Origin of the sequence: Nonomuraea sp. NPDC050022, from assembly GCF_044460705.1 — a bacterium.
Classification (GTDB): domain Bacteria; phylum Actinomycetota; class Actinomycetes; order Streptosporangiales; family Streptosporangiaceae; genus Nonomuraea.
Window position 1 is genome coordinate 1 of the sequence record NZ_JBITKE010000007.1, and the last position, 55330, is coordinate 55330.

Genomic DNA, 55330 nt, shown 5'->3' on the forward strand with positions numbered 1-55330 from the left:
GTGGTCCAGCGGCTCACCGGCAACCCACGTCATCACGGTCCAGTGCTTGGGGAAGCGCTCGGACGGTTCGCCGAACCGCACCGGGGTCGGCACCGTGAGCGGCAGGCGCGGGGCCAGCACGGGTAGCCACCGCCGCTCCTTGAGCTGGAGCTCCCCGGTGGGGTCCATGCGCTGCATGCGCACGGCCAACTCGTCCCCGAGACGCCACATCTGGTTGCCCCAACCGCCCACCACCTCGCGGATGGCCAGCCCCGCAAGGTCTGGATGTTGCTCCCGCAGCAACTCGCGGACCAGGTCCGCGGTGATCTCGAACTCGGTGTCGGTCATGCGGAATCACAGTACTGAGGCGGCAGGCGGAGCGAGAGGTGAAACTTGCCCACCTCGACAACCTCATTGCCCGGCGCTCGGCGGCGGTCCACCGGGGTACGCCGTCCTGATCCCCTCCCCACCGAGGGAGCACCTCGGTCAGTTCGATGGCTGAGGCAGAAGTTGGATCACACCCACCGAGGTGTCCTCGATCGGTGAGGCGTAGACGGCGCGGACCATCCAGCTGCCGGGCCCGAGCGGGACGGGGGCCTGCTCCGGCAGGCCTTCGCCGTTCGGGAACTCGACGCCCAGCTCGGCCCCGGCTGTCACGGAGTCAATGAGCACCGCCGGGCCGTCCGTTTCCCAGACGCCGCAGTCTTTCCACACGGTGGTGGGGTCGGCAAGCACCGCCTGGGCTGCGGCAATCAGATCGGCCTCGCAGTTGGCACCCAGCCAGCGAACGAACGCTCGGTGTTCCGGCAGATAGCAGCTGCTAGCGGGCTCATCCGCCAGGACAAGTCCGCGGGCGCCCTTCTCGCCGACAGCGACCGCTCCCGCCAGACCCTCCACCCCGCAGGCGCGGTCGTAGTCGTCCAGAACGTCCCCGTCGCCGATGACCATCCCCGACTCCGTGCAACCACGCCACTGGGCCAGCGCGGAAACGGGCACGGCTATCAGCGGGCCGCCCATCGAATCGACCCAGACAGGGAAAGGCTCGCGTGAACTGGCGGTGGTGGAGGAGAACGTCTTCACGACGCCAGTGTCCTCTCGACCACTGACAACGAGCTCTCGGCCCGGTCTCAGCACCAGGCCAGCGTGGCCCGGAGCCGACAGGCTCGATCAGCCGATCGGTGGTGCGAGGTATTCCAGTGCATAACCGTCGCCGGAGGGGGCTACGCGGGCGATGCCGGGTGAGTCGAGGTGGGCGCCGGCCACGAAGTGGTGTGGTCGAGTCAGTTGTTCGAGGAGGGCCGCTCGCGCGGCGCGGGCCTGGGACTGGTTGCCGTCGAGCTCCCAGGACACGTTCGGCTGATCGAATTGGAGCGTGGGTACGTGGACGGTGTCGCCCCAGGCGAGAAGGTGGCCGGTGCCGCTCCTGACGTCGTAGACGGTGTGACCGGGTGTGTGGCCCGGTGTCGGGATCGCGGTGATCCAGTCGTTGATCGCGACCTTCTCCGACACGGGTACGACCCGGCCGCGGATCGGCTCGAGCCGCCCCGTGAACACCGAGGTGTCGCCCGCGCCGATCCACACGCGCTCGAGTTTGGTGAACGCCTCTGAACCGTCCGGCGCGATCAGGCCGCTCACGTGGTCTTCGTGCTTGTGGGTGATGGCCACATCGGTGACATGCGCGCGGTCGATTCCCGCTTCGTCGAGCGCGTCGTAGATCAATCCCATGGTGGGGTCGTGCCAGGCGTTGGACGCGCCGGTGTCGATGAGAACCGACCGCGTGCCGTCGGTGACGAAGAAGGCGTTGACCGACAGCCGCAAGTTGTCGCCGGCCAGCGGGACGGCGGCGGGCAGCTCGTCGAGCGTGCGCCCATCCTGGTCGCGGAGCCGTGTCGGCGGCATGTCGATGTATCCGTCTCGCAACGAGATCACCTGCAGATCGCCGAATTCGAACGTGGCATGGAGCTGGCCACTTGAGATCAAACGCATGGAACCTCCGTCGTGGTGGGCGCGCATCGCGCGTCTCCGATAGAAGATCCTATCTTCTTTAGGAGAAACCCTACACTGTGGGCAGCGAGGTACCCAACGATCAAGGAGCACGGTGGTCGAGCAAGACGGAAACGCGGCCGAATCACAGCACGGTGACGACCTGGCCGGCGCGTTCGGCGGTAACGTGCGGCGACGCCGCGAGGAGGCGGGTCTGACGCTGGAGCAGCTGTCCACACAGTCGTCGGTCAGCCGGGCGATGCTGTCCAAGGTCGAACGCGGTGAGAAGAGCCCGACGATCGGCGTCGCGTCCAGGATCGCCCACGCGCTCGACGCGTCGCTCTCGGACCTGATCGGTGCGCCGGCTGCTGCCGCCTCTGGTGTGGCCATTGTCATGCGCAAGAACGATCGCCCCGTTTTCCGTGACCCGGAAACCGGCTTCGAGCGGCACATCGTGTCAGCGGCCCCGGGCGCGGGAGGAGCCGAGATGGTCGTCCACTATCTCCCCGCGCAGGTCTCCACCGGGCTGCTGCCCGCGTATCCGCCGGGCACGGAGAAACAGCTCGTGGTGCTCGAAGGCACCCTCACCGTCGCGATCGGCGGGATCAACGAGACCCTGAACACAGGCGACTCCCTGTTCTTCCAAGCCGACGCGGACCACGGCTTCGCCAACCGAACGAACGCTCCCTGCGAATACATCATGGTCATCTCACGTAGAACCTGATCGGCCGCAGCTTACGAGCGTGGACAAAGCTGGCTAGGGCATCGCCGTACTCACGGCATTCTTCGGGAAAGCCGACTTGCGAGCAGCTCCGCGACGTGTCGTTACCCATGCGGCTGACCGTCGGCGGCCAGGCACCGACTGACCCGGCACTGCTCGCCAACGGGCTTCCTTCTAGCCGACGCCGACCTGTTCAGGCTCTCTACTGCGTCAAAGCCGCGGACCAGGACCGTACCTGCTGGGCGAGAGCGGCCACATGCTCGGGAGGTGTGGTCTTGACGATTCCGTGTCCGAGATTGAACACGAACGGGCCACCACTGAGCGCGTTCAGGATGCGGTCTGTTTCCGCGTGGAGTGCGGGCCCGCCCGCGACCAGGAGCTGAGGGTCGAGGTTGCCCTGTACGCACCGGCCGAGTGCCTGCTGCACCTTCTGCGCGGCCCACTCCACAGGCACTGTCGAGTCGAGCCCGACGCAGTCCACGCCGGTCGCCTCGGCGAAGCCGTTGTAGGCGAGCCCCGCGCCACGTGGAAAGGCGATGATGGGAACACTCGGATGCTTCGCCTTCAGCGCCGCGACGATGGCGGCAACCGGCGTGACGCACCAACGCTGGAACAGCGGGTAGGGGAGTATTCCGGCCCAGCTCTCGAAGAGTTGGATCGCTTCGGCACCCGCCTGAATCTGACGGTCCAAGAACTCGATGGTGGCCGCCGTGAGCAGGTCGATCAGGGGTTGGAACCCCTCCGGATCGCTCAGCGCCCACTGCTTGACGACGGAGTGCTCTGAGCTGGCGCCGCCGCGCCCTTCGACCATGTAAGTCGCGACCGTCCACGGCGCACCGGCATAGCCGATCAACGTGACCTCGTCAGGCAACGCGCGAGTGAGTCGTCTGACGGTCTCATAGATCGGGGCCAGTTCTTCGTGCAAGCGGGACGCGCTCAAGAACTCGGTGATGTCCGAAGTCGAACGGATCGGGGGCGTGAGGACGGGGCCGTCACCGACCCGGTACTCCAAGGTCTGCCCCAACGCCGCCGCGATCTGGGGAAGATCCGCGAACAGGATCGCGGCGTCGAGCGTGAAGCGCCGGAGCGGTTGCAAGGTGACCTCGACCGCATGCTCGGGCGAATTGCACAGCCCCACCATTCCGCCCGCAGCCTCGCGGACGTCGTGGTACTCCGGCAGATAGCGTCCGGCCTGTCGCATGAGCCAGATCGGTGGTCGCTCGGTGCGCTCGCCCGCGAGCGCACGCAACAGCAGCTTCTTCGGCCTCGCCTCGCCCGGCACGCGATCGACGTCCGACTCTTCCCGCATATCGACGCCCACGCGCCTCCGTCCTGCCCAGATACGCGAGCCCCAACCGGCCCGATCAGCACACGCGCCCCTACAAGCGAAGGTGTGCGCTACCACCCTATCTACGCCCACTACCTAGATCTTCAGGGCTCAGGCGTTGCTTCCAGTCGGGCCAAAGCCCCGGCCCCTGAAGGGCCTCGCCCCGCTCCGACGCCCCACCCAGGCAGGCTCCGCCTGCACAGACCTTGCCGACCTTGACCGGCCCGGCATGGACGGCAGGTGCGAACTCACGATTGTGGGGCGTCGACCTGCCGAAGACATGTAGTCCAGGTCGTACTCTCCAAGGAAGCGTGGGACAGCCAGATGCCACACAGACCCCAGGCCATGGACGTTCGGGCGAGCAGAACGCGGCGATCGACTGCTACATCCGTCGACGGGGAACCGCGCATAAACGGCGACGCCAAGGATTCGATCCCTCCTCTGGAGGGCGGTGACATCCACGTGTCTCAGGTCGGCCCCTGCGACTTCCCGCACTCGTGCTCGTCCACGACTCCGGCTCATCGACCCATGCGTGGGACGCGCTGGTTCCACTGCTGACCGAGTTCTACCGGGGATTAGCAGACCGCCAACGAGTGGTTATGACCCATCGCTCTCAATCAGCAGGTCCACGTTCCACTTCTCGGGCAGTTCACTGCCGCAGAAGACGCAGACGAAGTCGCTCTCGCGCACGATGTTGTGCTCCTGGCACCCAGGACAGCGTCGGAACACCACTTCGTGCGTGAAACTGGACGGACGCCCGAGCCCTGCACAATCGAGAGCTTGGGCGACCGATGGCCAGGAGTTAACGTCCGGGCAGTACCCGGTTGAATGGTTGCTGACGTCGCCCACGACCCATCTGCCTGCCTCGCGGGTGAAGCTGATCTCGCCGGCGCTCAGGACCGATCGTCCGCCCGCACAGGCCACATGCTCGCTTCGTCGCGGCGCCAGCCGAAGCACGCCGTCCGCACCGACCACGAAGGTGAACGGCTCAACCAGCTCCGCCGCAGAACGCTCGGCGACCCAGCGGTCGAAATCAGCCGCCGAGCCGATCCGGCAGCCGCCGCTGCCAGGCCGGATCGCGGCCTTGAGATCGGCCGGTCCCACGTACCGATAGTTCCACCCCCGCATGCTCACCTGAGCCAACCTTCCGATACGCGCCCTAGACGTGGGTGAGTGCTCGGGTGGAGACATCGAGGATGTCGCCCAGAGCGGTGCGGGCCTGGGTGAGGTCGGCTATGCGGGCGTCCAGCTCGGCGTACTGGGTTCTGAGGTGGTCGAGAACGCAGGCCTGGAGTTCGCTGCCGTCGCCGACGAAGCAGGGCATGAGCTCGCGGATGACCTTGGTAGGCAGGCCGGCGGCGAGCAGGGTGCGGATGCGGGCGACGGTGGCGGGGGCCTCGGGGCCGTAATGGCGGTGGCCGCCTTCGCTGCGGTGGGAGGTGAGCAGCCCCTGGGCCTCGTAGTAGCGGAGGAGGCGTACGGCCACGCCTGTTTCGCGGGACAGAGCCCCGATCTTCATGTGACCCACCTCATAGTGCAGCGGCTTGAATCTGACACCGATGTCACATCCTAGCGTTGCTCACATGACAACGACTTCGACCGCACCAGCGCCCGTTTCGCTCTACGGATTCCTGACCCCCAAGCCCGGACATGCCGACGAGCTCAGGAAGCTCCTGATGGACCTCGTCGAGCCGTCTCGAGGGCACCAGGGCAGCCTTCAATACCACCTCCACGAGCAGCAGGACGGCCGATTCTTCCTCTATGAGGTCTGGCGTTCGCAGGAGGACCTTGACCGGCACAACGCGACCCCACTGCTGCGCGTCTTCATGGACGAACTGCCTGAGCACATCGAAGGAGCACCCGATGCCTACTTCGGCACGATGAGGAGTCCCTATCCGGCCATCGCGGCCTGACCAGGCTCGCAGAGTTTCTCACGGAGTCAGACTCGACCACCCATCGGGGCTGTGGGCGCTGACCGTGTTGGGCGCGTTGACGTGCCGGTCAGGTGGTGTTCATGGATGGGGGCGCCACGCATGGCCTCCTGCGTGGTCTTGATCAGAGCGTCCAGGGTCTGCCGGGTACGGGCGAGCTCGTCCGACTGGGCGTCGATGCGGTCGCGCTCCGCGGTGAGCTGGCGTAGTACCGCCGGAGGGCAGCGCTCCCCGGAGTCCTTGACGTGCGGCAGCAGCGCGGCGATGACCTTGCCGGTCATTCCGACGGCGAAGAACTGTTTGATCAAGAGCACACGGCACACAGCGTCCTCGCCGTAGTGGCGCTGCCCGCTCGCACTGCGCTGGCTGGCGAGCATGCCCTGCTCCTCGTAGTAGCGCAGGGAGCGCACACTGGCCCCGGTCCGCTGCGCGAGATCACCGATCCGCACGGTCACCTCCATCCCGGATTGCCTCTCGCACCGATGTCAGGTTTAGCGTAGCGGCGTGCCCCACGAGCCCCCTGGAGGTGGTTTCACGTTGCCCGCATGCCCCGGCGGCTTCGTCGCGGCACGCCAGACAGGCGAGACCTTCACTGGTTCTCCGCTGGAGGCCTCGGTGTGAACTCTAGAAGGTGCGCTCGGCGACCTTCACCCGCTGGCTCGCCTCCAACGCGGCGCGCAACTTGTCGGCCGGTAGCGGCGCGGCGGGGGCCTGGAGTATGAGCTCGACCGGCACGTCGGGGTCAGTGTGATCACGGCGCACAAGCCGCGGCCGGTGATCGACCGCGTCTTCCCCTTCGAAGAGGCACTCGACGCGGCGTCCCACCTGGCGACGGGTGCCCACTTCGGCAAGGTCGTCACCAGCCACTGACGCCGACGCGTCTACGGCCGGGGGCCCATCGTTTGGACTTGCGCGCTGAAACCGATCGGTTTACGGTGATGGAAACCGGTCGGTTTCTCGCTATGGAGGCGAGTCCGAAAACGAAACCCACCAGGGGGAGCGATGGCTACCAGGCGCGACGCCGAGCGGCAACCGCCGGATCCGAAGCTGCCGCCGAAGCTGGCAGGGCACCCGTCGGTGCAGGCCGTACTCGCCCGGCGCAGGGCTGGTGACGTCGCGAGCCCGCCGGCGGTGATCGACGCGGCCTGGCTGCGCGAGCTGTGCCTGGCGGCCGGTGCGGACGACGCGGCCGCGGTCAGCCTGGATCACCCCAACCTGGCCGGCGAGCGCGAGCACGCGCTGGCCGCGTTGCCCGGCACCCGTGCCCTGATCGCGATGGTGTTCCGGATGAACCGCGACAACTGCCGCTCCCCGGCCCGCAGCGTGGCCAACCAGGAGTTCCACCAGACCGACGAGCAGGCCAACCACGCCGCCCGCAATGTCACCCGAGCACTGCAGGACGCCGGCTATCGCGCGCTCAATCCGTCGGTCGGCTTCCCTCAGGAGATGGGCCGCTACCCTGGCCGGATCTGGGTGGTGGCGCACAAGACCGTCGCGGTGGCCGCGGGGCTCGGCGTGATGGGCCTGCACCGCAACGTCATCCACCCGAAGTTCGGCGACTTCGTGCTGCTGGCCACCGTCCTGGTGGACGCCCAGGTGAGCGGGTACGGGCAGGCGCTGGAGTACAACCCGTGCATCGACTGCAAGTTGTGCGTCGCCGCCTGCCCGGTCGGCGCCATCGGCAAAGACGGAGACTTCGACTTCTTCGCCTGCACCACGCATAACTACCGTGAGTTCATGAGCGGGTTCACCGACTGGGCGCAGACCGTGGCCGACAGCCAGGACGCCGCCGACTACCGCTCCCGGGTCACCGATTCCGAGAGCGCCTCGATGTGGCAGAGCCTGACCTCTCCCCCCGGCTACAAGTCCGGCTACTGCCTGGCCGTCTGCCCCGGCGGCGAGGACGTCCTGGGCCCGTACCTTGAGGACCGCAAGACCTTCATGGACACCGTGCTGCGGCCGCTCCAGGACAAGGAGGAAACCCTCTACGTCCTGCCGGGTTCGCACGCGCAGGAATACGCCCAGCGCCGCTTCCCCCACAAGCCCGTCAAAGAAGTCACCGGCGGCTGGCAGCCTCCGACGCGACGCCCCGCATCCTCCTGATCCGGTGCGCTCCCGGCTGCGGTCATCGCCGCTGGGGTACATGTCACGGTGCTCAGAGTGATGCCGAGCGGACCGGACGCGGGACAGTGATACTTCCGCTCAGCTCTTTGGGATGCCCGACCACGGCCTAAGGGGCAGCCCTAGGTGGTCAGTCGGGCGCATCAGTGGAATCGCACCGCGTTGAGGCTCACTTCCCAGCTCCGTTCGGCGGCCTCGGGTCGAGGGCGTAGGGGGCCACACCGCTGACGCTTCCGGCCTGATAGGCCTGTTCGTCCTGCGATCTCCCGGCCTCGTTGCAGTCCTCGAAATACCGGCCGCCGACGCCTTGGAGGAGAGGGGAGGCGGCGAGCAGTGCTCAACCCTGGCTGGTCTCGGCTTCGGCGGACAGCTCGGCCCACTCCTGCCAGGTCTTGAGCCGCTCGGCGTAGACCTGCGGGACGACATGGTGCGGCAAGGAGCCGAAGAAGACCCGCGGCGGGGGATTGTCGGCGTCGACGACCTTCAGCAGCGCCGTGCCGACGCCGGCCGGGTCGGGACTGGGCATGGTTGCGAAGCCGGCGTTGACCGCCTCCCGTACGCCGTCGTAGGCGGCCAGCGGCTGGGACCAGGCGGAGGACGTGGCGAAGCCGGTGCCGAACAGGCCGAAGCCCGCGTTGTTGACGACGGCGTCCAGGCGCCCGAAGTGCTCGTGGGCCTGCTTGACGGCCTCGGTCGCGGCGGGCCTTGTCCGTGACGTCCAGGGCCAGCGGAAGGACCGCGTCGCCATGCGCTGCGATCAGGTCGGGCCAGGGAATCGGCATTGCGGGCGGTCGCCGCGACCTTGTCGCCGCGCGACAGTGGCACGCGACAGGCCCGGCACCAAGGAGGAGGTCGTCCTCGACAAGATGGGGGAGGTCGGCCACCAGGTCGCCGCAGCGCTCAACGCCCGCCCCGCAGGCGAGCGGCCGTGGGATTCGCTGCGCCGCGCCTTCGACGTGGTCGCCCAGACCGATCCCGACGAGCCCGAGCGGGCCCTGAGCTTGATGCGGCTCCTCAGCGACGCCTGGGCCGCCAGTGACGGGACAACCCCGCTGTCCGGGCTCCTCGATCAGGCGATGGGCGCACTCGGCGAACTGAGCGGATAGGGCCGGCCCCCGCCGAGAGGAAGTCTGGAAAGACTGTCGTCCCGAGGTGGGGGACATCCTCAAACCGGACGGGGCCGTTGCGCGTCGTCCTCTTGGGGGCGGGCGGGGTGCACATGGTCAGGCTCGGTGACGGTCTTTCTCCGGAGCTGCCACTGAGTCCTCTGCGCGGACTTCAGGTGTCTGCTCGGCTATGCGCCGCGGCGTCGGGTATCACCTGAAAACGCGCTTGTAAACCGATCGGTTTTCATTTCGTCGGAACCGCGTTATCCTCGCGGTATGACCATCGAGGCGAAGCCGAGTTCCCGAGAGCGGCTGTTGGAGGCGGCGGCGACGCTCACTTATCGAGACGGTGTCGGCATCGGCGTCGAGGCGCTGTGCAAGGCGGCGGGGGTGTCGAAGCGCTCCATGTACCAGCTGTTCGAGAGTAAGGACGAACTGCTGGCGGCGAGCTTGGAGCAGGGTTCCTCTGCCTTCGTGGCGAAGCTCCTGCCCGCGGTGGGCGATGGCCGTTCGCCCCGTGAGCGGATCCTGCACGTCTTCGAGCAGGTGGAGGCGCAGGCGGGTGCGCCCGAGTTCCGAGGTTGCCGGTACCTGGCGGTGCAGATCGAGCTCAAGGACCAGAGCCACCCTGCGAGCCGGGTGGCGCACCGGGTCAAGGCGAACCTGATGGCCTTTTTCCGTGCCGAGGCCGAACAGGGTGGGGCGAGTGACCCGGATCTGCTGGCCCGGCAGCTCAGCGTGGTCTTCGACGGCGCCAGCGCTCGCGCGGGGATCGGAGCCGACAACCTGACGGGGCTCATCGCGCCCACCGTGGTTACCCTGCTCGATGCGGCAGGCATGCGCTGACACGTCGCCTTTTCGAGATGGCACTGATGTGCGATACGAGGGGATGGCACCTGGCAGCCGGAGCGGCTCCCGCGATCTGGCCATCGCCTGCATCTCGGCGGCTGCCGCGAACCTGAACGAAGCGTTACGCGGCCGGGGTCAGCTTCCCGTTTGAGCTTGCACGTGGAAACCGATCGGTTTACGATGAGGGAAACCGATCGGTTTTCTCGCTGAGCCAGGGAGTCCAGGATGGCGACGCCCCGGCCATCGTCGCCAAGGTGATCGTCGAGGCGGCGACCGACCCGAAGCTGCGCTACACCGCCGGTTCCATGGCCGGACGCGCCGGCACGCTGCGCCGCATCGCTCCTGCCCGAGTCTTCGACAAGCAGATCCGCAAGCTCAACCAGCTGGCCGGCTGAGGCCCGCCCGTCCTAAGGAGTCGGCGATATGCCCAGTCAAGAGGCGCGCCCCACGATCCTCATTCCGGGGACCACCAGCCACACCATCGCCCCGCGCGGAGGGCGCCACGGCCATGAGGGGGCGCTGCGTTATCTCAAAGCGGGCACGGGCGCTCCCCTGGTCCTGCTGCACACCGTGCGAACGCAGGCCGAGCACTTCCGCGTCCTCATCCCTTTGATCTCCGGCCAGTACACCGTGTACGCCCTCGATCTCCCGGGGATGGGCTACTCCGAGATCGTGCCTGGTGCGTCGTACCAGGAGCCGGCGATGCGCGCGGGCGTCGAACGGCTCCTCACCGAACTCGACCTCCATGACGTGACATTGGTCGGGGAGTCCATGGGGGCGGTGCTCGCCCTGACGGCCGCGGCCGATCTGCCGGAGCGGGTACGGCGCGTCGTCGCGGTGAATACCTACGACTTCCGCGGCGGAATCGCCCGATCCAGTCTCCTCGCCCGTGTGGTGGTCGGCGGTGTTCTCGCTCCGGGAGTGGGCCCGGTGGTCGCCGGGGTGGAGCCCAAGCCCGTCCTCCGCAGGGTTCTGCAGGGCGGCCTGGTGGACAAGAGCGCGTTGCGGGCGGACTACGTGGACGAACTCCTGCAGGTAGGCGGCCGGCCCGGCTACCCGACCGTTGCCCGGGCTGTGTACCAGAGCCTGCCCAGTCTCATTGCTGCCCGTGCGCGCTACTCCGCGGTCAAGGCTCCCATTCACCTCCTCTACGGGGACAAGGACTGGTCCCGGCGGTCGGACCGGGAGGCTAACAAGAAGCTGCTGCCTGCCGCCGAATTCACGCAGGTGCCGGGAGCGGGCCACTTCATCGCACTGGAGAGGCCGGAGGTCGTGGCCGACCTGCTGGCCTCGGTGGCTTGAGTTATCGCAGCGAAGCGGCACTCGTGGGCCTGCAGGAGTTCCTGGAATTCGACTCCATCAGTCAGGCACCAGCCATCACGACTCCGACGATGATCGTCCACTTACCGGTGGTCGCGGCGGTGTGCTCACTGATCCTGACCTCATTGGTTCAGTTTTGACACTCACGTGGTGATGGTTTGGCTCACCTGCGTTTGCAAGAGGAAACCGATCGGTTTATGGTGGTGGAAACCGATCGGTTTCTCATTGTGGTGGCAAATCGTGACAGCGCCTCCAATGGCTTGGAAGCTCCGTACGCGCAGCTGAAGAAGTAGCACGCGCTCTCGCCGATTCAAAGATTCAACGATTCAACGATTCAAAGGGAATGCTCGTGGAAAATACGCTCATCCACCGTTTCGTCGAAGTGAACGGAGTCAGACTGCACATCGCCGAGCAGGGGCAGGGGCCGCTGGTCCTGCTGCTGCACGGCTGGCCGGAGAGCTGGTACTCCTGGCGTCACCAGTTCGGGGCGCTGGCAGCGGCCGGATACCGGGTCGTCGCCCCCGACCAGCGCGGCTATGCCCGCAGTGAGCAGCCGCCGGACGTCTCCTCGTACACCCTGCTTCACCTCGTCGGCGACGTGATCGCCCTGATCGAGGAGTTGGGGGAGGAGCAGGCGGTCGTCGTGGGTCACGACTGGGGCGCACCCGTCGCCTGGACCGCGGCGATGCTGCGCCCGGACAAGGTCCGCGCGGTGGCCGGGCTCAGCATTCCGCCGATTCTGCCCGGCGGGATGGTCCCGCCCTCGATCACCCGCACCCAGTACGGCGAGGGCTTCTACCAGATCTACTTCCAGCAGCCGGGAGTCGCCGACGCGGAGTTCGCCAAGGACATCCCAGAGTCCTTTCGCCGCCTCCTGGTCGGCGCCTCAGGCGACAACCCGCTCGGCAGGGAGCCCCGCCCGCTGGTCATACCCGACGGGCTGGGCCTCCTGGACACCATGCCGGCCTCGCCCGCTCTCCCGGTCTGGCTGACGGAGGAGGACATCCAGGCGTACGCCGAGGACTTCGCCCTGCACGGGGAGCAGGCCTTCACCGGAGCCTTCAACTGGTACCGGAACATCGAACGCAACCACGAACTGCTCGCGCCTTTCCGGGGGCGTGGGATCGACGTCCCCGCGCTGTACGTGGTGGGAGACCGTGACATGGTCACCTCACTGCGCGGCCCCGACGGGAGCGACTCGCTGAGCGATCTTCTGCGTGGCCAGGGCGGGCCGGGCAACCCGCTGAGTGCCCTCGCGCCTCAACTGCACGGCCCGGTGGTGCTGCCGGGTTGCGGCCATTGGACGCAGCAGGAGCGTCCCGCCGAGGTCAACGCCGCACTCCTCGATTTCCTCGCCCGCATCGACGGCTCGGCGCCCCGATGACACCGCTGAACAGCTGACCCGACCCAACCCGACAAAGGACACACCGATGCCAGAACGCAATCCCATCCTGATCACCGGAGCCGCCGGCCAAATCGGTGCTGTGAGCCGAACGATCGTCGAGATGCTGCTTGACCAAGGGCACCCGGTGCGCGCGTTCGTGCGACAGGACGACGAACGCGCGCACGCACTCCGCCAGGCCGGGGCAGAGGTCTTCGTCGGAGACCTGCTCAGCATCGCCGACGTGACCGCCGCGCTGAAAGGCTGCCGACGCATCTACTTCAGCATGAGCCTGTCGCCGTACTACACCGACGCCGTCAGCCTGATGGCCGCGGCGGCGCGGGCCCAGGGCGACATCGAGGTCTTCGTCAACATTTCCGAGTTCGAGCAGTCGTTCATGACGTTCGACGAAATGATCGCACCGGTGGAAGAGCGGCGGGCCTGGCTCGGCGGACTCGTCGCGGACTGGTCGCCGCAGCAGCGGGCCCACTGGATCGCGGAGCGGGTGCTGGAGTGGTCCGGCCTCCCGACTGTCAACATCCGGGGGGCTATGTTCGTCGAGAACCCCCTGATGACCTGGCTGGCGCTGGAGCCGCTGAGCAAGGGCGAACTGCGCCTGCCCTTCGGCCACCACCGGCTCGCGCCCATCGCGGGTTATGACGTGGCGGAGGTATGCGCGAAGATCCTGGCCGACCCGGCACCGCACATCTCCAAGTCCTACGAGCTCAACGGTCCGGAACTGAAGGACATGCACGGGTTCGCAGAGGACTTCGCGGCCGTGCTGGGACGCCCGGTCACCTACATTCCCGAAGATGTCGAAACCTGGAACGAGGCCTACGTGGACACCGCCCTGGCCGAGCATCCGCACACCGCGGAGCACATGAAGACCCTGACCCGGCTGATCGGCGGTGGAGGGTACCGCGGCGTCACCGACCAGTTGGAGACCCTGCTCGGGCGCCCGCCGAAGACCGTGCGGTGGGCGCTGGAGAATCATCCGCGCATCCGGAAAATGGCGACTGCCTGAGCCGCCTAGCGTCCACGACCATCTCGAGTGCCTGCGGAGCGATGAGGACTTCACCGCCTGGCATCCGCGCAATGGTCCGCCTGGTCCGGCGCAGGGCGCAACCGGCCACGGTGCGCGTGCTGCAGTCCCCGCTCCATCTGTCCGATCGGCGGCAATGTCCATACCCGAGCTCATACCGCTGGTCATCCTGCGCGGCAGCGGCGACAGCACCCGCGACCTCGGCGGCGAGGCCGCCCGACATGGCATAAGTACTCTCGCCCATGCCGTCGGCGGCGGGGTGCGATCGACGGTCGAGTGCCCACACCCGTACGGGACGCATCGCCGCGCCCCACAGTGACGGCAACTGGCCGACGTCCAGCTCGGTGAGCTGAACGCCGAACCAGCGACGCATCTGTCGCTCGCGATACGATCATGTCAAGCTGCGGCTGGGATATCCCAGGCACGCTCGTCGGAGGCGAACGGCAAGGTATCCGGTGATGAGGCTCATGACTGCTCACGATGTGGCCCGGCTGCTGCCTGATGTCCCGGTACTTCGCGATCTGTGCCGGTCCATGGCGGTGCTGGAGGCCATCCTGAGCCCGGAATGGTCCAGCCGCTACCACTCCTTCGACGCGGGCTGGAGTCCTGGGGAGGAGATGGCCTCGATGCGCAACGGCTCGGGAGACGCGTACTCCATTGTCTTCTCCGCGGCGGGTGCGTACATCCGCGGCTTCGACCACGAGTCAGCGATGAGCCCATACAGCAACGACGGGCCGTGGCCGGGGGTGCTCGACTCCGTCCCCGAGGTCTTCCGCCCTTGTGTGGAGGAGCCGGCCTTCTGCGACGAGGACGGAATGCCGGTCGTGACCGCCTGCCTATGGCGTGAGGTCGGCGATGGTCGCTGGCGAGTGGGTGAGATTGACTACCCGGACGGTGTGAGCGATCCCGATGGTGCGGCGGGTTTGTTCGCACGGCTCGTCGATCCGTCTCCGGAGGCGTTCCGGCGGTTCGCGGAGGACTACTACGAGGTGCCCGTGGATCTCGATGCGGTGCGGCACGTCTATGCCCTCCGTCCGCTGACGCCGGCGGTGGTCACCGCGCTGAACGCTGATCTTGCCGTGGAGGATCTCGCCGAGGACCTTGCGGCAGCCCGGTATCCATCCGTTGCCGGCTGACAAGCTGAAGGACGACGGGGCCGCGAAGACATCTGATCGGCTAAGGGGTCCGAACACGAGAAACCCCCCTCACGCAACGGCCCTAGGGCGTGTTTCCTGGATCTTGAACTGGCTGTCCTGTAAGTCCTGATGTGTGCTGGATGGGCTGCGCGCTGGGTGCGATGAGATCGAGGGCAAGGACTGGACGGTGTCAGCCGACTCGACCGTCGCCCGCGCCCATCAGCACGCCGCTGGGGCCGCCCACGAACCGGCCCGCGACGATCCCACAGGGGGCGGGATCGAATGACAAGAATCCGGCCACGGGCAAGGGCCGCGAGGGACTGGGACGCTCGCGGGGCGGTTTGACCACCAAGATTCACCTGGTCGCCGACCGGCGGTGCCGGCCGGTCACCCGGCTGACCAGCCCGGGTCAGCACGGCGACTCGCCACGGTTCATTCCGCTGATGGAGTCCATCCGCATCCCGCGCCGCGGGGCGCGGCCGTCCCCGCAAGCGGCCTGGCCGCGCGATGGGCGACAAGGCGTACTCCTCCAAGGTCAATCGTGCCCACCTGCGCAGACATGGTATTCAGGCGGTCATCCCCGTCAAAGAGGACCAGAAGGCCAATCGGCTCAAGCGTGGCTCGGCCGGAGGCCGCCCGCCCAACTTCGACGCCGAGCGGTACAAGGAGCGCAACACCGTCGAGCGCTGCTTCAACAAGCTGCGGCAGTTCCGGGCGGTGGCCACGCGCTTCGATAAGCGCGAACGCATCTACCAGGGAACCATCGACGTCGCGTCCATCAAGATCTGGCTCCGCGACCCGGTTCGGCGATCAAGAACATAACCTGAACCGCATGAGTGTGTGCCCCGGGTGCCGCCTTGAACTGCCCGACGAACGACGGACGAGCAACGAAACCCGATACAACGCCTCGCCCGAGTGCTTGCGGCTTTCTGGCGAGGTCGCCGCGTTCAACCATGCCCATCCCGCCCGGCTCGCCATCTGGCACCAAACTTGTGTGGACGCCTACGGCGCCCAACACGTCAGCGCAGGCACCAAACCGATCGCCGTGGCGTTCGCGCTGAACGGCCTCTACCTGGTCTTTGAACGCGGATTCACCGGTCTGCAAGCTCGCAACGCCCACGGCTACCTGGCCAACACCGTCCCGTCTTGGCCCCGCTTCACCCCGCCAGACAACGTCGGCAAGGTCACGGTCTTCGACGTCACTATGGCCTCCTCCGTGGGCGAGCACATCGACCTGGTCCAAACCTGGGGCCGCAGCGTATGGGCCGCCTGGAGCCACGTCCACAACGAGATCGCCACCATGACCGACGCCCAGCTCGGTTCCTGGCACCCACACTCCTGATCCGAGCAGATCCTGCACAGAGCCGAATCCAGCCACCGTCAACTCCGGGAAACACGCCCTAGCGTGCCCACTGTCACGGAGTCCCGGTCGAGATCAGGGGTTGTCGAGAAACGGTGACATCACGCGCGCGGGCCGGTGATATTCGCGACGAAATATCGCAGCCATGACCAACAGCGCGCGGGACCATCGCGTCCCTCAACGAGCACTCGCCTCCTGCCTAGTGCGGGGAGGGCGATGACATGGGCTCGGATTCCGTACGTGGTGTCGAGCGGCGGCGGCTGCTCGGATGGGGCGGGCTGGCTGCCGGTGCGATGGCGGCCGGCACGCTGTTAGACGCCGGGCTCGGCACCGCCCCCGCCGCCGCGTCCGAGCCGTCCGAGCAGGACCGGATCCCGCCGGACACCCGGCCCGGCGGGGCCTACGACCGGTACGTGGCGAAGCTGGCCGCCGAGGACAAGTTCTCCGGAGTGGTACTCCTGTCGCACCGGGGCCGGACGGTGCTGTCGCGCAGCTACGGCATGGCCGACAAGGAGAAGGGGATCGGTAACCACGAAGGTGTCGCGTTCAACCTCTACGGCGGACCGTTCGTCAGCCTGTCCATTGTGCAACTGGCGCAGCGGGGCAAGCTGAAACTGTGGGACACGGTGGGCACCTACCTGACCGGTTTCGCCAAGGAGATCGCTGAGCAGGTGCGCATCCACCACCTACTCATGGGCACCTCCGGGTTGTCCTTTCCGGAGCACGACTACAAACGCGTCTTCCGCAGTAAGGAGGAGCAGCACGAGTACTACCAGCAGTACACCCGGCAGGCGAAGCTGGTGGCCGCCCCCGGCGCGGGTTCGGAGAAACCCGGCTGGGGCGCGGATGTCACTGTGCAGATCGTCGAGGCGGTGACCGGCATGACGTTCTGGGACTACGTGCGTGAGCACATCTTCGGGCGCTGCGGCATGGCCGGCTCGGCGTACTACACCAGGCCGCAGTGGCTGGCCGACGAGCACATCGCGCACTCGTACATGAAACAGGCCGACGGCAGCTGGGTGGACGCCGTCCGCAATCTGGACAAGGACAGCCCGAGCCCGGGTCTGGCGGGCCGGAACAATGCCCGCAACTTCGTCCCGGAGGGCGGGTTCGTCACCGCACCGGACCTGATCCGGTTCGCGGAAGCGTTGTACGACGGCACCGTGCTCGACCCGGCCTGGGCCGACGTGTTCACCTCGGTCAAGGCCCCCAACTTCCGAGGCTCCCCGGGGTTCAGCACCTACGGGCCGACAGCCCACATCGTCGAAGGCCAGTGGGAGCTCTCGCGCAGCGGCGTCCACCCCGGCAGCTCCACCCACTGGAGCATCTACCCGGACGCCGGATGGGTCGGCGTCGTCCTCAGCAACTACGACGACATACCGCTGCAGGAGATCACCGGACAGCAGACGCGGGCCATCATCGGGGCTTCACCCGGCGGCGGTGGTGGCGGCTGACGCGCGGCCATGGCATAGCCGACCTGAAGAAAGAGGCGCGGGCTGGGAAATCCGCTGGCTCGGGACGGGTGGATTCCCCGGCCTGGCAACCAGATCGCCCGACGAATCATCGCCTCCGGCGGCGGCAGCGGCGATCCTCATGCTCGGCGCCGACCCGGCGAGCCATGGCTGATCGCCACGGTGCCCGTGGTCGGCTACCGCATGGACGTGACCGATGGCGACACGGCCAGGAGGTGGGGCGGAAGCGGCGAAGCCGCAGGCTGTTGGTGACGACGAAGATATGCGCCCGCCAAGAACTGGTCCGCGTCGAGACCTCGCTTCCGCCCGGCAGCGAGATCGAGCAGAACCGCACCGGTTGCGGATCCAGACCGGAGCGGCCACTCAAGCCGCAGTGGCACGTCGACGCGGATCGTCCGACCGCCGGTGATCCGGAATCGGCGGGCTGGCTTCCGCCTCGTGACTTCGACACATCCGGAGGCTACCGGCAGCTGAGGGAGCCCGCCCGTTCCAAGCCCGACCCTCGGGCTCCTGGGCGGCGGTGCGCAGCAGTGGGACACAGGCGGTGTAGAAGGCCTCGACATCGGCCGCGGCGGCGATGACCAGGTCCTCGATCTGCCGTTTGCCGATCACGTTCCCGCACCGGTCGATGATCGCGGCATGCGCGGCATCGACCGCCATACGTAACCCCGCGCTACGGACCAGCATCCGCTGCTTCATCTGGGCGAAGCTCCGCTGACAAAGCGTCCGCCCTTTCCGACGGATCAGAAGGTTGAGGTTTCGAGTACCTCCGGCCGCACACAGCATCAAGGTCCGTTACCAGGGAAAACCTGGAACGGGCCTTTGTGTTTGTCCTGGCAATATCTGGATCTTGCTGACACCGCTGCTAACAAGGGGTGCTCACTCGTTGATCGCCTGGGCGAAGATGTCCGCCGCCGACGCTTCCGCTGCGCGGATCACGTGGGCATAGACCCGGAGAGTGATCTCGACCCCACCGACTTGGCTGCCCCCCGGGAGAGCCGGGGACGCGTCGTGTCGCCGGCCTGCGAAGGGAGGAGGTCGCAGCCGGGGCGGCGATCAGCCAGGACTAGTACATCCGCATCAAGCAGGGACGCCTGACATCCGCGGAGCCGGTCCTCGAAGCCATCGCTCACACGCTGCGTCTCACCCCGGATCAGGGCATCTACGTCGAGAGACTCGCGCAGTTGGTGCCGGTCGAGGCTGGCGTGGGTGTCGAGCAGGCGGGCGCGGTCGTAGCTGAGGCGGGCGACGGCCGGTGTGCGGGCAGATGTCGCCGGCCGCCGGCCGACGCGCCGGGACAGGGCGCCGCTCGGACAGGGCGCCGCTCGGACAGGAACAGCGGGCCTGGCGAGGGTGACATGCCCGCCGCGCAGTGCCGCGATTTTCGGCGCGGCGCTCATGCCGGCCCGCTGCCCCGGCTGGGGGCAGCGGAACCTGGAATGGTCGCCGCGGTCGGGCTACTACAAGTGCAGCGAGTGCGGCCACACATGGCTGAGGAAGAGGCAATGGAGTTTGGTGAGCGAGGAGACGGGAGCGTGATCGAGGACGCCGACGGGCCGTGGGCGCTAGCCGGACCCGGGCATCGCAGTCCGGCTAGCCCTGGCTGGCTTGTGTCCTACCTCCAGTGCAGTATGGCCTCACCGGTATAGGTGTGGGTGCCGGACGGTTCGAAGAAGGTGGCCTGGTACGTGAAGGGCTGCCCGATCCTCAAGCCTTTACTTTCGTAGTCGTAGACTCCGATGCTGGTCTCCCAGGTTCCCTGAGGGCTGCAATCGTCGTCGATTTTGGCTGACCACGTCCCCTCGTAGACGAAACCTACGATTCTCCCTTCGGGTTTCTCGCAGGTGCCGCGCCAGCGCAGGCCGATGTCCTTGGGGGAGGGCATTGTCAGGGCTCCTACGAAGGAGAAGGTGTCTTGCGCGGCGGCCTGCGCGGTGCGGGCTTGGGCGGGTGACACTGTGCCGACGAGCGCGCCGATCGCTACAGTGGCCACTGCCGTGGCGGCCAGGCGTGCGAGGTGCTTCATAGCGGTCGTGCCTTTCTGCTTGGCTGGGCGAATTGGTCGAGGGCGTGCTCGGCTTGGGGCAGGTCGCTCTTAGGTGCTGGCCGGGGCGATCGCAACAGCCTCGCCCGCATCCTCGGCAACCTGCAGCACGTCGCCGGCGACGGCATCGTCCCAGCTCGCCTTGAGCCAAGGAGAACGGGGGCCGTGACGGCGGTGCCTGGTCCGGCTTTCCGGTGCGGGCTCCTCGCGATCAGGCCAGAGTGTCCTTGACCTTGATCTGGCCGCTGTCGATCACGAACTTCTGGTTGTTGTGGTTCATGCACTGCCACAGGCGGACATCGGTGCCGTTGGTGCGGTTGGGGGCGTCGATGCACATGGGGGTCCCGGCCTGGGCCGCAGGCCCAGCGATCTGCCGGGCGGAGGCCGCGGTCGGCTGGGCGAGGAGTCCGCTGATGGCGGTGGCGAGGACGGCTGCGGACAGCAGACGGGGGAAAAGCAGCATGGGTGTTCCTCCGGGAAGTGGATCAAACCAAGAACACCATGCCGTCACTTAGAGTAGTAATGTAATTACTTTTAGTTGATATTCGCCTCACTCAAGAGATGGGGGGAGTGACGCCATCCCTGGAGGGATGGCGGCTGGGCGCGCCGCTCGACGGCCCCGTCCAGATTCGCCTGGAGGGCCCGCACTAGCGGAGACCAGGGATCGCGACGGCCTGGTGGCCCTGGCGGTCGTCGTGGCCGTCCCCGCGCCTGCCACGGCATCCGCCTCCCCGGCGGCACATGGACGAGTGCTGGCCGGCACATGCAGCTCGAGCAGCCGATGTCGCGCCGCGCGGCGGCGCGGCTATGGCGACGAAGATGCCGACCAGGACCGCCGTGATCGCGTAGCTTCCAGGATCGTGGGCGCCGACGACTCTACCCAGACACCACCGAGGCGCTCTCGGAGTCGATGAACCCACTCCGCGGGGAACCTGCGGGGGCCGTCTGAGGCGCGGCATACGATGATCCGCGTAGGCGCCTGAGAGGCACGCAGCCGTACAGCAGTCCGTACAGCAACCTCGTCTCACTCGACCACATACCGCCGCTCCACCATCACCGCCTGGACGGGGCGGTATCTCGTTGACAAGGGCTCTGCCCTACCCTGCGGATCAGAGGGTTGGTTTGGAGTAATCGCCGGACGCTCTCAACCGTTTGAATGTGAGGCGCGTCCAACGCATTGAACGAAGTCGCGCTGTCCGAGTCACTGGGGCATCTCCTTGATTCCTCGCGGGATCCAGCGGAGGGGGGAGTAGGCATGGGGATCTTCAAGCAGGACACGAACGACGCCTTGGCGGCCAGTGCCCGAAACGCCGCAGCTGAGGGACGTACGGTGTTCACGGCTCAGATCATCGGAGCGGCCCGTACGATTCGCCGGCTGCCTGGCCGGGAGCCCGCAGGCGGCGCTCGACAAGGTCGCGGCCTACCTGCGCGACGCGGACCGGGACGCGCTGCCGCTGGCCGAGCGGGCCTTCCGGCTGGCCGGTGGCGGACGCGACGTCCCCACCATGAAGATCTTCACTGACCACACGCGGCTGGCGCCCGCCGTACAGGATGAACTGAGCGCGCTCATCAGCAGACTGGTCGTCTGCATGGAAACCATGGCCGCCTACCAGCGCGGTCAGGGACGCGGGCGTGAACACGCGCAGGCGCTCCACCACCTGCGCAACGCCTGGTACCTCGACCACGCCGCCCGCGACTTCACCGGCCGGGGACTCGCGGTGGGCTCGGCGTGCATGGACGCCGCCGGAGCCGACACCGTTCTGCGGCTGCTGGAGGGCGGCGAGAAGGTGGTGGTCGCCACGCACAACACGCACATCCGCAAGACGGCCATCGAGCACGAGGGCGACTTCGGGCTGCTCCCCCAGGGCTACCATCTGGCCCAGGCGCTCGGCGACGACTACGTGTCCATCGCCGCCACCAGCGTCGCCGGCCGTACCGCGACCGGGCAGGTGGCGCCCGAGCACCCCCTCGGCATCGAGACCTTCGACACCGAATTGCCCCCGCTCACCGACGACTGCGTCGAAACCGCCTTCGACACCGGCGCTGCCTTGGCCATCGCCGATCTGCGCGGTGAGGATCCGGACAGGTACCGGCGGATCAGGATGCTCGACTACTTCATGGACCTCCCGGTCGCCCAGGCCTTCGACGCGGTCGCCTGCGTCCCCGAAACCCGCAGCGTCTCCGGGATCGAGCCGAGGCGATGACCGGCGACCGGGGTACGGCACGGCCCCCGTAAGATTCCGATGAGGAGGCGGGGTGCGAGAGATCGAGTTCCGGCGGGCAGGCCACGACCTCATTGAGATCGTCATCGACGGCGTTCGGTTGCTCGACCTCGTGCGGGAGGCGGAGCTCCCGTACGCGCGGTCCGAGCAGCTCGAACGAGCCGAGGAGTTCGCGCCCGAGCCCGCCCCACTGCTCGCGGGCGAGTACAGCTACTTCCCGGGGACCGGCTGGCCGAGCCGGCATTACCTGGGCGAGCCCACAGAAGTGGCCTACAACCAAGAAGACGACGAGACCATGTTGCTCGGCTGCACCTGCGGCATCCCGGAGTGCTGGGCGCTGCTGGCCAGAATCGAGGTCACAGACACAGAGGTCCGCTGGTCGGGGTTCTCCAACAGCGCCAGGGATTGGGACCTGTCAGCGACTCTCGGACCGTTCGTCTTCTCCCGCCGGCAGTACGAACAGGCCCTGCGTGCCACCGCCCGCCCCGCACCTGCGCCGCCGACGCCGGTGGTCCATGATGACGTACGGCTGGTACCAGTGATCGACGCGCTGTCCGATGTCGTACACGAGCTGACCGAGGACTATCCCGCACTACCGGATGATGAGTCGCTGTGGGATGCCTACTGGTTGAAGAGGATCGCCGCGGCAGGGCTGCCGAAACCGATGCCGGACAACCCGCGGCTGATTCCGCTGTCGGGTTTTCTCGCGGGAGGTTACCTGACAACGCTGGTCCGAGCCACGCTCCAACGGTCGCTCGGCGGGGGTGAAGAGGGCGCGCTCGACAACGTCAGCTGTCTGGAAGGGGGATATTGCCTGCTGGTGTCGGGCAAGCTCGTCGTCGAGCCGGGATGCTGCAGTGATCTGACGGACTTGGCGAGCTGGCGCGAGGCCGCCCGATACCGCGAGCCGTCTCCTTCGATGGTGTGGATCGGTCATCCCTGGCTCCATGTCGCCGCGGACGGCGACAGACTCCTGTTAACCGGTCCGACGGACACGGACGACCCGGGCCACGAGCTGGCCTGGGTCTCCCGCCGAGCACTTGAGCACGCTGTTCGGCGAGCCGCCGCAGAGGTTCGCTACTTCGCTCGGCCGCTCCACGCGCTCTGCACTTCTCAGACGGATGGCGGAAAAGCGGATGCGCTGTGCTCGGCGCTTCTGGGAGCCTCCTGGCTTCGCTCCGGCGGCGACTGGCCGGCATGAACGAGCTTCCTCGCGTACCCGTTCAGATCAGTTATCGGCGCACCCGATAGCGCAGGTGAAGCACCCGGTTGCCCTGAATCACCACGTCAGGGTCCTCCAACAGGTGCTGCGCGTGGACCGACCCGAAGTAGCGCTTGCCGGACCCCAACACGACGGGTACGACGTCCATGCGCACCTCGTCGACCAGGCCCGCGGCAAGCACCTGGCCACCGACGTCGCCGGCGGCGACCTCGACCATGCGGTCACCCGCGAGCTCCTGCGCCTTGGCCATGGCGGCCTCGACGCCGTCGACGAAGTGAAACGGCGCCTCGGGGTCCCAGCCCTCGGGCATCGGCCGGTGCGACACGACGACCACGTGGTCGATCCCGGCCGGAGGTTTCCCGTCCCAGCCATCCGTCATGTCGAAGACGTGGCGGCCGACGATCGTGACTCCGATCTGGTCCCAGTACGGCCGGGTGTAGTCGTAGGACGTCTGCGACACCTTCAGCTCGCCGCTCTCGTCCAACGGGACGTCACCGCTGGACAACCAGTCGAACAGCGGTCCGGGCTGGTCATTCTCGTCCGCGACGAAGCCGTCCACCGACACCGAGCTGTACATGACCACCTTGCCCACGGGGCTCTCCTCTGCTTTGGGGTGCCCCAAATTAGCGTGTCGTGAGCTGTCGCTCTTGTAAGAAATCAATCGGCCGGCAGCGGCCAGCCGTCCATCACGTGGCCGGGATGTTCGCGCAGGAACCGCCGCCGGACTTCGACGTACCGGGTCGGCGTGAGCCCGGTGAACGCCCGGAACTCGTGGCCGAAGTGGGCCTGGTCGAAGTAGCCTGCGCCGGCGGCGAGCTCGCCCCACTCGATCGGTCCGGCGGGGTCGATCGCGAACGCGGTGGCGGCGAAGCGGTAGGTGCGGGCCAGCCGCTTCGGCGTGACGCCGATGAGCTCCTTGAACCGCCGCGCCAGATGAGTGCTGCTGACACCGGCTGCCACGCTCAGGTCGCCGATCGCCACCGACCCGCTGGTCGCCGCGATGACGCCGCTCGTATGGCGGACCAGCCCCAGGCCGGCGGTCTCGCACAGCCGTCGCATCAGCTCCTGCTCGAGCAGCGTCAGCATCTCGTGCGGTCCGTTCGCCGTGGCCAGCCGGTCCCGCAGCTCAGCAATGGCGGGCCGGCCCCAAACCTGCTCCACCGTCACCGGCCGGTCACACAGCTCGGCCGCGGGCATCGGCAGGAACGGCGCCAGCCCTCACGGCTTGACATGCACGCCGACTGACCGGGTCCCCGGCGGATAGCCGAACTCGAAGGCGCGGGTGGGCATGGTGACCACGCAGCCGTCGGCGTACTCGGCCGTCTCGATGTCGGTGCCGGCGCGGATGCGGAACGGCGCCCCGAGGTTGACGATGAGCAACGCCGACGGCATCGGCGGCAGCGTCAGCCGGGCGTACGGCGGTGCGCCCTCCAGGTAGTAAAGGTCGTCGATCAGCCCGTCCAGCGGCGGTCGCGGCACTCTGGACACGTACTTCACGCGTCACAGCATCGCCGATGTACGGGCGGACCGCCAGGTCGTCGCACGCCGTCCGCCGTCCGCCGTAGGACGGCGGCGGGCGCTTCTTCTCCTTCAGCGCCTGATGATCAACCGTCCACTCTGACCTAGCAGGTGGTGCCGGCCACCTCGTAGTAGTTCGGTCCCGTCTGCCGCAAGGTCGTGGTCACGAACGTGTTCCACAGGCCCATCGCCTGGTCGGAGCCGTTGGCATAGGCGTAGCCGCCGGACTGGTGGGCCCGGCCCGCCTGGGTGTGCGCGTAGTTGGTGGCGGTGAAGCAGGGCTGCGGCGACGGGGTGGGGGTGGGCGTCGGTGTGGAGGTCGGCGGCGATCCCGTGTCGAGGCCGAAGAAGTGGGTGTCGTAGTACGCCGAGCAGATGGTGTCGAGGAAATAGGCGCCCGCCGTGCCGCACTGCTCCGCGGCGCCGCCCGGATCGACCGGCGTGCCGTGCCCCATCCCGGCGATTCGGTAGAAGCGGACCTCACCGCCGCCATAGGTCTCCATCGTGGTGCCACCGGGCAGGCTCGTCGTCGAGGCGGGGGCCTGTGACAGGCCGAGTACGTCGGTGAACTGGTCCCTGAGTTCCACGCCGTTGGCCTTGTTGACCACGTAGTCGGCCTGGCCGTGCCAGATCGAGACCCGCGGCCGCGGGCCGGTGTATCCGGGGTACGCGCCGCGCACCAGGGCACCCCAGTCCTTGGGGGTCTTGGTGACCGGGCCGTTCATGCAGGTGCTGGTCGAGGCGGGTGGGGAGCAGCGGTACGGCAGGCCCGCGACGATCGACGCCGCGTCGAACAGCTCCGGGTACGCCGCGACCATGACCGCGGTCATCGCGCCGCCCGCGGACAGGCCGGTAATGGAGATGCGACCGGGGTCGAGCTGGTAGGTGCTGATCGCGTACGACACCATCTGGGCGATGGACAGCGCTTCGCCCTGGCCGCGCCCGATGTCACCCTCCTGGAACCATTGGAAACAGTTCGACGGCGGGGTGGTGGCCTCGGGGAAGATCAGCGCGAAGCCGTACAGGTCGGCGAACTTCCGCCAGCCGGAGTTGGTGTAGTAGGCGTTGGCGCTCTGCGTACAGCCGTGCAGAGCGACGACGGCGGGGGAGCCCGCGGGCAGACCGTCGGGGCGGTAGACCCACATGTTCAGGGCGCCCGGGTTCGAGCCGAACCCCGTGACCTTCGTCAGGGAGGCCGCCCGGGACGGGCGCGCGACGGCGAGTAGGGCGAGGATGAGGACGAGCGCCGTCACGGCTCTGACGACGGCTCGGCTGGGGAGTGGAAACATCGGCGACTCCGTGGTTCACACGCCTGGCGATTGCCCGTGACGGTACGTTCCTGGCGAACGGCCTGATATGTGGCACGCACCAGAATTCCCGGAGGCGCACATGTGAGTCCGGCCCATACCTCTGTCGCGGACAGCCTTGTCAAGCTCGGCGACCGACCCCCCATGATCTATACGTGAACATCCGACAGGACAGGAACGCGCGGCGGATGCCCGCCGGGTTGGTCGCGCTCGCGCTCGGCGGCTTCGGGATCGGCCTGACCGAGTTCGTGATCGCGGGCCTGCTGCCCCAGGTGAGCCGCGGCCTGGACGTCTCTGAAGCCACGGCCGGGTGGCTCATCTCGGGATACGCCCTGAGCGTCGCGATCGGCGCGATCCTGCTGACCGCCGCCACCACCCGCATCCACCGCAAGGCCGTCCTCGTCGGGTTGGCGGCGTTGTTCGTCCTCGGCAACCTGCTGTCCGCCGTCGCGCCCAGCTACGCCGTGGCGCTGATCGGCCGCGTCGTCGCCGCCCTGTGCCACGGCTCCTTCTTCGGCATCGGCTCGCTCGTCGCCCGGCGCATGGTCCCACCGGAGCGGGCCTCGCAGGCGGTCGCCGTGATGTTCGCCGGGCTGACGGTCGCCAACGTGCTGGGCGTGCCGTTCGGCGCTCTGGTCGGCGAACGCTGGGGCTGGCGCGCCACGTTCTGGGCCATCACCGGGATCGGCGTGCTGGCCGTGGCCGCCATCGCCGTGTGGGTTCCGGCCTGGGCGGGCGCCGTGCACGAGGCCCACCGGCCGGTCGGTCCGCGCCCCCAGCTACGCGCCTTCCGCTCCTGGCAGGTCTGGCTGACCCTGGCCGCCACCGCCCTCGGCTACGGCGGCATGTTCGGGGCGTTCAGCTACATCGCGTACACCTTTACCGAGGTCACCGGCTTCACCAGCGCCGATGTCGCCTGGCTGCTCGTCGTCTACGGCAGCGGCCTGGTGATCGGCAACGTCGCCGGGGGCCGGGCGGCCGACCGCGACCGCGACCGCACGCTGATCGTGTCCCTGGCGGGACTCGCCGCCACGCTCGCGGCGTTCGGGCTGCTGGCCGACGGGCGGGTCGCGTCGGTGGTCCTGGTCTTCCTGCTGGGCGTCTTCGGGTTCGCCGGCGTGCCCGGCATGATCACCCGCGTCACGGACGCAGCGGGCGGCGCGCCGCTCGCCGCCAGCGCCAACGTCGCGGCCTCCAACGTCGGCAACGCCCTGGGCGCCTGGCTCGGCGGCCTCGCGATCAGCGCGGGCCTTGGTTACACCGCGCCGCTGTACGTAGGCGCCGCGGTCGTGGCGCTCGGCCTCGCCGTGATGGTGGTCGCCGCCCGCACCGGGCGTGCCGCCTCAGCTCCGGCGTCCTTTGGTCAGGCGTCTGTCAGCCTCCGCCGTCTGCCGTGACGCAGTTGCTCGCCCAGCGCCCTCAGCCTGCTCAGCTTGCGGTCCATCGGATCGCCCGCGGCCACCTCGAGCGGATACGACTTCAACAGCGCTTACGTGTCGCGGGTCATGTGCAGGCGGCCGTGGTCGGAGGTGGTGACGGCGTCGGGGTCGATGTCGGCGCAGCGCAGAGTCTCGAAGTAGGTGGGGCCGTGGTCGAGGTGGAGCGACAGGGCGGTCGCGGCGCCCAGCGCAGCACCATTTCCATAAACTATGAATATAAAAATGCTATGCTTCGGGCATGAGTCGTCAAGACACCGCTCCTGGCGCGTCCGCCGCCATCGGGGCAGCCCTCTACGGCCTGGCCACCAGGGCCGCGAGACGCCTGCCCCGGGACATGAGTCTGACGTCCGCCGCCACCCTGGCCACCCTGGACCGGACCGGCCCGCGGCGCATCACCGATCTGGCCGCGGTCGAGGGCGTCACCCAGCCCGCGATGACCGCCCTGGTCCGGGTGATGGAGGAGTCCGGCCTGGTCGAGCGGCGGGGCGACGCGTCCGACAAGCGGGTCACGCTGGTGTGCCTGACCGAGGCCGGCGCCTCCTATGTCCGGACGCGGCGCCAGGCGGGCGTCCACGCGTTCGAGCGGTTGATCGGCGAGCTCACCGGCGAGGAGGTCGAGGCGCTGGTGGCGGCCCTTCCGGCGCTGAAGCATCTGGCAGAGCTCGAAAGCCAGGACCGCGAAGGGCCGAAGCAGTGACCGGCAGCCGGTCGGCGGGGTCGCGGTGAAGGCGTTCCCGGTGGCGCGTTCCGAGGCGCGGCTGCTGGTCCCCGCCCTGATGTTCATCGCTCTGGTCGTGGCGGCGGTCGCCAGCCTCGGGACGCCGCTCATCACCAGCGTGGCGACCTCGTTCCACGTCTCGCTCGGCAGCGCGCAGTGGACGCTGACCGTCGCGCTGCTCAGCGGCGCCGTCGCCACGCCGGTCCTGGGCCGGCTCGGAGCCGGCCCGCACCGGCGGGCCACGATCCTCGCCACGCTGGCGGTCGTCGTCGCCGGCAGCGCGCTCACCGTGCTGCCGCTGCCGTTCGCGTGGCTGCTGGCCGGCAGGGCGGCCCAGGGCGTCGGGCTCGGGCTGACGGCGCTGATGATGGGCGTGGCCCGGGACCACCTCCCCGAGGAGCGCAGCGCGGCCGTGATCGCCCTGATCTCGGTGGTCTCGATCATCGGGGCCGGCGTCGGCTACCCGCTGGCCGCACTGCTCGCCGAACTCGGCGGGGTACGGGCCGCCTACGGCCTCGGCCTGGTGGTCACCGCCGCCGCCCTCCTGACCGCGTGGCGCTCCATGCCCGAAGCCCCCGAAGGCCGCTCCGCCCACGTGGACGTGGCAGGCGCGGTCGTCCTGGCCGCTGCGCTGCTCCTGGTGCTGTTCCTCGCCGGTGAACGGAATCTGTGGAGCCGGCACCTCGCCGTGGCGGCGGGCCTCGCCGTCGTCGCGGTGGTGCTGCTCTGCGTCTGGGCCGTCATCGAGCTGCGCACCACGACGCCCCTGGTCGATGTGCGGGCGGTGCGGCACCCGGCGGTCGCCGGGGCGAACCTCGCCATGTTCGTCGGCGGGATCGGCATGTACCTCCTGCTCACGCTCATCACCCGGTACGCGCAGACGCCGCACGGCGCCGGCTACGGCTTCGGGCTGACGACCTTCGTCGCTGGGCTGGTCCTCATCCCGTTCTCGGTGCTGGGGTTCGTCGCCGGCAAGCTCACGCCGCGGGTCCGGACGCGGATCACCGACCCCCTGCTCCTGGCCGGCAGCGCCGTCGTGGTCGGTGGCGGGTTCGCCCTGTTCGCGGCGGCCCGATCGGACCTGACCGAACTGTTCGCGGCGATGGGCGTGCTCGGCTTCGGCGTCGGCGGCTTCTCGGCCGCGATGCCCGGCGTCATCCTGGCCGTCACCCCCAAGAGCGAGACGTCGAGCGCCATGAGCTTCAACTACGTCGTCCGCAGCGTCGGGTACTCCCTGGGCAGCGCCATCGGCGGCCTGATCCTCACCGCGGGCACCGGCCTCGGCCACCTCTTCCCCGACGACAGCGCCTACACCACCGCGGCGCTGGTCGGCATCGGCGCCATGGCGATCACGACGCTGACAAGCCTCGCTCTCGCCCGCCGACGCTCGTCCGAGACCAACCCGTAAGTCAGATGCACTCATCCCAACACTGGAGGTTCCATGCCCAAGGGCTACTGGGTCAGCGCCTACCGCACCATTTCAGACCCTGAGAAGCTGGCTGCTTACAACAAGCTGGCCGGTCCGGCCGTCGCGGCCGGAGGCGGTCGGGTCCTCGTTCGTGGCGGTCGGGTCGTGGCGCATGACGCCGGAATCGCCGAGCGCACCGTCCTGATCGAGTTCGACAGCTTCGAGCAGGCCGTCGCGGCGCACGAGAGTGCGGCCTACCAGGAAGCGTTGGTCGTCCTCTCCGACGGCGTCGAGCGCGACTTCCGCATCGTCGAAGGCATCGACTGACCGAGGTCAAGATGGTGGATCTTCACTGAAGATCCACCATCTTTCTCCGCGCCCAACACAACCAGTTCCTGAGCCGCCCCGGTAGACAGCGACAGCCGTGGTCCGCAGCAGGGCGGTCAGCGCTCGGCCGGTGGATTCCAGTGGGCGATGCGGACCTCGCGCAGCCAGGCTTCGACCGTGGCGGCGTCGGGCTGGGCGGGCAGCGGCGTGGGCGCGGTGTCGAACGCCTTCTCGGTGGCCGCCAGGAGGTCGTGGGCCTCCTGGGTGTTGCCTTCTGCGACCCTTTCGCCGAAGGCGCGGATCGCCTCGGGGTCGGGGAGCCGGATCGGCAGGTGGCCGGTCTCGTACAGCTCGCGCCCCTGGTGCAGGAGGCGGGCGAGATGGCGGGCATGCTTGCTGGTCCGCTTGCGGGTGTCGGCCGAGAACGAGCCGTCGCCGCGCCGGTCGAGGCGCTGGAACTGCTGAGTGGCGTACCCGAGGTAGGCGTCGCGGACCCGCGGGCCGGACAGGAACGCCGTCCGGATGGCGATCAGCTGGTCACCGAGCGGGGTACGGGTCTCGTACAGGTCGTCGGGCAGCCACACCAGCTCCATCACGGTCGGATTGCCACCCAGCGCGAGAGAGCACCACTTGCCCACCTCGTGGAGCGTCCGGTCGGGGTTGGTGTGGACGATGCTGTCCTTGGGCCGGGACAGACCGACCATGGCCAGCGTGGGGGTGGCGAAGATGCCAAGCCGGTCGACGTCGGAGTCGGGCCCGGCCAAACCGTAGGCGGTGGAGCCGACGACGCCGGCCAGCAGCACGGTGCCGGGGATGTTGGTCACGGGAGGTCCTTCGGGGGCGGTGATCGGGCAGCGCCCGCAGGTGGTGGGTGTCGTAGGAACCTCAAGGCTCCTGCCGCGGGGCCAGGCGCGCGTGCGGTCAGCGGGGGACAGGCCCGTCGAAGTGGATGCCTTCGAGGAGGTCGGCGGTCGGCCGGTCCAGGACGTGCGCGCCGGTGGCCGGGCTGGTGCGGCCGGCCCGGACCCGCCCCAGCAGCGCCTCCCAGCGGCGATTGTGCTGTGCGAACGTCCGCGTCGTCACGACCCGGCCCCTGGCCTGCTGGCCGGCCAGCGCGTCCGCGGGAGGGGCGTCGAGCAGCAGCAGGTGGAACGGGACCGCCGATCGGCGCGCCAGCCAGGCGAACCCGTGCAACACGGCGGATCCGCAGCCGCGATTGTGCGCGATCACCGCGGTGCCGCCCCGCAACGCCCGGCCGATGCGCCACACGTGCGTCGTGAACACCACCGCGGTACGCAGCGGCTTGGGCGCCCAGCCCAGACTCGTGCTCCACCGCAGGCGTGACTGCGCCGAGTCGATCACCACCACCGCGCCCGCCACGACCGGGCGGCTCTCCGTGCCGTCCAGGGCGTACAGGCGGCGCAGCAGCGTGGTCTTGCCCGCGCCGGGCAGGCCGGTCAGGATCACCAGGGAGCCGGCCGGGTAGCGCAGCGTCCCAGCGGCCTCCGGAACCGCCGGCACCGAGATTGTCAAGACCCTCACCTTCACCCCGATAGTACGGACACGTGCGTTGGTCACATTTTGCTGCACGTCAGGTGACAAGAGTGCCGTATCGGCGTGTTTATCCGCAGATCTAGGGGGATGGCGTCACAGACTGTTCCCTTGGCGGCGGGCCAAGGATCAAGGGGCATCGGTCCAGCGGCGCTTTCGCCACGGGAACGGCGCGATCTCGATGCGCGAGTTGACGGAGCCGTTCCACTTGGCCTCGACCCCGTGAGCGGTGAGGGTGTCGCACACCTCTTGTGCGATGGCGGCGCTCGCCGCGTCGCTCTTCGCCTCGTCGTCTTCGAAGGCGCCGAACGCCAGCATCAGCCCGTCGCCCTGAACCCCGGACTCGAGGTCCTGGCCGTGATAGAAGACCGCGCCGCGGGGCTTGTCCGGCAACTCCGAGGCGGCTTCGAGAGCGTCGGTCCAACCGTCGGACATCGTGAAACCCGCGTTCTGCAACGCGACGAGGCCGCGCTCGTTCAGCTCCTCGAATGCCTGGTCGATGGCGTCGTTCACGGTGGGGGTGAGCCAAGTGTCCTCACGCGCCCGCTCCTGCCGGAACAGCTCTTCCGCGTACGCCTTCAGCTCCTCCAGCAGATCTTCGTCGGTCGTTTCGTCCTCTAGCCAGTCCTCTATGTCGTATTCATCGTCGAAACCACCGAGAACTGCGAGTTCGATCTGCTCTCGTAAGAATGCGCGTTCCGTTGCCAACTCATCCGCACCGTCGTCACCATGCATGCGAGGAACCTACATGATCACTCCGACGCATCTTGCGGCCGCGTGGACGGCCGGTGAATGTCGATGGTGCGTGCGGGCCGCGACGCGTACGCCGACGGTGTCCGGGGGCCGACCTCATCGGCCGGGGTCGGCCGGCAGCGCCAAAGATGGCGGGAAAGCGCTTTCAAGGAGGGCGTCCCATGATCCGCCAGGGCTCACGCTGATGGCACACATCGCGCTGTGCCACACCGATCGCGGCGAGGGCGAGACCCTGCTCCTCGTGCACGGCTGGGGCGGTCACGCCCGTACGTGGGCGCCCATCGCCGACGCGCTCCAGCCGGGTCACCGGGTGATCGCCGCCGACCTGCGCGGGCACGGCGGGTCGCCGGCGCCCATGGCCGGCTACCGGCCCGTCGACCTGGCGGGGGACCTCGTGGCCCTGCTCGACCGCCTCGACGCCGGATCGGTCGTCGCCGTGGGGCACTCGATGGGCGCCCAGGTCGTCACCGCCATGGCCGTGGAGCACCCCGAGCACGTCTCCGCGCTGGTGGTCGTCGATCCTGCCTATGGTGCGGACGCCGCCGAGGAGCGGTTGTTCGGAAAACGGCTGGCCGCCCTGCGGTCCAAGGGCGCGGCGGCGGCCGTCCGCCAGCTCGGCACCCTGCCCGCCGAGGTACGCGCCCAGTTGCTCGCCACCCCCGGTCACGTACTGGCCGCCTGCTATGAGGGCATGTACCTGGGCCCGGACGCGTTCGGCGCCCGGCCCGCGACGCGCCGCTACCTGGCCAGGCGCACCCGCCCGGTCCTTTGCGTCCGCTCGCTGAGCGAGCCGGCGGCGTGGGAGTCCTCTATCCCCGCACCTTCCGGGTCGCAGATGGTCACGTGGGACGGCACCGGGCATTTCCTGCACCTGGAACGCCCCCAGGCCTTCGCCGGCCTCCTTCGCCGCTGGCTGGCCACCCTGCGCCCGCACGCCCGCGCCCGCGCGTAGCGCCAGGCCTTACCCGTCCGCGACGTCACTGCCGCAGCAGGGCGAAGTCGGCGCGATCGTACGCCTGCCGTTTCAGCGGCTCGGCCTCTGCGACCGGCAGCCGACTTCAGCCAGGCCAGGGGTCAACGCATCCTCAACATGACCTCAACATCCCCGCTCCTATGGTCGGCGTGACATTTCGGACGGAGAAAACGGAGAAAGGGGACACGTAAGATGAGCATGAGAGGAAAGATCCGACTCGCGGCGATGGCGGCACTCGTCTCTGCCGCTCTGGTCGTACTTCCTGGCTACAGCGCCTCGGCATCGACCGAGTCGGCCGCCCGGGACGGCGCCCCCGACTGCGCCACGACCTGGACTGGACACGACTACAACAAGTGGGTCAAGGTCCGCAACGACTGCGGGCACACCATCCGTGTCAAGATCGTCATCCAGTACAACTTCGACAGTGAGTGCAAGGTGCTCAAGCCGCACAAGACCTTCCTCTTTCGGCACGGCTGGGGCTCCTACCTCGACGAAGTCAGGGCCTGCTGACTTGGCGATCGTATGAATGCCGGATCGCGAATTCCGGTACGAAAAGGTGCCTTCCACTCTGCCTCCGCTGCGACCCCAGCATGTCGCCGCCAGACAGGTGAGAAGGCACCTTTTCGCGCTATCTCATATTTCGCCGATAAATCAGGACCGTTGCCAACCCTCGGGAAGAGGGGCCTGCTTCGCGGAAGGGGCCGCGTCGTAGAGGATGAAGAGCGCCCAGTCCCGCCCGTTGGTCGCACAGGCCGAATGGTCCCAGGTCCACCAGCCCTGACTGGCGCCCCATCTACGCTGCGCTTCGCAGGTCCCCTCGTCCGGATAGAAATTGAAGATGTACCAGACTCCCGCCGCGGCGTTCGCCTGCGTGATGGACGATGCGCTTTCCGCCCAAGTCGGCGCGGCCAGCGTCATGCCGCCGGCGGCGAGAGCGGCCGTGATCGCGAGTGTCGTCGCGGCTTTCTTGATATTCCGCACTGTTCTCTCCTGAGTGTGATTCATCGGATCGAAGGTCACGGGGAGGGGTCGTAGACGACCCAGAGGGCCCACTGGCCGTTGAGGGGCCGGCAGGTGAATCCAATAGCTCCGTTTTGGTGGACGTATGCCCGGCCGACTTCGGCGCAGCTGTCCAGGCTGGAATACCAGCCGCCCCATTCCGTGTGGCTCTCCACCTGCGCGGGGCCCGCCACTTGCCGGGTCGACGAGCTGCTCTGCGCCGCGAATGCTGGGACCACGGGAGTCAGGGCCAAGCCCAGGCCGACTAGGCCGACGGCTATTCGCCTCGCCATGCGATTGTGCATACTTCATCCCTTCTTCTGGATCGAAAACCCTTAGACGGGGACGGAGACGCTGAGGCGGTCTCCGACCGGCACGGGACTCGTACCCGGAGCGATGATTAGGGACAGTCCCTGGCAGTGCGTTCCTTGGTAAACGGTGACAGCGACATTCGTGCGATTTGTGACATTGCTGAAGGCTGATGCGGTGCTGTAACAACCGGCCGTGGGATTGTTATACATGATTCTTTGCCCGGCAGGGCTGATGGAAAGAATCAGTGTTCCCGTGGCGGCGTTCGCGGGCGCCGCGACGAGCGCCATGCCTGCGACCAGTGTCGTCATCGCGAGTAACCGTGCTGTCGTTCTCAAGGCGACTCTCCTTTTGTCGCGAATCTCCAAGGGATTTCGAGGCCGCGGACATCATGCTCGCCGCTTCGGCTTTCGTATCGCTGGCGTGGCGCTGACATGTCCTTGTGGAAGGAGTCAGTGCGGCGAAAGGGGATCAGCGTGCGGGGCAATGGTCCGATCGGACGGGCCGCGGTTTGCTGCTGGGGGCGGGGCTTACCGGGCAGGCCGTGATGGAGAGTCGCCGAGTGTAAAGGCCGCCGGGTCGCGGTGCGCGGCGGGCAACGGTGCGGAGCGGGCCACTATGTGTGGCGGGTCGCGGTGCGCGGGGGGCCACTATGTGCGGCGGGTCGCGGTGCGCGGGAGGCCATCATGTGCGGCGGGTCGCGGTGCGTGGGGGCCGGCGAAAAACGATTTTTCAAGATCCGCCTTTTTTGACCTCTCTTCCGTACACGTTTCGACAGTTGAACGCGGAAGGAGAAGCCAATGACCCCACTGCGATCCGTCCCGCGAACACACGCCGAGCATGCCTGGCCCCTGCGCGAAGACGTGCAGGCCGTCCGGTATGCCCGAACGGTCGTCCGTGACGCGCTGACCGGACTGGAACTGAGTCCCGATCTCGTCGATGACGCCGTGCTAATGGCCAGCGAATTGGTGACAAATGCCTTTCTGTATGGAGAGGCACCCTATGAGCTGGTGCTTCACGCCGATCCCGAGGAGATCGTGTGCATGGTGGTGGACTGCGGTCCACCGCTGCCGGTGGCCCGTGTGGTCGACGCCGACGCCGAGCGCGGGCGGGGGCTGTGCATCGTCGCCGCGCTCTCCGAAGGCTTCTGGGGATGCCATCCCCAGAAGTACGTCACCAGTCCGGGGCGTATCGGGAAGGCGACGTGGTTCGCGTTGCCGTACCGGCGTCCGAGGATGCCGGCCGTACGGCGGGGCGGGCTGTTCGCCGGGAGAGGGCCCGGAAGCGCCGCCTAGCGCCTGACGCCGGAGCGGGAGAGGAACGGGCGCTGTGGGGGCGCCTGTTCGATCCGCGAGCTGTTCACAACGACACACCGCTGGCCTAAGGCGATACGCCACCGGCCAGGCAAGGCACGCTGCCGGCTTATATGGCGACACGCCGCCGGTTTAATGCGATGCAGTGTGCCGGCGATGCGTGGTTGGGTGGGTGCCATGGATGCCCCTCGCTTGCTGGCCTGTCTGGCTGACGAATACGGCCTGCTCAGAGCCGCGGCCTCCGCCGCGCCGGACGCGGCGCCCGTGCCTAGCTGCCCGGGGTGGACCGCCGCCGATCTGGTCGCGCACATCACTGAGGTCTACCTGCACAAGGCCGAGACGATGCTGCGCGGGGAGTGGCCGACCCCATGGCCGCCCGACCTGTCCGGTGAGGAGCCGTTCGCGGTGCTCGACCGGGCCTTTGCCGAGCTGATGGCGGAGTTCGCCGCTAGGGCCCCGGACGACTACGCGCTCACCTGGTACGAGCCCGACCAGAGCGTCGGGTTCTGGATCAGGCGCATGGCCCAGGAGACGGTGATCCACCGCGTCGACGCCGAACTCGCGGCCGGCCTGCCCGTGACGCCCGCCGCCGACGACCTGGCCCTCGACGGGGTGGACGAGGGACTCAAGGTGATGCTCGCGCACGAATTCGCCCACTACCCCGAAAGCTTCGCCGAGGCCCTGCGCCCCGACCTCAAGGGGGCGATCGCGGTCGTCGGCGGAGAGCGCGCCTGGCTCGTACGGGCCACGCCCACCGAGATCACCGTCGCCGACGAGACCGCCGACAGGGCGGTCGAGCAGGCGCGGACCGTCGTGTCGGGGGCGCCCGACGAGTTGCTGCGCTGGGTGTGGGGCAGGGGCGGCGAGGTGTCGGTCACCGGCGACCCCGAGCAGGTCACCTACCTGCGCCGACTCCTCTCCCTCGCGACCCAGTAACCCCAGCGACCCGAGCGACCGGGCGGCGGGCCTTACAGCCCGCAGAGCTCCGACAGGCTCTGGGCGGTCTTCTGGCTGTTCTGGGTGGGCGTCTGGGTCGGCTTGGCGGCGGCGTACGAACGGGTCGGCCTGGTCGTGGGCGTCCCGGGCGAGGACGTGACGTCAGCCGCCTGCGCGCTCCGGGTCGGCCGGACCGAGTCCTTGATCGCCTTGTCCGCGGCCCGCCGGATCTTCAGCCAGTCGGGACGCCCCGACAGGAACTCCGGCGGTACGAACTGCAAGCTGGTGATCTTGGCGCTCTTCACCTTGACGGCCAGCGCCACGAGCGGCTCGACCAGCTCCTGCGGGATGTTCGTCTGCGCGAGCCGCTTCGTCGCATCGGCGATCTTGCCGAAGTTCAACAGGATCTTGTCGGGCGTCGCCTGCTGCGCGAACGCGCCGATGACGCAGCGCTGGCGGGCCATGCGCGAGAAGTCGTCGCTGTCCACTCGCGACCGGCCGTACCACAGGGCCTGCTCGCCGGTCAGCTTCTTGTAGCCCGCCTTGATCGTGCCCGCGGTGCCGAAGTGGCCGCCCCACTTGATGTCGCGCTCCACGCGGATCTTGAGGCCGCCGATGGCGTCGACCAGGTCCGCGAAGCCGTACATGTTCATCATGGCGTAGTAGTCGATCTTCAGGTTGAGCGTGTAGCCGATGGCGTCCATCAGCGCGCGTGGGCCCCTGTTCTTGCCGCCCATGATCTGCGGGTTCTCAGTGGCGTACTGCCAGACCTCGTTGAGCAGGCCGCCGTTGGGCAGCTCCGCCATGAAACCGTTGGGGAACTGCTTGCGCAGCGGCGAGGACGTCGGGAAGTGTACGTGCTGCAGGTTGCGCGGCAGGCTGAACAGGACCGTCTTGCCCGTCGCGATGTCCACGCTGGCGATCGTCATGCTGTCGGTGCGCACGCCGGTACGGTCGCCGGCCGCGTCGCCGCCGATCAGCAGGAAGTTCACCCGGTCCTTGCCGTTCCAGGGATCGTCCTCCTTGATCGGCGCGACACTCGGGTCCGTGCTCAGGGCGATGGGGACGAAGATCTTCTGGGAGGCGTTGCGGAAGGTCAGCACGGTGTCCGCGACGAAGGCGAAGGGGGCCATGACCGAGACGCAGAGCACGCCGACCACGATGCCGGAGACGATCTGGCCCTGCTGGTGCAGCCGGTTGGGGCCGAGCGCCACGTACGACAGCACGATGATGGCGAACCAGGCCAGTGCGAGCACAGCGGCGATGACGATGACCGTCAGCTGCATGTCGGCGCCGACCAATTGGGCGATGTTGTCCTTGTTGCGCGTCAGCCCGAACGCCAGCCCGGCGAGCAGCAGCACCACGTACGCGCCGAGCATGACCAGGCCGGTACCACGGCGCCCGGCGCGCAGGTGAGCGGCGCCGGGGACGATGGCGGACAGCAGGGTCCAGCCGAGCAGGCCGCCGGTGGAGAGCGGCTTGGCGAACTGGGGCGCCGCCGAGGCCGCCCGCGGCCGGGGCTTGGGCCGCCCGGCGCCGGAGGACGCGGGACCACGAGCGCCCTTGCCGCCCCGGCCCTTCCCACCCGGACCCTTCCCACCCGGACCGGTGCCACCCGGACCGGTCTCGCCCGGGCCGGTCCCGCCGGGACTCGTGGGATGCGTGCCAGCCGGACGCGTGCCGTGGCCGCCTGCGGACGGGGGGCTGTCGCCGGGGGCGTCGCTCTGCGGTGAGCTGTCCGCGGGGGTGCGGTTCTGCGGTGAGCTGTCTGCGGGGGTGCGGTTCTGGGGTGAGCCCGCGTCCGGCGGTTCGCCCGTACGGCCGGCGTCCGAACCCTCTCCTGGTCCGGTTTCGGACCCTGTGCCCGAGCGGCGGGGAGCGCGCCGTTTTCTGCCCTCGGGCGCGGTGTCCACCCCATCGCGCTTGCTCACACCGGCTCCTTCACACGCCTACCTGGCGAAACCCATGGTTTTTGCACCCCGTAGGGCACAAGATTGCCAGGAGTCTAGCTCCCATATAGGGACATCCAAGACATGTACCCAACCTGAGATGAACAGGCCATGACATCAGGAGGTCGTGGACGAAGCCGCCATCCAGGTGTTGCACTGGAACGCCTGGTTCCTCTCCCAGCCCTGACGGAACCACCGGTTGTTGTTCACTCTGTTGCCGTGGTCGCGGGGATATCCGGGATAGTCGCCCACCTGCCCGTAGAACCAGAAGAGGCGGGCGCGGTTCGCGGTGTTGACCGGGTAGGACGCGGCCACCGACCGCATCCACATGCCGCCGAAGCAGGTCGCCTGGAGCTCCAGCTTCCTGCTCAGTGCCAGCTTGCCGCTCCGGCTGCTGGAGTCGACCGTCTGCTTCCACCAGGAGTCCATCACGCCCGAGATGTTCTGGACGTGGTGCCCGTACTCGTGGGCCAGCATGCTGATGATCCCGCCGTGCCAGGAGATGATCTCCCCGTAGCCGCGGGCGTTCCCGTTGCCCCTGGCCATGGCCGAGGTGGAGGCGTAGATGGTGTTGTTGCGCGGGCAGTAGTACGGCACCATGCTCCCCGGCGACGGATAGTCGCCGCAGGCGCCCCTGCCGCGCGTGGCCACGATCGAGTAGCTCGGCGGCGTGAACCGGATGCCCTGCCGCTGCATGATCGGCCCCCAGGCCCGGTCCATGCACCTGCCGGTCTTCAGGATCAGCGCCTTGAGCTGGCTGTGGCTGAAGATGCTCGCGCCGCCCGCCGGGCAGGCCACCCTGGGCAGGGCGCCGACCCGGTACAGGGTGTTGTTCCTCGTGCTCGTGTTCAGCGTGGGCCGGGCCGGCGTCTCGGGCTCGGTGGACCGCGTCGCCGTCGGCTCGCTCGACCGGGTCTGGCTCCGCGACTCGGACGGGGACGGCGTCTCGTCGTCGTCATAGGAGTCGGTGTAGGAGGGGATGGCGACCGGCGTGGTCGTGTCGTGTCTGGACGAGCCTTTGAGCATCGCCGTCGCGATCACGAGCAGCACGAACAGCGCCGCCATCGACCCGAAGACCGCCCCGAGGATGCCGATCACCCCCATGCCCGACTTCTTCCGCGGCGGCGGCCCCCACGGCCCCGGCGGCATGGGCGGACGCGGGGGAGGAGGCGGCTGCTGCGGATGCCAGGAGCCGCCCTGTGGCGGTCCGTACGGCCCGCCCGGCGGGTGCGGCTGCCCTTGCCCGCTTAGCGGGTACGGCTGCCCCTGGGGCGGGTACGGCTGCCCCTGGGGCGGCGCCCCGTACGGCTGGCCCTGCGGGGGATGCACCGGCCCCTGCGGATAGACGGGCCCCGGCGGAGGCGGCGGATAGACCGGTCCAGGCGGGGGAGGCGGCTGCTGCCCCGGATGACCGTAACCCTGGGGCTGCGGCTCGCGGTGGCCCGGCGGCGGCCACGGACGCGACGGTGGCCGCAGGGGCTGACCTGGCCCCTGAGGCGGGGGTGGATGCTGCCCGTTGCCTGTCACCGTGTATCCCCCTTGACTCGGTTGTCCGTAAAGGGTGACTTGGTACGTCACTGGTTGGACATTTGCCGAATTTGGGGCAGAAGCATACCGATTTATCACCCGTCACAGAAGTCGCAGTGCCCGGCTACGGTCCGAAATCATTCGAGGTGATCTCTGCTATGTCCCGGACCGCACGGCAGCTGGTGTCCTAGCTTCTTTGACATGAACCTCCAGCAGCTCCGCTACGTGGTCGCGACTGCGGAGCACCGCACCATGACCGACGCGGCCAGATCGCTGTATATCGCGCAACCTGCGCTTTCGCGCGCGATCCGCGATCTGGAACGGGAACTCGGCATGACGCTCTTCGCCAGGTCCGGACGCGGTGTCGTCGTCACCGCACAAGGCCGGCGGGTGGTCAAACTGGCAAGGGAGGCTCTTGATGCCGTACACGAGATCGAGAGCCTGTCCAATCACGGCAGCACAGGGGAGGCGGAGCTCCGCATCGCCTCCACACCCAGCCTCGAACCCGGCCTGGCCGGACGGCTGCTGCCCGCCTACACCGCCGAGCACCCAGGTGTCCGCGTGCACATCGTCCGTTGTGACGGCCGTGACGCCGTCGTCAACGCCATCAGGGATCAGCGGGCCGACCTCGGCCTGACCGATCTGCCCGTACCCACCGATCTCATCACCCATCCGCTCGAACGCCAGGAGATCGTGCTGATCTCCCCGCCCGGCCTCGAACTGCCCAATCCCGTGCCCATGGGCAAGCTTGACGGGATGCGCCTGGCCCTGCCCGCACGGGGCAGCGTCCGGCGCAGGGAACTCGACGCGATGTTCGGCAAGTACGCCGTCAGCCCGGTCGTCGTGCTCGAAACCGACGAGCGCAACGGCTGGCTCAACGCCGTACGCACCGGCCAGGCGTCACTGCTGTGGTACCGCGGCATGGCCGAACAGGCCGGCCGGGCGGGCCTGGTGGTGCGCTCGCTGGAACCCGCGGTCCGCCGCGTCATCGCCGTCGTGCACGCCCGTCGCCGCCTGCCGCTGATCGCCCAGGACTTCCTGGCCGCCGCCGAAAAGGGCAGCGCCGCCTGACCCGTCCTGAGCACATCGCCTTCGGCCGCCGCCGCGCCCGGCCGGAAGCGAGGACTCACCCCCGCACGAACCCCCCGCACGAACCCCCGCAGAACCCGCACGAACCCCGCACGCACCCCGTGCGCGAACCCCCCTCCTCACCTCGCCACAGGCAACCGCACGACCGCACGCAGCCCCGGTGCGGCGTCCTCCAGATGCACCCCGCCCCCGTGCGCCCGCACGGTCTCCCGGACGATGGCCAGGCCCAGCCCAGCGCCGCCCTCGTCGCGGCTGCGGCCCGAGTCCAGCCGGGTGAACCGGTTGAACACCCGCTCGCGATCCTGCTCGGGAATGCCGGGCCCGTCGTCGGTCACCGTCAGCACCCCGTCGGCCGTCAGCGCCACCTCCACCTTCGACGAGGTGTGCCGCACCGCGTTGTCCACCAGGTTCGTCAGCACCCGGCTCAGGTCCAGCGCGTCGCCGCGGACCACGACGGGATCGCACACGGTCAGCCGGGCCTCGCCGTACCTGTCGACGGTCTGGCGCACCACCTCGTCGAGATCGACCGGCTCGCGCCTGGCCGGCACGCCGCCGCGCTCGTCCAGGCGGGCCAGCGCCAGCAGGTCCTCGGCGAGCCTGGACAGCCGCATCGCGTCCTCCATCACGCCCTCGGCCGTCTCCGGCCAGTCCTGGCCCTCCGGATGGCCGAGCGCCACCTCCAGCTGCAGCCGGATGCTGGCCAGCGGGCTGCGCAGCTCGTGCGCGGCGTCGGAGACCAGCGCCCGCTGACGCTGCTCGGCCTCCTCCAGCCGGGCCAGCATGTCGTTGAGCGTGGTGGCCAGCGAGTGCACCTCGTCGCGCGACTCGGGCACCGGCAGCCGGCGCGACCTGGCGGTGTGCGTGATCTCGGCGGCGCCCCTGCGCAGCGCGGCGATCGGCCGCAGCGTCCGGCCGATGACCACCCAGCTGGCCACGGCCAGCAGCACGATGAGCATCGGCGTGCCGACCAGCAGCACCCGGCCGGCCGTACCGAGGCTGGTCTGGATCTCGCCGATGGGCCTGGCCGCGACCACGGTCCTGCCATGGTCGGCGCTGATGACCACCACGCGCAGCGGCCCCGAGATCGCGAACGGCCGGCCGTCCAGGAACGTGGCCTGGCCGTCGCGCAGCACCTCGGCCCGCTCCCGCGCGTCCAGCAGCGGGACCAGCCGGTCGGCGCCGTATGTGACGTCCGTGATGCGGCCCGACGCGTCGATCACCTGCACGATCGTGCCGTCGTGGGTAGCGATCGGGCTGGTCAGCGTGCCCGCGTCGGCCTGCACCCGCACGGTCTGGGCCTGCTGCCTGGTCGAGTCGTCGACGGTGCCGATGAGGGCCCGGTCCAGGACGGTCAGCAGCACCGACGCCGAGATGGCCAGCGCGAGCGCGAGGACGGCGGCGGCCACGACCGTCAACCGGAAGCGCAGCCCCTGGCGCCGCCACCACAGCAGCGGCGAGTCAGCCACCGTCGCCCGCCAGCCGGTAGCCCGCGCCGCGCACGGTCTGCAGGGCGTTCCTGCCGAACGGGGCGTCGACCTTGCGCCGCAGGTAGCCCACGTAGACCTCCACCACGTTCGGGTCGGTGTCGAAGGTGTCCCACACGTGCTCCAGGATCTCCGACTTCGACACCACCTCGTCGCGCCGGCGCAGCAGATATTCCAGCAGCGCGAACTCCCTGGGCGTCAGCTCGATCACCTGCTCACCCCGCTCCACCCGGCGCCGCGCGGGGTCCAGCGTCAGGTCGCCCGCCGTCAGCACGGCGGGCCGCCGCCCGGAGTCGCGCCGCAGCAGCGCGCGCAGCCTGGCCACCAGCACCACGTACGAGAAGGGCTTGGTCAGGTAGTCGTCGGCGCCCAGATCGAGGCCGTCGGCCATGTCGTACTCGCCGTCCTTGGCGGAGAGCATCAGGATCGGCACCCAGTTCTCCTCGGCGCGCAACTGCTTGCACACGTTGTAGCCCGACAGCCGGGGCAGCATGATGTCGAGCACCACGATGTCGTAGTCGCCGTGTCTGGCCGCGTGCAGTCCCTGCTCGCCGTCGTGGGCGAGGTCCACGGCGAAACCCTCGGCCTGGAGCCCCCGCTGCAGCGCGGCCGCCATCCGCCGCTCATCCTCGACGACAAGTACTCTCATGTGGCGATTCTCCCGTTCCTCCCCTGTGACCACGCTGAGAAGGCTGAGAGCCGTCTCAGCTGGTCTCAGGCTCGCCTAAGCATGCATGACGCAGGCTCTGGTCATCGACATACCGTTAAGGAGTGAGATGCGCAGAGGAACGTTCGTGAGATGGGGAGTTCCGATCGCGGCCGCGGCCGTGATCGCGGGAGCTATGGGGGCCGGTCCGGTCATCGCCGCGGTCAGCGGCGATCCGGTGCTGCCCGAGCGTACGGCGCAGCAGTTGCTCGCCGACGCCGCGGCGGCCACCAAGGACAAGGCCGGCCCGCCGCCCATGTCCGGCACCGTGCAGCAGACCGCTTCGCTCGGTCTGCCCGCACTGCCCGACATGGGTGGCACGTCGCCGCTGAGCCTGCTGTCCGGCTCACATGAGGTGAAGGTCTGGTACGGCGCCGGCGACAAGCTGAGGGTCGCCATGCCGACGCAGTTCGACGAGTCCAACCTGATCGTCAACGGCGACCAGGTCTGGTACTGGGACAGCGGCGACAACACGGCGACCAAGATCAAGATGGCCAAGGGCGCCGCCGGGAAGCCGCACGAGCTGCCCACGCCGGGGCCGGCCGATGTGACCCCGCAGCAGGTGGCGGCCAAGCTCCTGGCCAACGCCGACGAGCACACCGCCATCCGGGTGACCAACAACGCCCAGGTGGCCGGCCGTGCCGCCTACCAGCTCGTGCTCGCCCCCAAGGACGAGGGCTCGCTGGTGCAGGAGGTGCGGCTGGCGCTCGACGGTGAGACGTACATGCCGTTGCAGGTCCAGGTCTTCGCCAAGGGCTCGGCCGAGCCGGCCTTCCAGGTCGGCTTCACCCAGGTGACCTTCACGCCGCCGGCGGAGGAGAACTTCGCCTTCACTCCGCCCGCGGGCGCCAAGGTGAAGGAGGAGACGCTCGGTGCCGGCGGCGACGCCGAGCACGCCGAGCAGCAGGCGGAGTCGGCCAAGGAGGCCCGCAAGGACACGAAGGTCGTCGGCGCCGGCTGGACCAGGGTCGCGGTCCTGCCCGCCACGCTGGCGGACCTGACGGCCAAGCCGGCCGAGACCCCGTCCGACGGCAAGCCGGGCAGCCACTGGAAGGGCGGCTCGGAGGGCGCCGACCCGAGCGCGCTCGTCCAGAACGTGCTCAAGACGGCCACCCCGGTCAGCGGCACGTGGGGCTCGGGCAAGCTGATCAAGACCAAGCTCGTCACCGCGCTGCTGACCGATGACGGCCGGCTGCTGGTCGGCGCGGTCACGCCGGAGGAGATCACCAAGGCGGCGGGCACCAAGTGACCGTTGTCACGCATGAAGCGGGGGCGCCCTTCGGGGCGGCCCCGCCCTCCGGCGACTCGGCGATCGTCACCCAGGGCCTGACCAAGCGCTTCCGCGGCGGCCAGGTCGCGGTCGACGCACTGGACCTGACCGTGCCGCGCGGATCGGTCTTCGGCTTCCTCGGGCCCAACGGCTCGGGCAAGACCACCACGATCCGCATGCTGCTCGGCCTGGTGGCGCCCACGGCCGGCGAGTACTCCGTGCTCGGCCTGCCCCTGGCGGACGCACTGCCCCGGGTGGGGGCGCTGGTCGAGGGGCCGGCGTTCTACCCGTACCTGTCGGGCGAGGCGAACCTGTACCGCTTCGACGCCGCCGACCCCACCGCCCCCGGCCGTACCGCGAAGACGCGGGTCGCCGAGGCCCTGGAGCGGGTCGGCCTGTCGGCGGCCGCGGGCAAGCGCTTCCGCAACTACTCACTCGGCATGCGCCAGCGCCTGGCCATCGCCGCCGCCCTGCTCGGACCCCGTGAGCTGCTCATACTCGACGAGCCCACCAACGGGCTCGACCCGCAGGGCACCCGCGAGGTGCGCGCGCTGGTCAAGGAGATCGCCGCCGACGGCACCACGGTCTTCGTCTCCTCGCACCTGCTGACCGAGGTCGAGCAGATGTGCACGCACGCCGCGATCATGCGGGCCGGCAACCTGGTCGCCCAGGGCACGATCGCCTCGCTCAACGGCGGCCTCACCACCCGCGTCAGAGTCGAGACACCGGACGTCGCCGACGCGGCGCGGGTGCTCGGCACGCTCGGCCTGGCCGACGTGCGCACGCCTGACGAGGGCGTCGCGGCGGTGACGGCGGACCTGGGCGCGCACGCGCCCGAGGACATCAACGCGACGCTGGTACGGGAGGGCGTCGCCGTGCGCGGGCTGGCCGTCGTACGGCCGAGCCTGGAGGACGTGTTCGTGGGACTGACAGGGGAGGGATTCGATGTCGACGGCTGAGACGCAGGAGCGCCGGACGCCGGGGCTGGTGCCGGTGACCGAGACGATGCGCACCGCCGAGCGGCGGCCGTCCTCGGCGCCCGGTTCATCCGAGCCGGCCGAGCCGGCCGGGCCGCCGGTGCGTCTGGCGTCGGCGTTCTGGCGGCTGCTCGGCTCCGAGCTCGGCCTGACGTTCCGGCGGCCACGCAATCAGGTGATGCTGGCCGTCCTGGCGAGCGTGCCGGTGCTGATCGGCATCGCGCTGCGCATCGCCAGCGCCGACGAGGCGGTCGGCGGGCTCATCGGGGCTGTGGCGGGCAACAGCCTCATGCTGACCTTCGCCTCGTTCTCCTTCCTGGTGCTGCTGCTGATGCCGATCGCGGTGAGCGTGGTCGGCGGCGATTCGATCGCCGGCGAGGCGGGCGCGGGGACGCTGCGCTACCTGCTCGCCGCGCCCGCCGGCCGGACGAGGCTGCTGGTCGTGAAGTACCTCAACGCGGTGGTGTTCGGCTACGCGATCACCGTCGTGGTGGCGCTGTCGGCGCTCGTCACCGGGCTGATCCTGTTCCCGGTGGGGCCGGTGACGCTGCTGTCGGGCAGCACCATCTCGGTGGCCGAGGGCCTGCTGCGGATCCTCATCACCGTCGGGTACGTGGGCGCGGGCATGGCGGCCCTGGCGGCCGTGGCGGTGGCCCTGTCGACGTTCACCGAGGTGTCCATCGGCGCCATCGCGGCGACGATGGTCCTGATCATCGTCACCCAGGTGCTCAGGGCGATCCCGCAGCTCGAGGCGATCACGCCCTACCTGCTGCCCAGCTGGTGGACCAAGTTCGACGCGGTGCTGCGCAGCCCCATCGACTTCGCGGGCCTCGGTCAGGGGCTGCTGGTCTTCGGGGCGTACATCCTGCTGTTCGGCTCCATCGCGTGGGCCCGCTTCTCGGGCAAGGACATCACCTCCTGAGCGGTCCGGGCCGGTGAGATCCGACCCGGACCGTCTCGGCGGTCCGCCATCAAATTAGAGCCGCCCGTACGTCAGGACGGGCGGCGGCGCAGGCCCGGACTTCAGGAAACGCGCGGTCAGGACGGGCGGCGGCGCAGGGCCAGGACGGCGACCACGATGCCGATGACGCCCACCACGAGTCCGGCACCGCCCAGCAGGCGCGCGGTGCCGTCCGAGGACGAGCCGGCCGCTACCTTGCTGACCGATGGGGCCATGCCGTCAGCGGAGGCCGGCGCCGAGGCCGCGGGGGCTGACGCGGCGGCCGACGGGGAGCCGCTGTGGTGCGAGTCGGACGCGGTCGCGGGAGTCAGCTTGAGCGTCGGAGCCGGGTGCTCCGCCTCGCTGCCGTCCGCCTTGGGGGCGTCCGCCCACTTGACCACCTCGCCGCCGGAGTATGTCTGCGTCGTCGGGAACGCGAGCTGATCGGTGTCGGTGGGCAACTGCCCCATGGATACCTCGAACTCCTGGAACTCGCCCTTACCGATCTTCCCGCCCGACCAGACGACCTTGGTGACGGCCTCCTTCAGATCGCCGTACTCGGTCTTGACGGGCTTGGGCAGCTTGCCCTCGGTGACTTTGACGCTCCATCCCGGCACCGGCTTGACCGAGACGAACGCCAGCGGGTGGTCGGTGGGGAAGGAGACCTCGACCTTGACGGTCGAGGCGTCGTCGCGCTCGTTGGGCACCCGGAAGGCGACCTTGCTGAAGCCGCCCTGCTCGGCGGTGCCCGGGTTGATCGAGACGTGGGCCAGCGCGGGAAGGGCGAGGCCGGCGGTGATGGCGGTGGCGGCGGCCAGAACCGTGGCCGTACGTCGCACGAAGGACATGATGGATCTCCACTGGAATGAGCGGGGGGTCGAAAAGGTGTCAGAGGATCAGGCGGGCAGTGGAGGACCACGCCTGGCGACACAGTGCAGGAGCAGCGGATCGACCGGGACGATCCGTACGATCACCATCGGGACGGCCGGCCGCACGGCGGGAACGGCGAGCGGGCGCAGCAGCGCCAGACGGTGACCGAGGCGGCGCAGCAGCGCCCAGAGCGCGCTCTCGCCGCGCGCCAGCCACCACCCCGTGATCAGCGTGGCCGTCAGGTGCGCCAGCAGCATGCCGGCGGCCTGGCCGAGCCCGCGGCCGTGCGCGTGCGAGATGACGTAGGCGGTGCCGTCGGCGCCGAACAGCTCGTGCAGCCCGAACTGGGCGCACACCAGCGCGACGTTGATCGTCGCGGCCGAGCGCTCGCGGGCGCTCAGCGCCAGGGCCGGCAGCAGCACGGCGCCGAGGCCGAGCGCGGCCGTGTGCGGCGGGGGAACCGAGCCGCCGCCCATCGCGTGCGCGAGCGCGGCGAGTCCCACGCAGACGGCGGCGAAGGCGGCCGTCCGCGCGAGTCTGAGGGGAAGTTCCGCGCGCATGGGTGTGTCACATGCTCTCACGGGGGCAGGGTTCGGGGAGACCGCTACTCCCATGCCGCGCAATGCTGGTCGATTTGCGGCAATTGTCGCTAGGGTCGTGCCGAACACGTTGACATTGAGGTGAGAACGTTGCGGCACTTTGCAGGATTGCTCATCGGCGTCGTGGTGACCGCAGCGGTGCTGGGAGGCGGCGGCTGGGCCGTCCAGCAGGCATTATCCAGTGCGTCGGCCAACCCCGCCGGCGGCCAGCAGATGTGGATCGCCCTCGGCGCGATGGCGGCGGTCGGGCTGGTCGTGGGACTCGTGGTGGCGGGCCGGGTCTCGCCGATGGCCACGTTCGTGCCCTCGATGGTGCTGCTGGCCTGGACCGTGGTCTACTCCCTCGACGTCAACCGGGCGATCTCCCTGATCCCCGCCGAGCCGTCGGTGAACCAGATCATCAGGGACGTCGGCACCGGTGACAAGCTGCTGCTGACCACGGGCGTGTTCGCCCTGCTCGGGGTCGCCCTGTTCATCCCGGTGCTGATGCCGTCGCGCTGGTCGCGGCGGCACGAGGACGAGGACGAGGACTACGAGGAGAGCCCCCAGGGCGGCTATTACTGATCGTCGTCCTCGAGGTTGGCGATCGTGCGGGCCGGCGTCCGCATGAGCCGACGCTCAGCGGCTGCCCGTGTAGAGGTGGGTGACCACGTCCTCGATCGTGGACTTCTCGGGCGCCGTGGCCATCAGCTCGTCGAGCGTGCCGTCGAACGCCAGCCGGCCGTGGTCGATCAGCATGACCCGGCGGCAGAGCCGTTCGATGTCGCCCAGGTCGTGCGTGGTCAGCAGGACGGTCGTGCCCTGCTCGGCGTTGAGCCGGCGCAGGAACGCCCGGATGCTCGACTTGCTGACCACGTCGAGCCCGATGGTCGGCTCATCGAGCACCAGCACGTCGGGCGCGTGCAGCAGCGCGGCGGCCAGGTCGCCGCGCATGCGCTGGCCCAGGCTGAGCTGACGCACCGGCGTGCGGGTGAAGTCACCCAGGTCGAGCGTCTCGGTCAGCTCGTCGAGCCGCGTCTTGAAGACCTTGCGATCTACTTTGTAAAGGAGTCGGATCAGTTCAAAGCTGTCCCGCAGCGGAAGATCCCACCACAGCGTCGTACGCTGCCCGAACACCACGCCGATGCGCCGCGCCAGCGTCGTGCGCTTGCGCGAGGGGTCGAGCCCGGCCACCCGTACCCGGCCCGACGTGGGGGTCAGGATGCCGCACAGCATCTTGATCGTGGTGGACTTGCCGGCGCCGTTGGGGCCGAGGTAGCCGACGAACTCTCCGGGCGCCACGGTGAACGACAGGTCGCGTACGGCGTGCACGACGTTCCCTTTGAGCTTGAGGCTCCTCCGCACCTTGAACGAGCGCCCGGCCTGGTCGAGCTCGATCATCCCTAACTCCCCGTGGATCGGTAATGCCGGATGCCCAGGCGCCAGGCGAACCCGGCGAGCAGGGCGAGGATCAGGGCCGCGACCGGCCCGAGGAAGCGCATGAAGCCCGGCGTGCCGAACGGGTCGTCCCGGTCCAGCACGTAGAGGGCGGGCTGCCAGTTGATGAAGGCCAGCGGCAGCGCGTAGGTCACCCCGCGCACCAGGTCACGGCCGTAGATCGCGAACGGATATTGCGTGAGCTGGCCGCTGCCGTAGGTGAAGGCGTTGGTCACCTCGGGCGCGTCGGTCAGCACGAACTGCAGCGCCCCGGCCAGCGTCCAGAGCGCCCCGAAGATGACCACCCCCGTCGCGATCATGACGGGGACCATCCAGAGCCGCCCGGAGTCGAGGCCGAGGGCGTTGATCGCGTAGCCGAGCACGATCGCCGCCTGCAGGACGCGGCCGGCACGGGTCGGCAGGAAACGGTCGGCCGCCAGCTGGATCCAGGCGCTCACGGGCCTGATCAGGATGGTGTCGAACGTGCCCGCCTTGATGTGCTGGCTGATCCGGTCGATGTTGCTGACGAACAGGTCGCACAGGCAGAAGGCCAGGTTCGCCGTGCCGTACAGGAAGAGCGTCTCCTCGCGGGAGAAGCCGGCCAGGGAGGTGGTGTTGGCGAAGATGATGAGGATCACCGCCACGTCGGTGCCCGCCACGAACAGGCCGAGCACGATCGTGAGGACGAACGAGGCCGGGTAGGCCATCGCGGCGCGGGTCCAGGTCCAGGCCAGCAGGAAATATGTGCTAACCACCCTGGATCACCACCTTGTGGCGGATCGCCCGCGTGCCGAGCGCACCGGCGGCGAGCAGCGCGGCGGCCCAGCAGCTCTGGAAGGCCAGGGTCTCCAGGACGGGCGCCTTGCCGAGGTAGAGGTCAGTGGGTGCCTGGACCATCGCGGCCCACGGCAGCGCCTTGGCCAGGTCGCCGAGCAGGCCGGGGAACAGGCCGAGCGGCAGCAGCATCCCGCTGAAGAGCGTGGTGAGCACCAGCGAGAACGCCCCCACGCCACGCTCGTCGATCAGCCAGCAGACCGACAGCGAGACCAGGTAGCGCCAGCCGAAGCTGGCGATCATCCCGGCCAGGAAGCCGGCGAGGAAGGCGAGCCACTGCCCGGGTCCGGCCGGATAGGTGACGCCGAACAGCGCGGCGCCCAGCAGCATCGGCGGGATGCCGCGTACCAGGAACAGGTAGCAGGCCCGGCCCAGGTCCTCCGACAGGGACCAGAGCAGGAGCGAGGCGGGGCGGACGAGGTCGAGCGCGATGTCGCCGCTGCGGATCCGCTCGGGGATGGCCAGGCCCGTGCCGAACAGCTGCATCGGGCCGATCAGGGCCTGGGTGATGAAGCAGAACGTGACGGCCTGGGTGACGTCGTAACCGGCCAGGCCGGGCCTGGCCTGCCAGAGGGCGATGAGGATGTAGGCGCGAAGGATGCCGAAGACGCTGTTGGTGAAGGCGCCCGCGATCGCGGCCCAGACGTAGGTGGCGTGTTTGCGGAAGCCGTACCGGACCAGCCGGGCATAGAGCGGTATGGTTTTGCACCTCCGGAGAGTGATGGCACGGTGACCAACCGTGCCCGGACCCGCACGCGGGTCGGTCGATGGAAGCCTTGAATTATCTGCTCCGCGGTCGGCGATTCGCAACGCGATAACGACGCGCGGGCCGCTATTCGGCCTCGTGTGACACATCGCGGAAATAGTCCCGTAAGCGAGGAGATACTTACTTGCGAGTAGAGCGATGTTCTGGGGGGAAGGAGATTCATCGGAGGGATATATGGACTTGGACAGGGACGTCGCTCCCGACTATCCACTGAGCTGGCAGGCTCGCGCGGTCACCGGTCTGATGCGCGGGACCCTCAAGCCGGCCTCCCACCTCCTGATGCGCCACCCCGTGACGATCGACTGCGCCGCCCGGCTCGGCGAGCTGGGCCGCCTGGTGCCGTTACGGCCGCCCGGCCACGTGGACGTCGAGCCGGCCGCCTTCTCCGCGTGCGGCGGTGAGTGGGTACGCGCGGGCGCGGCGCCCGACGAGGGCAAGGTGCTGCTGTACTTCCACGGCGGCGGCTACTTCTCCTGTTCGCCCAGGACGCACCGGCCGATCACCTGGCGCCTGTCCGTCGCGGCCCGCCGCCCGGTCCTCGCCCTCGACTACCGCCAGGGGCCGATCCACAAGCTGGCCGACTCCCTGAGCGACGCGCTGGACGCCTATGACTGCCTGCTGAAGCGGGGGTACGCGCCCGAGGACGTTCTGTTCGGCGGCGACTCGGCGGGCGGGCACCTCACACTCGCCACCCTGCTCGCCCTGCGTGACCGCGGCCTGCCGCTCCCGGCCGCCGCCGTCTGCCTGTCGCCCTGGGCCGACCTGACCGACCTGCCCAAGCGGGCGAACCGCTGGCAGGACCCGATGCTGTCGGCCAGTCGCATCCGCTGGCTGGCCCGGCGCTGGACCTCCGGCCTGGATTCGCGCGACCCCCTCCTCTCGCCCGTGCTCGGCGACTTCACCGGTCTGCCGCCGCTCATGATCGTGACCGGCTCGACGGAGGTGCTCAGGGACGAGGCCCGGCGCGTGGCGGTCAAGGCCAGGCTGGCGGGGGTGCCGGTGACGTACGAGGAGTGGCGGCGGATGCCGCACGTGTTCCCGATCCTGGCCGATGTGCTGCCCGAGGGCAGGCTGGCCTTCCGGCACATGGCGAGGTTCTTCGCCGCGGTCGCGGCGGTGCGGTCGTCCTCGCTGGAGGACGCGGCCTGACCCCTGGGGTCCAGGGTGGTCGTCGTGATGCGATGCTGGATGGGTCGCGGCGAGTGAATGGTGTGCAGGAACAGGTCTTTGCCGTTACCCGTGGCCGCTCGCCCTGACCGAACCGGTAATCAGGGTGTAGGTTAGGCATACCTAATATTGAGGAGTGTTCCGATGGCTGACAAGCCCAGAGATCACCATCGTGGCGTAGTGATACGTACGGAGCGGATCACGCCGCACATGATCCGTGTCGTGGTCGGCGGTGAGGATCTGCGGGACTTCGCCACCTCGGGTCTCACCGATCACTACGTCAAGCTGGTCTTCCCGCACGAGGGGGTCGACTATCCGGTCCCGTTCAACGTTCAGCATGTACGCGAGACCATGCCACGGGAGGTCTGGCCGCGGCTGCGCAGCTACACCGTGCGCGCCTGGGACCCCGACGCCGGGGAGATGACGCTCGACTTCGTCTACCACGGCGAGGAGGGCATCGCCGGGCCGTGGGCCGCGCGGGCCGTGCCCGGTGACGAGCTGTACATGCTCGGCCCCGGCGGCGCCTACGCGCCGCGCCCGGAGGCGGGCTGGCATCTGCTCGTCGGCGACGAGAGCGCGCTTCCGGCTATCGCGGCCGCGCTGGAGACGCTGCCCGGTGGCGCGACCGCCTACGCCTTCATCGAGGTCGACGGGCCGGAGGAGGAGCAGAAACTGCGGGTCTCGGGTGAGACGCGGCTCGTCTGGCTGCACCGCGACGGCGCGCCCGTCGGTGAGGCGCTGGTGAAGGCGGTGCGCGAGCTGGAGTTCCCGGACGGTGACGTGCACGCGTTCGTCCACGGTGAGGCGGGGTTCGTCAAGGAGTTGCGCCGCCATCTCCGAGTTGAGCGCAAGGTGCCGATGGAGCAGCTGTCGATCTCCGGCTACTGGCGGCTCGGCGCCGACGACGAGGGCTGGCGAGCCGCGAAGCGCGACTGGAACCGCCAGGTCGAGGCCGAGGAGGCCGCGGCGCTCGGCTAGGTGGTAAAACGCCACTTCAGGCCATCGAGTCACACCGCTTACTTACTGTGGAGGCACGACCGCCTTACCTCCGATACCCCTTGTGAAAACCATGCGGAAACCCCGCTCGAATGGGACGACAGTGTGCTTTGGCCGTGTCCCAGACAGCGAGCGGAGAACCGATGGCGCGTGGTGCGAGCGACATGCCTCCAGGCGTGCGGCCGCTTACGGTGGGCGACCCGGTCATCATCGGCAGATACCTGCTCCTCGGCCGCCTCGGCATCGGCGGCATGGGGGTGGTCTATCTGGCCGAACACCCGCGGGGCGGTCTGGTGGCGTTGAAGACGCCGCACGCGGTACACCTCAACGATCCCACGTTGCGGGCCCGTTTCGCGGAGGAAGTCGGATTTTCGCGGCGAATCGTGCCCTTCTGCACCGCGGCCGTGATCGAGGACGGCACCGACCGGGACCGCCCGTACCTGGTCACCGAGTACATTCCAGGCCCCGCCCTGTCCCAGGTCGTGATGGCGCGCGGTCCGCTCACGCCCGACCTGGCCTACGGCGCCGGGCTCGGCGTGGCGGCGGCGCTGGTCGCCGTGCACGACGCGGGGCTGGTCCACCGCGACCTCAAGCCGGGCAACGTACTGCTGTCCGAGGACGGGCCGCGAGTGATCGACTTCGGCATCGCCCGAGACGTCGACACGCTGGCGGCGCACACGCAGGCGGGGCAGGTCATGGGCAGTCCGGGCTGGGTGGCGCCCGAGCGGCTGACCGGCGGGCCCGCCGTGCCCGCGTCGGACGTGTTCGCGTGGGGCTGCCTGGTGGCGTTCGCCGCCACGGGGCACCACCCGTTCGGCGGCGGCGAGGCCGATGTGCTGACCCGCCGCATCCTGTTCGAGGCGCCGCGCGTCGAGGGCGTGCCCGCCCTGCTGCGGCCCGCGGTCGAGGCGGCGCTGGCCAAGGCGCCCGGCGACCGGCCCAAGGCCGCCGACCTGTTACGCGTCCTGCTCGCCGCCGGGGGCGTGGGCGATCCGTGGGACCTGCGGACCGCGGTGGCGGGCGTACTCGCCGAGATCTGGACGCCCGTGCCCTATCCGCCGGGAGCGGGCAGGCTACGGCTCGCGCCCGAGACCGGCGAAGGAGTACGGCTCGCGCCCGAGACCGGCGAGGAGGCGACGACCACGCCGAAGCGCGGACGCAGGGCCAAGGCCGGGGCGCACCTGTCGCACGCCACCTTCGCGGCGCTGGCCACGGTCTCCATCGCGGCCGTCACCGTGATCGCGGCGTCGGGCGGCGTTGGTGGTCCGAGCATCGGCGGGGCCTCTCCGCCGTCGGAGAACCGGCCCGTCGTCCAGCCGTACGAGACGGCCGACTCCACCAGGCGCCCCGCTATCATGCCTTTGACCAGCGTCCCGGCCACCGTCGCGGGCACGGCGATCACCTCGCCGCCGGTGTCCGCCACCCGGGCCCGCACGAGCGCCCCGGTCATCGTGCTCGACCCCTCGCCCGAGCGGAAGGCCGCCTGGCATCCGCCGACCACGTACGAGCCGGGCGAACCGGGCGACGCTGACACGGGCGGCTGCGCCGGCCCCGCGGGGAAGAGACGCGGCGGCTCGGCCAGGCGCGACTGCCCGCCACCGTCGGCGTCCATCACCACGATCCCGCAGGACGGCCCCGGCGAGTCGCCGGACCCGTCGATCACCCCATCGGTATCGGAAACGGCCACCGCTCCGCCCACCGGCTCCTCCTGAGTCCCGGATCGCTGGCAACCCCTGCAATTCCTGGCGGCAAGTCACCATAATTGGTGATCTACGGCCTGGTTGTGCCGGGAGGAGAAATCCGGATGCCGGAGTTCGAACCGCTGCGCGAGGAAGAGCCCGTCCAGGTGGGTGTGTACCGGTTGATCGGACGGCTGAGCCCGGACGTGTTCGTCGGCACGCCGAATCTCGCCGGAACGGATGAATCGCCGCCGCCGCCGTCTTCGTCGGCGGCGGATGAGACGATTCCGCCGG

62 protein-coding genes and 1 pseudogene (1 of these 63 cut by a window edge) are annotated in these 55330 nt (G+C 69.0%); 35 read left to right on the top strand and 28 right to left on the bottom strand.

The window, feature by feature from the left end; genetic code table 11:
• The 3 genes from ACIBO2_RS29080 to ACIBO2_RS29090 form a co-directional block, all read right to left on the bottom strand.
• Window positions 1–327: phosphotransferase (locus tag ACIBO2_RS29080; RefSeq protein WP_397300845.1), on the bottom strand; the 327-nt coding region annotated here is incomplete at its 3' end.
• Window positions 328–465: 138 nt separating this feature from the next.
• Complete coding sequence (locus tag ACIBO2_RS29085; protein ID WP_358552905.1) at window positions 466–1059, bottom strand: Imm21 family immunity protein; 594 nt, start codon at window positions 1057–1059, stop codon at window positions 466–468.
• An 87-nt stretch (window positions 1060–1146) separates the two neighbouring features.
• Entirely contained in the window at window positions 1147–1965 is an 819-nt protein-coding gene (locus ACIBO2_RS29090; RefSeq protein ID WP_358552903.1) for an MBL fold metallo-hydrolase, read from the bottom strand.
• Between the two features lie 112 nt (window positions 1966–2077).
• Between ACIBO2_RS29090 and ACIBO2_RS29095 the strand changes: the two genes are divergently transcribed.
• Window positions 2078–2686, top strand: a complete 609-nt coding sequence (locus ACIBO2_RS29095) for an XRE family transcriptional regulator (RefSeq protein ID WP_358552901.1) — start codon at window positions 2078–2080, stop codon at window positions 2684–2686.
• 199 nt (window positions 2687–2885) lie between these two features.
• On the opposite strand, the gene hemE is transcribed toward ACIBO2_RS29095, so the two are convergent.
• From hemE to ACIBO2_RS29110, 3 genes are all read right to left on the bottom strand, one after another.
• Window positions 2886–4088 carry a uroporphyrinogen decarboxylase gene (gene hemE / locus ACIBO2_RS29100; RefSeq protein ID WP_358552899.1) on the bottom strand — a complete coding sequence of 401 codons (1203 nt, stop codon included), beginning with the start codon at window positions 4086–4088 and terminating at the stop codon, window positions 2886–2888.
• 519 nt (window positions 4089–4607) lie between these two features.
• Window positions 4608–5114: a hypothetical protein gene (locus tag ACIBO2_RS29105; RefSeq protein ID WP_358552897.1), complete on the bottom strand. Its 507-nt coding sequence runs from the start codon at window positions 5112–5114 to the stop codon at window positions 4608–4610.
• A gap of 55 nt (window positions 5115–5169) precedes the next feature.
• The gene (locus ACIBO2_RS29110) at window positions 5170–5529 is read right to left on the bottom strand and encodes a MerR family transcriptional regulator (protein WP_397300851.1); all 360 of its coding nucleotides are present in this window, start codon (window positions 5527–5529) and stop codon (window positions 5170–5172) included.
• 64 nt (window positions 5530–5593) lie between these two features.
• Here ACIBO2_RS29110 and ACIBO2_RS29115 point away from each other — a divergent pair, with 64 nt between their 5' ends.
• Window positions 5594–5923: a putative quinol monooxygenase gene (locus ACIBO2_RS29115; RefSeq protein ID WP_397300854.1), complete on the top strand. Its 330-nt coding sequence runs from the start codon at window positions 5594–5596 to the stop codon at window positions 5921–5923.
• 26 nt (window positions 5924–5949) lie between these two features.
• On the opposite strand, the gene ACIBO2_RS29120 is transcribed toward ACIBO2_RS29115, so the two are convergent.
• Complete coding sequence (locus ACIBO2_RS29120; RefSeq protein WP_397300857.1) at window positions 5950–6390, bottom strand: MerR family transcriptional regulator; 441 nt, start codon at window positions 6388–6390, stop codon at window positions 5950–5952.
• A gap of 298 nt (window positions 6391–6688) precedes the next feature.
• On the opposite strand from ACIBO2_RS29120, the gene ACIBO2_RS29125 reads away from it, so the two are divergent.
• Window positions 6689–6811 carry a zinc-binding dehydrogenase gene (locus ACIBO2_RS29125; RefSeq protein ID WP_397300860.1) on the top strand — a complete coding sequence of 41 codons (123 nt, stop codon included), beginning with the start codon at window positions 6689–6691 and terminating at the stop codon, window positions 6809–6811.
• 132 nt (window positions 6812–6943) lie between these two features.
• Window positions 6944–8044, top strand: coding sequence for a 4Fe-4S binding protein (locus ACIBO2_RS29130; RefSeq protein ID WP_397300862.1), 1101 nt, complete (start codon window positions 6944–6946; stop codon window positions 8042–8044).
• 355 nt (window positions 8045–8399) lie between these two features.
• Here the strand turns inward: ACIBO2_RS29130 and ACIBO2_RS29135 are convergent, their stop codons facing one another.
• Complete coding sequence (locus ACIBO2_RS29135) at window positions 8400–8810, bottom strand: hypothetical protein (RefSeq protein ID WP_397300864.1); 411 nt, start codon at window positions 8808–8810, stop codon at window positions 8400–8402.
• Window positions 8811–8880: 70 nt separating this feature from the next.
• Here ACIBO2_RS29135 and ACIBO2_RS29140 point away from each other — a divergent pair, with 70 nt between their 5' ends.
• From ACIBO2_RS29140 to ACIBO2_RS29195, 12 genes and pseudogenes are all read left to right on the top strand, one after another.
• The gene (locus ACIBO2_RS29140) at window positions 8881–9168 is read left to right on the top strand and encodes a hypothetical protein (RefSeq protein ID WP_358552883.1); all 288 of its coding nucleotides are present in this window, start codon (window positions 8881–8883) and stop codon (window positions 9166–9168) included.
• A gap of 276 nt (window positions 9169–9444) precedes the next feature.
• Window positions 9445–10014 (top strand): TetR/AcrR family transcriptional regulator, encoded by a 570-nt coding sequence (locus ACIBO2_RS29145; protein WP_397300867.1) that lies wholly within the window; start codon window positions 9445–9447, stop codon window positions 10012–10014.
• Window positions 10015–10271: 257 nt separating this feature from the next.
• Window positions 10272–10412, top strand: coding sequence for a hypothetical protein (locus ACIBO2_RS29150; protein ID WP_358552879.1), 141 nt, complete (start codon window positions 10272–10274; stop codon window positions 10410–10412).
• A 28-nt stretch (window positions 10413–10440) separates the two neighbouring features.
• A complete protein-coding gene (locus ACIBO2_RS29155; RefSeq protein WP_397300870.1) occupies window positions 10441–11319 on the top strand; it encodes an alpha/beta fold hydrolase in 879 nt (292 codons plus the stop codon).
• Entirely contained in the window at window positions 11316–11477 is a 162-nt protein-coding gene (locus tag ACIBO2_RS29160; protein ID WP_358552877.1) for a hypothetical protein, read from the top strand. Before ACIBO2_RS29155 ends, ACIBO2_RS29160 begins: the two co-directional genes overlap by 4 nt.
• 209 nt (window positions 11478–11686) lie before the next feature.
• Entirely contained in the window at window positions 11687–12721 is a 1035-nt protein-coding gene (locus ACIBO2_RS29165) for an alpha/beta fold hydrolase (protein ID WP_397300874.1), read from the top strand.
• 46 nt (window positions 12722–12767) lie between these two features.
• On the top strand, window positions 12768–13742 hold the full coding sequence (locus ACIBO2_RS29170) for an NmrA family NAD(P)-binding protein (protein WP_397300877.1): 975 nt from the start codon (window positions 12768–12770) through the stop codon (window positions 13740–13742).
• 551 nt (window positions 13743–14293) lie between these two features.
• Window positions 14294–14896 (top strand): hypothetical protein, encoded by a 603-nt coding sequence (locus ACIBO2_RS29175; RefSeq protein ID WP_358552871.1) that lies wholly within the window; start codon window positions 14294–14296, stop codon window positions 14894–14896.
• 133 nt (window positions 14897–15029) lie between these two features.
• Complete coding sequence (locus tag ACIBO2_RS29180; protein WP_358552913.1) at window positions 15030–15182, top strand: hypothetical protein; 153 nt, start codon at window positions 15030–15032, stop codon at window positions 15180–15182.
• Window positions 15183–15394: 212 nt separating this feature from the next.
• Window positions 15395–15718: pseudogene (locus tag ACIBO2_RS29185) on the top strand (transposase); the annotation flags it as partial.
• 10 nt (window positions 15719–15728) lie between these two features.
• Window positions 15729–16238 carry a DUF5946 family protein gene (locus tag ACIBO2_RS29190; RefSeq protein ID WP_357619408.1) on the top strand — a complete coding sequence of 170 codons (510 nt, stop codon included), beginning with the start codon at window positions 15729–15731 and terminating at the stop codon, window positions 16236–16238.
• Window positions 16239–16477: 239 nt separating this feature from the next.
• Complete coding sequence (locus ACIBO2_RS29195; protein ID WP_397300881.1) at window positions 16478–17710, top strand: serine hydrolase domain-containing protein; 1233 nt, start codon at window positions 16478–16480, stop codon at window positions 17708–17710.
• Between the two features lie 381 nt (window positions 17711–18091).
• Here ACIBO2_RS29195 and ACIBO2_RS29200 read toward each other — a convergent pair whose 3' ends face one another.
• From ACIBO2_RS29200 to ACIBO2_RS29210, 3 genes are all read right to left on the bottom strand, one after another.
• On the bottom strand, window positions 18092–18427 hold the full coding sequence (locus ACIBO2_RS29200; RefSeq protein WP_358552867.1) for a hypothetical protein: 336 nt from the start codon (window positions 18425–18427) through the stop codon (window positions 18092–18094).
• A 916-nt stretch (window positions 18428–19343) separates the two neighbouring features.
• A complete protein-coding gene (locus ACIBO2_RS29205; RefSeq protein WP_358552865.1) occupies window positions 19344–19754 on the bottom strand; it encodes a hypothetical protein in 411 nt (136 codons plus the stop codon).
• Window positions 19755–19983: 229 nt separating this feature from the next.
• Window positions 19984–20235, bottom strand: a complete 252-nt coding sequence (locus ACIBO2_RS29210; RefSeq protein WP_397300885.1) for a hypothetical protein — start codon at window positions 20233–20235, stop codon at window positions 19984–19986.
• Between the two features lie 835 nt (window positions 20236–21070).
• On the opposite strand from ACIBO2_RS29210, the gene ACIBO2_RS29215 reads away from it, so the two are divergent.
• The gene (locus ACIBO2_RS29215; protein WP_397300888.1) at window positions 21071–21976 is read left to right on the top strand and encodes an erythromycin esterase family protein; all 906 of its coding nucleotides are present in this window, start codon (window positions 21071–21073) and stop codon (window positions 21974–21976) included.
• A gap of 52 nt (window positions 21977–22028) precedes the next feature.
• Window positions 22029–23195: a hypothetical protein gene (locus tag ACIBO2_RS29220; protein ID WP_358552859.1), complete on the top strand. Its 1167-nt coding sequence runs from the start codon at window positions 22029–22031 to the stop codon at window positions 23193–23195.
• A gap of 31 nt (window positions 23196–23226) precedes the next feature.
• Here ACIBO2_RS29220 and ACIBO2_RS29225 read toward each other — a convergent pair whose 3' ends face one another.
• The 4 genes from ACIBO2_RS29225 to ACIBO2_RS29240 form a co-directional block, all read right to left on the bottom strand.
• Window positions 23227–23808: a dihydrofolate reductase family protein gene (locus ACIBO2_RS29225; protein ID WP_358552857.1), complete on the bottom strand. Its 582-nt coding sequence runs from the start codon at window positions 23806–23808 to the stop codon at window positions 23227–23229.
• A gap of 65 nt (window positions 23809–23873) precedes the next feature.
• Window positions 23874–24413: a helix-turn-helix domain-containing protein gene (locus ACIBO2_RS29230; RefSeq protein ID WP_397300892.1), complete on the bottom strand. Its 540-nt coding sequence runs from the start codon at window positions 24411–24413 to the stop codon at window positions 23874–23876.
• A 21-nt stretch (window positions 24414–24434) separates the two neighbouring features.
• Window positions 24435–24713, bottom strand: coding sequence for a hypothetical protein (locus ACIBO2_RS29235; RefSeq protein ID WP_397300895.1), 279 nt, complete (start codon window positions 24711–24713; stop codon window positions 24435–24437).
• 125 nt (window positions 24714–24838) lie between these two features.
• Window positions 24839–26023, bottom strand: a complete 1185-nt coding sequence (locus ACIBO2_RS29240; RefSeq protein ID WP_358552853.1) for a PHB depolymerase family esterase — start codon at window positions 26021–26023, stop codon at window positions 24839–24841.
• Between the two features lie 173 nt (window positions 26024–26196).
• Between ACIBO2_RS29240 and ACIBO2_RS29245 the strand changes: the two genes are divergently transcribed.
• From ACIBO2_RS29245 to ACIBO2_RS29260, 4 genes are all read left to right on the top strand, one after another.
• Complete coding sequence (locus tag ACIBO2_RS29245) at window positions 26197–27438, top strand: MFS transporter (protein ID WP_397300897.1); 1242 nt, start codon at window positions 26197–26199, stop codon at window positions 27436–27438.
• A 280-nt stretch (window positions 27439–27718) separates the two neighbouring features.
• A complete protein-coding gene (locus ACIBO2_RS29250) occupies window positions 27719–28177 on the top strand; it encodes a MarR family transcriptional regulator (protein WP_358552849.1) in 459 nt (152 codons plus the stop codon).
• Window positions 28178–28217: 40 nt separating this feature from the next.
• Window positions 28218–29606: an MFS transporter gene (locus ACIBO2_RS29255; protein WP_358552847.1), complete on the top strand. Its 1389-nt coding sequence runs from the start codon at window positions 28218–28220 to the stop codon at window positions 29604–29606.
• A 33-nt stretch (window positions 29607–29639) separates the two neighbouring features.
• Window positions 29640–29933 carry a DUF1330 domain-containing protein gene (locus tag ACIBO2_RS29260; protein ID WP_358552845.1) on the top strand — a complete coding sequence of 98 codons (294 nt, stop codon included), beginning with the start codon at window positions 29640–29642 and terminating at the stop codon, window positions 29931–29933.
• A gap of 116 nt (window positions 29934–30049) precedes the next feature.
• Here ACIBO2_RS29260 and ACIBO2_RS29265 read toward each other — a convergent pair whose 3' ends face one another.
• The 3 genes from ACIBO2_RS29265 to ACIBO2_RS29275 form a co-directional block, all read right to left on the bottom strand.
• Entirely contained in the window at window positions 30050–30757 is a 708-nt protein-coding gene (locus ACIBO2_RS29265) for a DNA polymerase beta superfamily protein (protein ID WP_358552843.1), read from the bottom strand.
• A 97-nt stretch (window positions 30758–30854) separates the two neighbouring features.
• The gene (locus ACIBO2_RS29270; RefSeq protein WP_358552841.1) at window positions 30855–31466 is read right to left on the bottom strand and encodes an AAA family ATPase; all 612 of its coding nucleotides are present in this window, start codon (window positions 31464–31466) and stop codon (window positions 30855–30857) included.
• Between the two features lie 147 nt (window positions 31467–31613).
• A complete protein-coding gene (locus tag ACIBO2_RS29275; RefSeq protein WP_358552839.1) occupies window positions 31614–32219 on the bottom strand; it encodes a DUF6891 domain-containing protein in 606 nt (201 codons plus the stop codon).
• A 202-nt stretch (window positions 32220–32421) separates the two neighbouring features.
• On the opposite strand from ACIBO2_RS29275, the gene ACIBO2_RS29280 reads away from it, so the two are divergent.
• Both ACIBO2_RS29280 and ACIBO2_RS29285 read left to right on the top strand, forming a co-directional pair.
• Window positions 32422–33189 (top strand): alpha/beta fold hydrolase, encoded by a 768-nt coding sequence (locus ACIBO2_RS29280; RefSeq protein ID WP_397300903.1) that lies wholly within the window; start codon window positions 32422–32424, stop codon window positions 33187–33189.
• A gap of 219 nt (window positions 33190–33408) precedes the next feature.
• The gene (locus tag ACIBO2_RS29285) at window positions 33409–33720 is read left to right on the top strand and encodes a hypothetical protein (protein WP_358552835.1); all 312 of its coding nucleotides are present in this window, start codon (window positions 33409–33411) and stop codon (window positions 33718–33720) included.
• Between the two features lie 141 nt (window positions 33721–33861).
• Here ACIBO2_RS29285 and ACIBO2_RS29290 read toward each other — a convergent pair whose 3' ends face one another.
• Complete coding sequence (locus ACIBO2_RS29290) at window positions 33862–34230, bottom strand: hypothetical protein (RefSeq protein ID WP_358552833.1); 369 nt, start codon at window positions 34228–34230, stop codon at window positions 33862–33864.
• A gap of 1088 nt (window positions 34231–35318) precedes the next feature.
• Here ACIBO2_RS29290 and ACIBO2_RS29295 point away from each other — a divergent pair.
• Window positions 35319–35813, top strand: coding sequence for an ATP-binding protein (locus ACIBO2_RS29295; protein ID WP_358552831.1), 495 nt, complete (start codon window positions 35319–35321; stop codon window positions 35811–35813).
• A gap of 195 nt (window positions 35814–36008) precedes the next feature.
• Entirely contained in the window at window positions 36009–36767 is a 759-nt protein-coding gene (locus tag ACIBO2_RS29300) for a maleylpyruvate isomerase family mycothiol-dependent enzyme (RefSeq protein WP_358552829.1), read from the top strand.
• A 32-nt stretch (window positions 36768–36799) separates the two neighbouring features.
• Here ACIBO2_RS29300 and ACIBO2_RS29305 read toward each other — a convergent pair whose 3' ends face one another.
• Together ACIBO2_RS29305 and ACIBO2_RS29310 are read right to left on the bottom strand one after the other, a co-directional pair.
• The gene (locus ACIBO2_RS29305; protein WP_397300908.1) at window positions 36800–38698 is read right to left on the bottom strand and encodes an LCP family protein; all 1899 of its coding nucleotides are present in this window, start codon (window positions 38696–38698) and stop codon (window positions 36800–36802) included.
• 135 nt (window positions 38699–38833) lie between these two features.
• On the bottom strand, window positions 38834–39820 hold the full coding sequence (locus tag ACIBO2_RS29310; RefSeq protein WP_358552824.1) for a neutral zinc metallopeptidase: 987 nt from the start codon (window positions 39818–39820) through the stop codon (window positions 38834–38836).
• A 624-nt stretch (window positions 39821–40444) separates the two neighbouring features.
• On the opposite strand from ACIBO2_RS29310, the gene ACIBO2_RS29315 reads away from it, so the two are divergent.
• Window positions 40445–41314: a LysR family transcriptional regulator gene (locus tag ACIBO2_RS29315; protein ID WP_358433634.1), complete on the top strand. Its 870-nt coding sequence runs from the start codon at window positions 40445–40447 to the stop codon at window positions 41312–41314.
• A gap of 137 nt (window positions 41315–41451) precedes the next feature.
• On the opposite strand, the gene ACIBO2_RS29320 is transcribed toward ACIBO2_RS29315, so the two are convergent.
• On the bottom strand, window positions 41452–42798 hold the full coding sequence (locus ACIBO2_RS29320; RefSeq protein ID WP_358552822.1) for an ATP-binding protein: 1347 nt from the start codon (window positions 42796–42798) through the stop codon (window positions 41452–41454).
• Window positions 42791–43465 (bottom strand): response regulator transcription factor, encoded by a 675-nt coding sequence (locus tag ACIBO2_RS29325; protein WP_358552820.1) that lies wholly within the window; start codon window positions 43463–43465, stop codon window positions 42791–42793. The genes ACIBO2_RS29320 and ACIBO2_RS29325 overlap by 8 nt, the downstream gene beginning before the upstream one ends.
• Before the next feature lie 145 nt (window positions 43466–43610).
• On the opposite strand from ACIBO2_RS29325, the gene ACIBO2_RS29330 reads away from it, so the two are divergent.
• From ACIBO2_RS29330 to ACIBO2_RS29340, 3 genes are read left to right on the top strand one after another with little or no spacing between them, the layout of a single operon-like run.
• Window positions 43611–44771 carry an outer membrane lipoprotein carrier protein LolA gene (locus ACIBO2_RS29330; RefSeq protein ID WP_358552818.1) on the top strand — a complete coding sequence of 387 codons (1161 nt, stop codon included), beginning with the start codon at window positions 43611–43613 and terminating at the stop codon, window positions 44769–44771.
• Window positions 44768–45751, top strand: a complete 984-nt coding sequence (locus tag ACIBO2_RS29335) for an ABC transporter ATP-binding protein (protein ID WP_358552816.1) — start codon at window positions 44768–44770, stop codon at window positions 45749–45751. Before ACIBO2_RS29330 ends, ACIBO2_RS29335 begins: the two co-directional genes overlap by 4 nt.
• Complete coding sequence (locus ACIBO2_RS29340; protein WP_397300915.1) at window positions 45738–46691, top strand: ABC transporter permease; 954 nt, start codon at window positions 45738–45740, stop codon at window positions 46689–46691. Before ACIBO2_RS29335 ends, ACIBO2_RS29340 begins: the two co-directional genes overlap by 14 nt.
• Before the next feature lie 116 nt (window positions 46692–46807).
• On the opposite strand, the gene ACIBO2_RS29345 is transcribed toward ACIBO2_RS29340, so the two are convergent.
• The gene (locus ACIBO2_RS29345; RefSeq protein ID WP_358552812.1) at window positions 46808–47557 is read right to left on the bottom strand and encodes a YcnI family protein; all 750 of its coding nucleotides are present in this window, start codon (window positions 47555–47557) and stop codon (window positions 46808–46810) included.
• Between the two features lie 48 nt (window positions 47558–47605).
• Complete coding sequence (locus ACIBO2_RS29350) at window positions 47606–48139, bottom strand: MFS transporter (protein WP_358552810.1); 534 nt, start codon at window positions 48137–48139, stop codon at window positions 47606–47608.
• 120 nt (window positions 48140–48259) lie between these two features.
• Between ACIBO2_RS29350 and ACIBO2_RS29355 the strand changes: the two genes are divergently transcribed.
• Entirely contained in the window at window positions 48260–48742 is a 483-nt protein-coding gene (locus ACIBO2_RS29355) for a hypothetical protein (RefSeq protein WP_397300918.1), read from the top strand.
• A gap of 54 nt (window positions 48743–48796) precedes the next feature.
• On the opposite strand, the gene ACIBO2_RS29360 is transcribed toward ACIBO2_RS29355, so the two are convergent.
• Genes ACIBO2_RS29360 through ACIBO2_RS29370 form a run of 3 tightly spaced genes read right to left on the bottom strand, consistent with a single transcriptional unit; the run spans window position 48797 to window position 51238 of the window.
• Window positions 48797–49558, bottom strand: coding sequence for an ATP-binding cassette domain-containing protein (locus ACIBO2_RS29360; RefSeq protein WP_358552806.1), 762 nt, complete (start codon window positions 49556–49558; stop codon window positions 48797–48799).
• Between the two features lie 2 nt (window positions 49559–49560).
• The gene (locus ACIBO2_RS29365; RefSeq protein WP_358552804.1) at window positions 49561–50349 is read right to left on the bottom strand and encodes an ABC-2 family transporter protein; all 789 of its coding nucleotides are present in this window, start codon (window positions 50347–50349) and stop codon (window positions 49561–49563) included.
• On the bottom strand, window positions 50342–51238 hold the full coding sequence (locus tag ACIBO2_RS29370) for an ABC transporter permease (RefSeq protein ID WP_397300922.1): 897 nt from the start codon (window positions 51236–51238) through the stop codon (window positions 50342–50344). Before ACIBO2_RS29370 ends, ACIBO2_RS29365 begins: the two co-directional genes overlap by 8 nt.
• A 130-nt stretch (window positions 51239–51368) precedes the next feature.
• Between ACIBO2_RS29370 and ACIBO2_RS29375 the strand changes: the two genes are divergently transcribed.
• The 4 genes from ACIBO2_RS29375 to ACIBO2_RS29390 all read left to right on the top strand — a co-directional run.
• Window positions 51369–52343: an alpha/beta hydrolase gene (locus ACIBO2_RS29375; RefSeq protein ID WP_358552800.1), complete on the top strand. Its 975-nt coding sequence runs from the start codon at window positions 51369–51371 to the stop codon at window positions 52341–52343.
• A gap of 162 nt (window positions 52344–52505) precedes the next feature.
• Complete coding sequence (locus ACIBO2_RS29380; RefSeq protein ID WP_358552798.1) at window positions 52506–53339, top strand: siderophore-interacting protein; 834 nt, start codon at window positions 52506–52508, stop codon at window positions 53337–53339.
• Window positions 53340–53533: 194 nt separating this feature from the next.
• Window positions 53534–55069 (top strand): protein kinase, encoded by a 1536-nt coding sequence (locus ACIBO2_RS29385; protein ID WP_358552796.1) that lies wholly within the window; start codon window positions 53534–53536, stop codon window positions 55067–55069.
• A 92-nt stretch (window positions 55070–55161) separates the two neighbouring features.
• Window positions 55162–55330: the 5' end (the start) of a protein kinase gene (locus ACIBO2_RS29390; RefSeq protein ID WP_397300927.1), read on the top strand. It continues 764 nt past the right edge of the window; 169 of the gene's 933 nt are visible here — the first part of the coding sequence; it begins with the start codon at window positions 55162–55164; the stop codon falls past the right edge of the window.

Excerpts from the sequence above, each read along its gene's own strand:
- ACIBO2_RS29240 (WP_358552853.1), bottom strand. The coding sequence starts at position 26,023 with ATGTTTCCACTCCCCAGCCGAGCCGTCGTCAGAGCCGTGACGGCGCTC.
- ACIBO2_RS29230 (WP_397300892.1), bottom strand. The coding sequence starts at position 24,413 with ATGCCCGCGGCCGAGCTGTGTGACCGGCCGGTGACGGTGGAGCAGGTT.
- ACIBO2_RS29175 (WP_358552871.1), top strand. The coding sequence starts at position 14,294 with ATGGCGGTGCTGGAGGCCATCCTGAGCCCGGAATGGTCCAGCCGCTAC.
- ACIBO2_RS29285 (WP_358552835.1), top strand. The coding sequence starts at position 33,409 with ATGAGAGGAAAGATCCGACTCGCGGCGATGGCGGCACTCGTCTCTGCC.
- ACIBO2_RS29325 (WP_358552820.1), bottom strand. The coding sequence starts at position 43,465 with ATGAGAGTACTTGTCGTCGAGGATGAGCGGCGGATGGCGGCCGCGCTG.
- ACIBO2_RS29155 (WP_397300870.1), top strand. The coding sequence starts at position 10,441 with ATGCCCAGTCAAGAGGCGCGCCCCACGATCCTCATTCCGGGGACCACC.
- ACIBO2_RS29360 (WP_358552806.1), bottom strand. The coding sequence starts at position 49,558 with ATGATCGAGCTCGACCAGGCCGGGCGCTCGTTCAAGGTGCGGAGGAGC.
- ACIBO2_RS29380 (WP_358552798.1), top strand. The coding sequence starts at position 52,506 with ATGGCTGACAAGCCCAGAGATCACCATCGTGGCGTAGTGATACGTACG.
- ACIBO2_RS29280 (WP_397300903.1), top strand. The coding sequence starts at position 32,422 with ATGGCACACATCGCGCTGTGCCACACCGATCGCGGCGAGGGCGAGACC.
- ACIBO2_RS29195 (WP_397300881.1), top strand. The coding sequence starts at position 16,478 with ATGGGCTCGGATTCCGTACGTGGTGTCGAGCGGCGGCGGCTGCTCGGA.
- ACIBO2_RS29300 (WP_358552829.1), top strand. The coding sequence starts at position 36,009 with ATGGATGCCCCTCGCTTGCTGGCCTGTCTGGCTGACGAATACGGCCTG.
- ACIBO2_RS29295 (WP_358552831.1), top strand. The coding sequence starts at position 35,319 with ATGACCCCACTGCGATCCGTCCCGCGAACACACGCCGAGCATGCCTGG.
- ACIBO2_RS29375 (WP_358552800.1), top strand. The coding sequence starts at position 51,369 with ATGGACTTGGACAGGGACGTCGCTCCCGACTATCCACTGAGCTGGCAG.
- ACIBO2_RS29350 (WP_358552810.1), bottom strand. The coding sequence starts at position 48,139 with ATGCGCGCGGAACTTCCCCTCAGACTCGCGCGGACGGCCGCCTTCGCC.
- ACIBO2_RS29260 (WP_358552845.1), top strand. The coding sequence starts at position 29,640 with ATGCCCAAGGGCTACTGGGTCAGCGCCTACCGCACCATTTCAGACCCT.
- ACIBO2_RS29200 (WP_358552867.1), bottom strand. The coding sequence starts at position 18,427 with ATGAAGCAGCGGATGCTGGTCCGTAGCGCGGGGTTACGTATGGCGGTC.
- ACIBO2_RS29170 (WP_397300877.1), top strand. The coding sequence starts at position 12,768 with ATGCCAGAACGCAATCCCATCCTGATCACCGGAGCCGCCGGCCAAATC.
- ACIBO2_RS29110 (WP_397300851.1), bottom strand. The coding sequence starts at position 5,529 with ATGAAGATCGGGGCTCTGTCCCGCGAAACAGGCGTGGCCGTACGCCTC.
- ACIBO2_RS29210 (WP_397300885.1), bottom strand. The coding sequence starts at position 20,235 with ATGCTGCTTTTCCCCCGTCTGCTGTCCGCAGCCGTCCTCGCCACCGCC.
- ACIBO2_RS29190 (WP_357619408.1), top strand. The coding sequence starts at position 15,729 with ATGAGTGTGTGCCCCGGGTGCCGCCTTGAACTGCCCGACGAACGACGG.
- ACIBO2_RS29130 (WP_397300862.1), top strand. The coding sequence starts at position 6,944 with ATGGCTACCAGGCGCGACGCCGAGCGGCAACCGCCGGATCCGAAGCTG.
- ACIBO2_RS29345 (WP_358552812.1), bottom strand. The coding sequence starts at position 47,557 with ATGTCCTTCGTGCGACGTACGGCCACGGTTCTGGCCGCCGCCACCGCC.
- ACIBO2_RS29205 (WP_358552865.1), bottom strand. The coding sequence starts at position 19,754 with ATGAAGCACCTCGCACGCCTGGCCGCCACGGCAGTGGCCACTGTAGCG.
- ACIBO2_RS29115 (WP_397300854.1), top strand. The coding sequence starts at position 5,594 with ATGACAACGACTTCGACCGCACCAGCGCCCGTTTCGCTCTACGGATTC.
- ACIBO2_RS29090 (WP_358552903.1), bottom strand. The coding sequence starts at position 1,965 with ATGCGTTTGATCTCAAGTGGCCAGCTCCATGCCACGTTCGAATTCGGC.
- ACIBO2_RS29340 (WP_397300915.1), top strand. The coding sequence starts at position 45,738 with ATGTCGACGGCTGAGACGCAGGAGCGCCGGACGCCGGGGCTGGTGCCG.
- ACIBO2_RS29275 (WP_358552839.1), bottom strand. The coding sequence starts at position 32,219 with ATGCATGGTGACGACGGTGCGGATGAGTTGGCAACGGAACGCGCATTC.
- ACIBO2_RS29135 (WP_397300864.1), bottom strand. The coding sequence starts at position 8,810 with ATGGCGACGCGGTCCTTCCGCTGGCCCTGGACGTCACGGACAAGGCCC.
- ACIBO2_RS29250 (WP_358552849.1), top strand. The coding sequence starts at position 27,719 with ATGAGTCGTCAAGACACCGCTCCTGGCGCGTCCGCCGCCATCGGGGCA.
- ACIBO2_RS29145 (WP_397300867.1), top strand. The coding sequence starts at position 9,445 with ATGACCATCGAGGCGAAGCCGAGTTCCCGAGAGCGGCTGTTGGAGGCG.
- ACIBO2_RS29315 (WP_358433634.1), top strand. The coding sequence starts at position 40,445 with ATGAACCTCCAGCAGCTCCGCTACGTGGTCGCGACTGCGGAGCACCGC.
- ACIBO2_RS29310 (WP_358552824.1), bottom strand. The coding sequence starts at position 39,820 with ATGGGGGTGATCGGCATCCTCGGGGCGGTCTTCGGGTCGATGGCGGCG.